Source organism: Psychroserpens sp., assembly GCF_034670085.1.
GTDB lineage: Bacteria > Bacteroidota > Bacteroidia > Flavobacteriales > Flavobacteriaceae > Psychroserpens.
Map to the genome: position 1 here is coordinate 1 of NZ_JAXMOD010000003.1, position 57,671 is coordinate 57,671.

Annotated in this window: 39 protein-coding genes (1 of these 39 running past the window's edge); 21 read left to right on the top strand and 18 right to left on the bottom strand. The window is 34.1% G+C overall.

Going from position 1 to position 57,671, the window contains the following annotated elements; all coding sequences use genetic code 11:
* Together VOI25_RS06055 and VOI25_RS06060 are read right to left on the bottom strand one after the other, a co-directional pair.
* A partial coding sequence (locus tag VOI25_RS06055) for a PKD domain-containing protein (RefSeq protein ID WP_323788159.1) occupies positions 1 to 2,781 on the bottom strand: 2,781 nt, incomplete at its 3' end.
* A gap of 10 nt (positions 2,782 to 2,791) precedes the next feature.
* A complete protein-coding gene (locus tag VOI25_RS06060) occupies positions 2,792 to 3,268 on the bottom strand; it encodes a hypothetical protein (protein WP_323788161.1) in 477 nt (158 codons plus the stop codon).
* A 245-nt stretch (positions 3,269 to 3,513) separates the two neighbouring features.
* On the opposite strand from VOI25_RS06060, the gene folE reads away from it, so the two are divergent.
* The 5 genes from folE (at position 3,514) to VOI25_RS06085 (ending at position 7,530) form a co-directional block, all read left to right on the top strand.
* Positions 3,514 to 4,191, top strand: a complete 678-nt coding sequence (gene folE, locus VOI25_RS06065; RefSeq protein ID WP_323788162.1) for a GTP cyclohydrolase I FolE — start codon at positions 3,514 to 3,516, stop codon at positions 4,189 to 4,191.
* A 26-nt stretch (positions 4,192 to 4,217) separates the two neighbouring features.
* Positions 4,218 to 5,699, top strand: coding sequence for a cysteine--tRNA ligase (gene cysS / locus VOI25_RS06070; RefSeq protein WP_323788164.1), 1,482 nt, complete (start codon positions 4,218 to 4,220; stop codon positions 5,697 to 5,699).
* A 104-nt stretch (positions 5,700 to 5,803) separates the two neighbouring features.
* On the top strand, positions 5,804 to 6,037 hold the full coding sequence (gene yidD / locus VOI25_RS06075) for a membrane protein insertion efficiency factor YidD (RefSeq protein WP_323788166.1): 234 nt from the start codon (positions 5,804 to 5,806) through the stop codon (positions 6,035 to 6,037).
* 64 nt (positions 6,038 to 6,101) lie between these two features.
* Complete coding sequence (gene lgt / locus VOI25_RS06080; RefSeq protein WP_323788168.1) at positions 6,102 to 7,025, top strand: prolipoprotein diacylglyceryl transferase; 924 nt, start codon at positions 6,102 to 6,104, stop codon at positions 7,023 to 7,025.
* Between the two features lies 1 nt (position 7,026).
* Positions 7,027 to 7,530, top strand: coding sequence for a DUF192 domain-containing protein (locus VOI25_RS06085; protein WP_323788169.1), 504 nt, complete (start codon positions 7,027 to 7,029; stop codon positions 7,528 to 7,530).
* A 72-nt stretch (positions 7,531 to 7,602) separates the two neighbouring features.
* Here VOI25_RS06085 and secDF read toward each other — a convergent pair whose 3' ends face one another.
* The 6 genes from secDF to asnB all read right to left on the bottom strand — a co-directional run bounded on the left by secDF (position 7,603) and on the right by asnB (position 17,670).
* Positions 7,603 to 10,572 (bottom strand): protein translocase subunit SecDF, encoded by a 2,970-nt coding sequence (gene secDF, locus VOI25_RS06090; protein WP_323788170.1) that lies wholly within the window; start codon positions 10,570 to 10,572, stop codon positions 7,603 to 7,605.
* Between the two features lie 169 nt (positions 10,573 to 10,741).
* Positions 10,742 to 11,386, bottom strand: a complete 645-nt coding sequence (locus VOI25_RS06095) for a hypothetical protein (RefSeq protein WP_323788171.1) — start codon at positions 11,384 to 11,386, stop codon at positions 10,742 to 10,744.
* Positions 11,387 to 11,454: 68 nt separating this feature from the next.
* The gene (locus tag VOI25_RS06100) at positions 11,455 to 12,381 is read right to left on the bottom strand and encodes a malate dehydrogenase (protein ID WP_323788172.1); all 927 of its coding nucleotides are present in this window, start codon (positions 12,379 to 12,381) and stop codon (positions 11,455 to 11,457) included.
* A gap of 126 nt (positions 12,382 to 12,507) precedes the next feature.
* On the bottom strand, positions 12,508 to 13,521 hold the full coding sequence (locus tag VOI25_RS06105; RefSeq protein WP_323788173.1) for a DUF6588 family protein: 1,014 nt from the start codon (positions 13,519 to 13,521) through the stop codon (positions 12,508 to 12,510).
* A 205-nt stretch (positions 13,522 to 13,726) separates the two neighbouring features.
* Positions 13,727 to 15,676 carry a DNA topoisomerase (ATP-hydrolyzing) subunit B gene (gene gyrB / locus VOI25_RS06110; RefSeq protein ID WP_323788174.1) on the bottom strand — a complete coding sequence of 650 codons (1,950 nt, stop codon included), beginning with the start codon at positions 15,674 to 15,676 and terminating at the stop codon, positions 13,727 to 13,729.
* A 329-nt stretch (positions 15,677 to 16,005) separates the two neighbouring features.
* Positions 16,006 to 17,670, bottom strand: coding sequence for an asparagine synthase B (gene asnB, locus VOI25_RS06115; RefSeq protein ID WP_323788175.1), 1,665 nt, complete (start codon positions 17,668 to 17,670; stop codon positions 16,006 to 16,008).
* Positions 17,671 to 17,851: 181 nt separating this feature from the next.
* On the opposite strand from asnB, the gene VOI25_RS06120 reads away from it, so the two are divergent.
* A complete protein-coding gene (locus VOI25_RS06120) occupies positions 17,852 to 19,126 on the top strand; it encodes a YCF48-related protein (RefSeq protein WP_323788177.1) in 1,275 nt (424 codons plus the stop codon).
* A 103-nt stretch (positions 19,127 to 19,229) separates the two neighbouring features.
* On the top strand, positions 19,230 to 19,778 hold the full coding sequence (locus VOI25_RS06125; protein WP_323788178.1) for a DUF2911 domain-containing protein: 549 nt from the start codon (positions 19,230 to 19,232) through the stop codon (positions 19,776 to 19,778).
* 60 nt (positions 19,779 to 19,838) lie between these two features.
* On the opposite strand, the gene VOI25_RS06130 is transcribed toward VOI25_RS06125, so the two are convergent.
* From VOI25_RS06130 to VOI25_RS06150, 5 genes are all read right to left on the bottom strand, one after another.
* A complete protein-coding gene (locus VOI25_RS06130; RefSeq protein ID WP_323788179.1) occupies positions 19,839 to 22,154 on the bottom strand; it encodes a lamin tail domain-containing protein in 2,316 nt (771 codons plus the stop codon).
* A gap of 31 nt (positions 22,155 to 22,185) precedes the next feature.
* The gene (locus VOI25_RS06135) at positions 22,186 to 24,834 is read right to left on the bottom strand and encodes a hypothetical protein (protein ID WP_323788180.1); all 2,649 of its coding nucleotides are present in this window, start codon (positions 24,832 to 24,834) and stop codon (positions 22,186 to 22,188) included.
* 219 nt (positions 24,835 to 25,053) lie between these two features.
* The gene (locus VOI25_RS06140) at positions 25,054 to 25,695 is read right to left on the bottom strand and encodes a response regulator transcription factor (RefSeq protein WP_323788181.1); all 642 of its coding nucleotides are present in this window, start codon (positions 25,693 to 25,695) and stop codon (positions 25,054 to 25,056) included.
* A gap of 1 nt (position 25,696) precedes the next feature.
* A complete protein-coding gene (locus VOI25_RS06145; protein WP_323788182.1) occupies positions 25,697 to 27,715 on the bottom strand; it encodes a sensor histidine kinase in 2,019 nt (672 codons plus the stop codon).
* Between the two features lie 101 nt (positions 27,716 to 27,816).
* A complete protein-coding gene (locus VOI25_RS06150) occupies positions 27,817 to 28,449 on the bottom strand; it encodes a 7-carboxy-7-deazaguanine synthase QueE (protein WP_323788183.1) in 633 nt (210 codons plus the stop codon).
* A 114-nt stretch (positions 28,450 to 28,563) separates the two neighbouring features.
* Between VOI25_RS06150 and VOI25_RS06155 the strand changes: the two genes are divergently transcribed.
* The 8 genes from VOI25_RS06155 (at position 28,564) to VOI25_RS06190 (ending at position 34,735) form a co-directional block, all read left to right on the top strand.
* On the top strand, positions 28,564 to 30,093 hold the full coding sequence (locus VOI25_RS06155; protein WP_323788184.1) for a helicase HerA-like domain-containing protein: 1,530 nt from the start codon (positions 28,564 to 28,566) through the stop codon (positions 30,091 to 30,093).
* 29 nt (positions 30,094 to 30,122) lie between these two features.
* Positions 30,123 to 30,680 (top strand): hypothetical protein, encoded by a 558-nt coding sequence (locus VOI25_RS06160; protein WP_323788185.1) that lies wholly within the window; start codon positions 30,123 to 30,125, stop codon positions 30,678 to 30,680.
* 49 nt (positions 30,681 to 30,729) lie between these two features.
* Positions 30,730 to 31,092, top strand: a complete 363-nt coding sequence (locus VOI25_RS06165) for a cupin domain-containing protein (RefSeq protein ID WP_323788186.1) — start codon at positions 30,730 to 30,732, stop codon at positions 31,090 to 31,092.
* Positions 31,093 to 31,920, top strand: a complete 828-nt coding sequence (locus tag VOI25_RS06170) for an alpha/beta hydrolase (RefSeq protein ID WP_323788187.1) — start codon at positions 31,093 to 31,095, stop codon at positions 31,918 to 31,920. It abuts the gene before it with no gap.
* Positions 31,921 to 31,938: 18 nt separating this feature from the next.
* A complete protein-coding gene (gene rluF / locus VOI25_RS06175; protein ID WP_323788188.1) occupies positions 31,939 to 32,694 on the top strand; it encodes a 23S rRNA pseudouridine(2604) synthase RluF in 756 nt (251 codons plus the stop codon).
* A gap of 3 nt (positions 32,695 to 32,697) precedes the next feature.
* Positions 32,698 to 33,570, top strand: coding sequence for a LytTR family DNA-binding domain-containing protein (locus VOI25_RS06180; RefSeq protein WP_323788189.1), 873 nt, complete (start codon positions 32,698 to 32,700; stop codon positions 33,568 to 33,570).
* Between the two features lie 112 nt (positions 33,571 to 33,682).
* Positions 33,683 to 34,243: a hypothetical protein gene (locus VOI25_RS06185; protein WP_323788190.1), complete on the top strand. Its 561-nt coding sequence runs from the start codon at positions 33,683 to 33,685 to the stop codon at positions 34,241 to 34,243.
* 69 nt (positions 34,244 to 34,312) lie between these two features.
* Positions 34,313 to 34,735 carry a VOC family protein gene (locus VOI25_RS06190; RefSeq protein ID WP_323788191.1) on the top strand — a complete coding sequence of 141 codons (423 nt, stop codon included), beginning with the start codon at positions 34,313 to 34,315 and terminating at the stop codon, positions 34,733 to 34,735.
* Between the two features lie 120 nt (positions 34,736 to 34,855).
* Here the strand turns inward: VOI25_RS06190 and VOI25_RS06195 are convergent, their stop codons facing one another.
* The 4 genes from VOI25_RS06195 to ffh form a co-directional block, all read right to left on the bottom strand.
* Entirely contained in the window at positions 34,856 to 44,200 is a 9,345-nt protein-coding gene (locus tag VOI25_RS06195) for a proprotein convertase P-domain-containing protein (protein ID WP_323788192.1), read from the bottom strand.
* Between the two features lie 409 nt (positions 44,201 to 44,609).
* Complete coding sequence (locus tag VOI25_RS06200; RefSeq protein ID WP_323788193.1) at positions 44,610 to 45,323, bottom strand: TIGR02206 family membrane protein; 714 nt, start codon at positions 45,321 to 45,323, stop codon at positions 44,610 to 44,612.
* Positions 45,324 to 45,354: 31 nt separating this feature from the next.
* Positions 45,355 to 46,230, bottom strand: coding sequence for a bifunctional 5,10-methylenetetrahydrofolate dehydrogenase/5,10-methenyltetrahydrofolate cyclohydrolase (locus VOI25_RS06205; RefSeq protein WP_323788194.1), 876 nt, complete (start codon positions 46,228 to 46,230; stop codon positions 45,355 to 45,357).
* A 37-nt stretch (positions 46,231 to 46,267) separates the two neighbouring features.
* Positions 46,268 to 47,596, bottom strand: coding sequence for a signal recognition particle protein (gene ffh / locus VOI25_RS06210; protein ID WP_323788195.1), 1,329 nt, complete (start codon positions 47,594 to 47,596; stop codon positions 46,268 to 46,270).
* Positions 47,597 to 47,946: 350 nt separating this feature from the next.
* On the opposite strand from ffh, the gene VOI25_RS06215 reads away from it, so the two are divergent.
* Genes VOI25_RS06215 through VOI25_RS06230 form a run of 4 tightly spaced genes read left to right on the top strand, consistent with a single transcriptional unit; the run spans position 47,947 to position 52,309 of the window.
* On the top strand, positions 47,947 to 48,462 hold the full coding sequence (locus tag VOI25_RS06215; RefSeq protein WP_323788196.1) for an RNA polymerase sigma factor: 516 nt from the start codon (positions 47,947 to 47,949) through the stop codon (positions 48,460 to 48,462).
* 57 nt (positions 48,463 to 48,519) lie between these two features.
* Complete coding sequence (locus VOI25_RS06220) at positions 48,520 to 49,416, top strand: FecR family protein (RefSeq protein ID WP_323788197.1); 897 nt, start codon at positions 48,520 to 48,522, stop codon at positions 49,414 to 49,416.
* On the top strand, positions 49,409 to 51,724 hold the full coding sequence (locus tag VOI25_RS06225) for a TonB-dependent receptor plug domain-containing protein (protein WP_323788198.1): 2,316 nt from the start codon (positions 49,409 to 49,411) through the stop codon (positions 51,722 to 51,724). The genes VOI25_RS06220 and VOI25_RS06225 overlap by 8 nt, the downstream gene beginning before the upstream one ends.
* Before the next feature lie 42 nt (positions 51,725 to 51,766).
* Positions 51,767 to 52,309, top strand: a complete 543-nt coding sequence (locus VOI25_RS06230; RefSeq protein ID WP_323788199.1) for a YfiT family bacillithiol transferase — start codon at positions 51,767 to 51,769, stop codon at positions 52,307 to 52,309.
* A 2-nt stretch (positions 52,310 to 52,311) separates the two neighbouring features.
* Here VOI25_RS06230 and argS read toward each other — a convergent pair whose 3' ends face one another.
* Positions 52,312 to 54,096, bottom strand: a complete 1,785-nt coding sequence (argS, locus tag VOI25_RS06235) for an arginine--tRNA ligase (RefSeq protein WP_323788200.1) — start codon at positions 54,094 to 54,096, stop codon at positions 52,312 to 52,314.
* Between the two features lie 142 nt (positions 54,097 to 54,238).
* Here argS and VOI25_RS06240 point away from each other — a divergent pair, with 142 nt between their 5' ends.
* Positions 54,239 to 55,372: a glycoside hydrolase family 53 protein gene (locus tag VOI25_RS06240; protein ID WP_323788201.1), complete on the top strand. Its 1,134-nt coding sequence runs from the start codon at positions 54,239 to 54,241 to the stop codon at positions 55,370 to 55,372.
* 325 nt (positions 55,373 to 55,697) lie between these two features.
* On the top strand, positions 55,698 to 57,671 hold the 5' portion of the coding sequence (locus VOI25_RS06245; RefSeq protein WP_323788202.1) for a tetratricopeptide repeat-containing sensor histidine kinase. 87 nt of this gene lie beyond the right edge of the window; 1,974 of the gene's 2,061 nt are visible here — the first part of the coding sequence; its start codon is at positions 55,698 to 55,700; its stop codon lies off the right edge, out of view.

A 57,671-nucleotide genomic window follows, 5' to 3' on the forward strand; every position in this document is an offset into this window, starting at 1 on the left:
CTTTAAACTTAAATTAAAACTCGAAAAACCATCATTGTCATCATCACAAACCTCTAAAGGCGTTACTAAATTCGCTATCGGATTCATGATAACCTCCAAATCTAAAGTCGTAGTGTTGTAACAGGTTGTATCAGTACTTTCTAATCTTACAAATACTGTTTGCAAATTAGGAACTATGTTAGTGTAAGGCGAAAATATTTCATTTGTATCAGCATTTGCATCAGCCAACGTTTCATAATATGTAACCACCACATTAGCTTGGCCATTAATTAATTCTGTATTTGCATCAGTCAAATTAAAAATTGCAAAGCCATCAGTATCATCATCACAAACCGATAAAGGTGTAGGAATAAGAACAGCTGGTCCTGCGTTTACATTTAAATCGAAAGAAATAGTTTCGAAACATAATGTATTAGCATCATTTTCAACTCTAACAAATATCGTTTGAGGATTAGAAATATTAGTATAAGGACTAACTAAAACATTAGTATTGGCTTCTGCATCAACTTGAGTTGGATGATATGTAAGCGTTACCCCTGTTTGCCCATTAAGTATCGTCGCAGTTTGAGAGTTCAAATCAAAAGCTTCAAAACCATCAGCAGAGGCATCATCACAAACTACCATATCCTCAGGTTGGGTTAATGAAATTCCAGATGCTACTAATAAATCAAAAGTTGTAGTAACATAACAGTTCGTATTATTTGTATTTACAATCCTAACAAAAATCGTTTGTGGGTTTACTGTATTAGTAAATAAATTTGGCAACGGATTCGCATTATTATCAGCATCTGCTTGAGAAACATGGTAAGATATTACCACATTTGCTTGAGCTCCAATAACTTCAGCATCTTTCGTAGATAAATCAAATTCTGTCAAATCGTCTAATACAATATCATCACATAACTCATAGACTGATATTGGGTTCACTAAAGGATTAGGAAAAAACGTAATCACTACATCTTCGCTAAGAGTACAACTCTGGTCTGTAACCTCAACTAAATAGGTTTCCGAATTAGGAGAAGACACCGTCAACGTAGGGTTGGTTTCACCTGCTTGTAAAATCCCTCCAATATACCACTGATAAGTTGCCGTAGCAGTACCAATATCAGCATCTAGTATAACATCTGCATCGCCTTCACATAACTCTTGATCAGGACCTAAATCTACAGTAAAAGGGACATCTTTACTTACAGTAACATCATCGGTAACCACAATAGTATCACCATTACAATTTGTATAAGTCACTTCTGCCGTATATGTTGTAGTACCATTAGGGCAAACATTTAATGTTGGTGTTGTACCAATTACAGTGCCTGCAGAATCTAACCAAGCAAAATCAATAATACTAGGTCCTGCCGGAGTGAAACGCCAAGCTTCATCTGAGGTTGTCCATTGACCTGTATTTCTTCCTGGAGGAACAAATGCTGTTGTACCAGCATCATTTTGGATACCAACAGCAGCATTACCACTATTCCATCCTGTACATAATGGTTTATTTTTAATATAAATATCGATCACATTTGTAGTCTCATATAATACAGCCATATGAGTTGCTAATAAATTATTGCAGGCACCTGAATACATTGGTACTTCAAACCAAGACACTGCTAATACTCTGTTAGGTGATGTACCAATAATTTCCCATGCAATCTCTTCAGAAGTACTTTGAGTTGGGTCTATATCATGAGTAGGCGTTAAAATATTAGCTTCCCCTAAAGTATTATTAGTATTATTTGGTAAAGACTCTGTAAAAGCCCATCCATTTCCACCTGTATTGTTATTAAAACTAATCACACCATTAGATCCTACTTGAAATTGTGTTTCAATATTTGTGAAAAAGCAAAAATCAAAAGGTAGATTCTCATAACTAGACCACTGGTCATCAGCATTAGGGTTTAAAGAGTTTGTTAAACCACTAAAAGAAAATGGTGGCACAAAAGGTATTTCGGTAACCGTATAGGTATTTGTTTCACCAATATCTAAAAATTCAGCAGTGATATCTGTACATGTATCTGCACAATCAATAACAATATCATCGCCAGCTTCAACAAATGGCGTTCCTGGTCCTGAGGCACCAATTTGTGCAGTTAAGTTAATCGTATTTGTACTAGAACAACCGGCAGGATTAGTATCTGTAATTACTAATGTTACAGTATATAAACCAGCTGTAGCATATTGGTGCATCACTGTAGCTCCAGTTCCCGTATTTGTATCTCCAAAATCCCATGAATAGGTAGCTCCTGTTCCATCTATTGAAAAAGTTCCACTACCATTAAAAGTTATCACTTCATTTACATCTGCAACAACCACATTATTAACATCAAATGCTGGATTAGTACTATCTAAATTTGCAACAATGGATTGACAAGGTGTTAAACATGCTATATCTGCAGCCCAACCTGTAGTAGTACCTGAACCGTTAGACACAAACTCAATTGTTATACATCCTGAAGGTGTTGTTGCTTCAATAACTCCTGGATTATTTCCTCCAGAATACGAACCAAAAGATGGAAATGTATTATCCGGTCCATCATAAATAGTCATTACATCCAAACTCAATTGTGTACTAAACGCTGTAAAACTTAATTGAATAGCATCACCTGCTGTAGGTGGACAAATGGTTAGTGTAAAATTTTCGTTACTTGAATATGGTCCAAACTCACCACCTGAATCAAAAAATCGATCTGTACATTGACTTATTGTTCCATCTTGCATCAGAATATCCTGACCATATGAAAAAACTGTAAAAACGAGGAATAAAAGAGTAGTTATCTTTTTCATAATATGATGATTATTGAGGGTTTTGAGATTTGATAGTTATTAAATATTGTGAATTATCAAATCGATACGTCTTTGAACCTTCCCTTGAATGAAAATTGAATTGATATTTTAAAGGGTTAAATGTACTAGCATTATAAACCGCGTCATGAATTAGACCTTTATTATAAGGATTGAAAAGTGGAACAGTAGATAATTTTGCAAAACTTGACAAATCCTTGCTTGAATGTTCTATAATTACAACTCGATTTCTTAGAATATTTTTAACATCCTTTAATCGCTGAGGCTTACTTAAGATATCTTCTTCAGCATGATCTCCATAAACTTCATTAATTTGCTTTAACTCGTTAGCCGTTAGAGGTGCATCTACATTGTCATCAAATACAACATGTTGCAATGGTTTTTGCTTTTGATTATTTTGGGAAAACGACAAGTTTACCGTTAACATACTAAAAATGAATGCCAAAGGCAGAAGGAATTTTGTATTCATAGCTTTCTATTGATTAAAAGACGTGAAATTTAAGAAATTTTTAATTAAATTACTGTTAATGTTGAATAGCAATTAGCGTCCAACATATACATTACTATAACATTTCAGATTAAAAAACTCCTACCTATGTATTAACTTTTTTTAATTGTTTATCTTTGCAAACTCTAAAAGCAACTTTTTATGTTGATTTAGAAGTTTTTAATTTTGAATAGGTTTATAATAAATGCTTGTCAAAAATTTGATTAATGAAAATAGAAAAAGACTTGGAAGATTTTGAAGCAATAGGTGATGACCATGTAGGTTCTTCATCTGAAACACCATTACGTGATGATGCTTTCAAACTTACTAATGATGAAAAAATAGATATCATTAAAGATGATGTTCGCCATATTATGGAAACCTTAGGCCTCGATTTAACAGATGACAGTTTAAATGGAACTCCTAACCGCGTTGCAAAAATGTTTGTGAATGAGATTTTCGGTGGACTTGATCCAAAGCGAAGACCTAAGGCGTCAACTTTTGATAACAAATATAAGTATGGTGAAATGCTTGTTGAAAAAAACATAACTGTATACTCAACTTGTGAACATCACTTACTTCCTATCGTTGGAAAAGCGCATGTTGCCTACATTTCAAACGGAACTGTTGTTGGCCTTTCTAAAATGAATCGTATTGTAGATTACTTTGCAAAGCGTCCGCAAGTGCAAGAACGCTTAACCATTCAAATTGTAAAAGAGTTGCAAACTGTTTTAAATACTGATGATGTCGCCTGTGTTATTGATGCTAAACACCTTTGCGTGAATTCAAGAGGCATAAGAGATATTGATAGTAGTACTGTCACTTCAGAATTTGGTGGTAAATTCAAAGAAAAAGATACCAAAAGAGAATTTTTAGATTATATCAATTTAGATACAGCGTTTTAATTTTAAGGACTTTTTAATTATTCAGCATGCAATTATACCAAAACCAAACTATTCAGATTTATAATTCATTAAGTGGTAAAAAAGAAATCTTCAAACCTATTGAATCAGGTTATGTTGGTATGTATGTTTGTGGACCTACGGTTTACAGCAATGTCCATTTAGGAAATGTGAGAACCTTTATGTCATTTGATATGGTGTTTCGATACCTAAAACATTTAGGGTATAAAGTTCGATATGTTAGAAATATAACTGATGCTGGACATTTAGAAAATGATGCAGATGTAGGTGAAGATAAAATCACAAAAAAAGCACGTTTAGAACAAATTGAACCTATGGAAGTTGTTCAGCGTTATACGGTAGATTTTCATAATATTTTAAACACACTTAACTTTTTACCTCCTAGCATTGAACCTACGGCTACTGGACATATTATCGAACAAATTGAACTCATTAAAACTATTATTGACAACGGTTTTGGATATGAAGTGAATGGTTCGGTGTACTTTGATGTTCATAAGTTTAATGAATCTAATGAATACGGTAAATTAAGCAAACGTAAACTTGAAGACTTAATCCATAATACACGAGCTCTTGAAGGACAAAGCGATAAAAAAAATCCACAAGATTTCGCGCTTTGGAAAAAAGCAGAACCTCAACATATCATGCGATGGCCTTCACCCTGGAGCGATGGTTTTCCTGGTTGGCATTTAGAATGTACTGCGATGAGTACAAAATATTTAGGTGACAATTTTGATATTCATGGTGGTGGAATGGACTTAAAATTCCCGCATCACGAATGTGAAATTGCACAGAGTGAAGCTGCAAAAGGTATTTCTCCAGTAAACTATTGGATGCACGCAAATATGCTTCAATTGAATGGACAACGTATGTCTAAAACTACTGGAAATACTGTTAATCCAGATGAATTATTGTCTGGAAACAACAAATTTTTCAGCAAAGCTTACGGACCTAGTGTCATACGATTTTTTAATGCACAATCGTCATACAGAAGTGTTTTAGATTTAACTGATGATGGTTTATTAGCTAGTGAAAAAGGCTTCTACAGATTAATGGATGCCATAAATGGTCTTGACGATTTACCCACTGGATCAACATCGACATTTAATGTAACCGAATGGAAGCAGAAATGTTATGATGCCATGAACGATGATTTCAACTCACCTATTTTAATTGCGCATCTTTTTGAAGCTGCAAAATTGGTGAATCAAATTAAAGATAATAATGCATCTCTAACTTCTGAAGATTTAGAGGAATTGAAAAGCACAATGCATGCTTTTACGTTTGATGTTTTGGGATTAGAAAATGCTTCTAAATCAGAAAATGGTACTGATAAACTTTCTGGAGCTGTTGAATTGTTAATTCAGTTGCGTCAAGAAGCAAGAGCAAATAAAGATTTTGCATTATCTGATAAAATACGAGATGAATTAGCCGCAAAAGGAATTCAGTTGAATGATGGAAAGGATGGCACGACATTTTCGACAAACTAAACAGTTTGTCTGTTTGAGCGGAGTTGAGAACTATTCATTGTAAAGTATTTAATTAGGTTTCGACTGCGCTCAACCTGACACTCTAATAGCTTTCTAATTAAGAAATGAAAAAACTCCTAACATATCCATTTATATTTCTAATTAAAGTTTACCAAACATTAATCTCTCCGTTAACGCCTGCATCGTGCAGATTTCAACCTACTTGCTCGCATTATAGTAAAGAAGCTCTTGAAAAACATGGCTTATTAAAAGGTGGAAAATTAGCGATAAGGCGTATTTTGAGTTGTCATCCATGGGGACGTAGCGGCTACGATCCTGTTCCCGAAAAAGAAGATTAAAACTATCTTAAGGTTTACTGCTTTTTGAGCATAAATAGTATCTTTACCCAACAAAACAAAACATATGTACGCTTTAGGTCTCGTTTGGAACCCTTCTAAAGGAATTGATTTCGGATTTTTCACACTTCATTTCTACAGTTTGATGTGGATTATTGCCTTCTTGTTAGGTTTCTATATTGTAAAACGCATCTTCAAAAATGACAATCAAACCAATGAAGCTTTAGATTCTCTTTTCGTATACTCTGTAATTGGAATCATGTTAGGTGCACGTTTGGGCCATGTCTTTTTTTACCAGTCTGAATTAATCAACGATGATTTCTTTAGCATCTTTCTCCCTTTTAAATTTAAAGGCGGTATAGAATTCACTGGTTTTCAAGGCTTAGCCAGTCATGGAGCTGCCATAGGCATGATAATATCTATGTATTTATACAATAAAAAAGTCGTCAAGAAAAGTGTGATTTGGGTTCTCGATCGTGTTGTTGTGCCTGTATCTTTAGGTGCTGTATTTGTGCGTTTAGGAAATTTTATTAATTCTGAAATTATAGGTAAAGTAACCGATTCTTCCTTCGGAATACAGTTCATTCAAGATACCTACAGCAAATATGATGTTGTTAAAATCACTGGAATTAAAGATGTAAAAGAGGCTTATACCGCTTTAGGTAGTGATCCTAAATATGCTGAGTTATTAGAAAAAGTACCATTTAGACATCCTGCGCAATTATACGAAGCATTTAGTTACGTTTTTGTGTTTTTCATCTTAATGTATTTTTATTGGAAAACAAATAAAAGTGAACAACAAGGGTTCTTATTTGGCTTATTTTTAGTTTTACTTTGGTCCGTTCGATTTGTTGTTGAATATGTAAAAGAACCTCAAAATATTGAACGCGCAGATTGGCTTTTAAATACCGGTCAGCTTTTAAGTATCCCGTTTATTTTAATAGGTTTGTACTTCATGTTTGTTTATAAACCGAAACGTAAATTGAGCTAATATGAAACGACAATGGCTTAGACTATTTGCTGTTTCTACATTTGGTATTTTGTGTTTTTCTAGTTTATCTTGTAAAGAAACTCAGCAAAACACGAAGGTGAAAGCTGCTACGATTTCTTTTAAAAAAGAAGGAGAACTTCAGATTAAAAAGGCAATTACTGATTCAGTTATTACTACTCTTGATATTGAAATTGCCGACGATGATTATTCCACTCAAACTGGATTGATGTATCGTAAGCGCATGGAAAACAATCAAGGTATGTTATTTATCTTTCCTGATTCAGACTATAGAAGTTTCTACATGAAGAATACTGAAATTTCATTAGACATCATTTATATTTCAGAGGACAAACACATTGTAAGCATCCAGAAAAATGCAAAACCGATGGATGAAACCTCATTACCTTCAGAAGCGCCTGCAAAATTTGTATTAGAAGTTAATGCTGGTTTAAGTGAGACTTGGAATTTAGAAAAAGGAGATACTATTGAATTCACTTCAAACTAAACCATAATTATATAGTAAACAAAAAAGCCATTCAAATTGAATGGCTTTTTTAATTCTATAAAGATTGTTGAATTATTCCTCTTCTTTAGGAGCTTCACCTTTATCTTTTAATGTATCATACATAATTGGAGTTGCAATAAATACAGAAGAATATGTACCCACAATAACACCTACGATTAATGCGAATAATAATCCTCTTAAGGAATCGGCACCAAAAATAAACATTGCCAATAATACCACTAAAGTGGTTAACGATGTATTTAAGGTTCTACTCAATGTACTGTTGATCGCTGAGTTAATATTGGAACCTCCTTTAAATCCTGCACGTTCTGCAATTACTTCTCTAATTCTATCAAAAACGACAACCGTATCATTCAGAGAATAACCAATAACGGTTAATATGGCTGCAATGAAGGCTTGATCAATTTCCATACTAAATGGCATAAACTTATAAAGTAAAGAAAAGATACCTAATACGATAATCACATCATGGAAGACAGCTACAACTGCACCAGTTGAGAATTGCCATCTTTTGAAACGGAATAAGATATAAAGGAATACTACTACTAAAGATCCTAATACTGCCCAGAATGATTCTTTTTTGATATCATCGGCAATTGTTGGACTTACTTTACTTGATAATACTTTACCTACACCATTGGTAGCTTCAGAGAATTCAGTATAAGTAATATCTGCTGGTAAATAAGACTGCAATCCATTAAATAACATGGTTTGAATTTCCTCATCAGCTTCAGCTGAATTTTCATTTACTTTATACTTCGTTGAAATTTTTAACTGATTAGCAGAACCAATAGTTTTTACTTCAGCACTTCCGAAGACCGCATTCAAATCTTTGGCTACATCTTCAGAATTTACCGCTTTATCAAAACGCACTTGATAGGTTCTTCCTCCAACAAAATCAATACCTTGATCTAATTTATTAGTAAATAAAGACACTAAACTTATTACAATTAAAATACTAGAAATCACATAAGCCACTTTACGCTTAGCAATAAACTTGATATTCATATTCTTAAATAAACCTTTTGTTATTGACGTAGAGAAATCTAAATTCTTTCCTCTGTTTACATACCAATCTACTAATAAACGGGTAATGAATATTGCTGTAAATAATGATGTTACAATACCAATAAGTAAAGTAGTTGCGAAACCTTTAATAGGACCTGTTCCAAATACAAATAATATTAATGCTGTTAATCCAGTTGTAATATTGGCATCTAAAATTGAAGATAACGCATTTGCGAAACCATCTTTCACAGCTTCTTTCATGGCTTTACCCTTACCTATTTCTTCCCGTATCCTTTCGAAAATAAGTACGTTCGCATCCACAGACATACCAATCGTTAATACGATACCAGCTAAACCAGGAAGTGTTAATACAGCTCCTAATCCTGAAAGCACACCAAAAATTAACAAGATGTTTAATAATAACGCTATATCAGCAAAAATACCAGCTTTACCATAGTACATGATCATCCATAGTAATACTAAAGTTAAGGCTATTAAAAATGATTTTGTTCCACTCTCAATAGCTTCTTTTCCTAATGAAGGCCCAACTTGATCTGCTTGAACGATATCTGCTGAAGCTGGTAATTTACCTGCTCTTAACACGTTTGCTAAATCGATCGCTTCATTCACTGTAAAGTTTCCAGAAATTTCAGTATTTCCACCTGAAATCGCTCCATTAGTAGCTTGGGGAGCAGAATATACAATATCATCTAATACGATGGCAATTTGAGATTTATTAGTGAATGCTCTTCCTGTAATTTCTTCCCATTTTTTGGCGCCTTTAGCATTCATCTGCATGGTTACAGATGGTTTATTAGTATTGCTATACGATTGACGTGCATCCGTAATTACAGCTCCACTTAATTCTGGTTCATCTTCTCTGTTTCCTTTTAACGTATATAAATCTACATACTCAACTCCTGTATCTGCATCTGCAGTTGGCAAACCAAAAGCGAATCTAATGTTTCTTGCATCTGCAGGAAGATTAGCTTTTACTTGAGGCATATCTAAATACGATTGAAACTTGTCTTTATCTTCCAATTTAATTCCAATCATTCCACCAGAACGTGGAGGACCAATTAAATCAAACAACGGATTTACTTGAGCAACAGCTGTTGAATCTGTAGACGCGTCACCCAATAAATCATCAATTGTACTGTCTGCAGACGTTGAGTCTTGAGCTTCGGTAGCTTCCTCTTTTTCATCAAGACCCAGTACTTTTTTAAGTGTTTCATTAGATGCTACGAAGAAATTTCCAATAGACTGTCCGTTATCAACATCCCAGAACTGTAATTGTGCTGTTGTCGTAATTAACTCTGTTGCACGTTTTACATCTTTAACACCTGGAAGTTCTACTAATACACGACCTGTATTTCCTAAACGTTGAATGTTTGGAGACGTTACACCAAACTGGTCAATACGTTTACGCAATACTTCGAAAGCAGAAACAATAGACTCATCTACTTTCTGTTCGATTTCTTTTTTCACCTCATCATCAGTCATGTTGATGTTAATCACATCATCTAGACTTCTATTCGCAAATATATCTGGAGACGCTAATTTTTGGTCACCTTTAATCGCATCCCAAGCTTGGTAAAACGATTCTAAATACGATTCTTGAGCATCCTTTTGAATTTCTTCAGCATCAGCTAAAGCCTTATTAAAAGCTGGATCTTTACTATTATTTGCAAGACCTTTTAAGATGTCTTTTACTGAAATCTCAAGAATTACGTTTAATCCACCTTTAAGGTCAAGACCAAGATTCATTGATTTTTCTTTAACTTCTTTGAATGTGAAGCTTGTGACTCCTAAATCAAATACTTCCTGACTTGATAGAGAATCTAGATAACGAACCTCAGCATCACTGATGGCTTCACTATCTTGAAATTTACTTTCGGCATAAGTTTTTGCCTCTTTTTCAATTTGGTTAGCTTTGAATGTAAATGATAATTGATAAATACTTACCAATCCAAATAACAGTGCAAAAAGCTTTACTAATCCTTTGTTTTGCATTACTTTAATTTTTTTGAGTCAAATTTTTTAAAACGAGCAAATATATACTTTACTCACCATTTGACAATTATTTTTTATGTTTAAATGTATTGTTATGACTGCTTTTTCGATTAACTACAAAAAGCTTTCATTAAAATGTAATCTGAAGTTCAATGGGAAAACTTAGCTCTTAGCTATAATGTAAAATCCCATTTGTATTTGGTCCTGCTCTGACCTCTGGGATTTTATTCGACTTATGATCTATAGTAATTCCAGAATATTTATGGAATTTATAGGCAACCTTTATTTGTTGATCAAGATAACTATAATCAATTGCTTTTGCAGTAGCAAACGGATTTGTATTTGAAAGGCGGTCGTTATCTGCTTTATGTTCTAATCCTAGTTTTCCCGAAAGATGAAATGCTGTATCATATCCATTTTGGATTTCATACACATCTACATTATAGGCAATTGAATGGTCTTTTGAAGGAATATCAAATGGAATATTATGATCACCATTACTAGAGTTTCCTAATTCGAAATACTTTGCTTTGGAAAGTATTTTCTTTATACTAACAATATCAGTCGTACTGAAATAGGTGATTTTTAATTGTCCACCTTTATGTTTAGTTACCTGAATATCATGAACACCAACAGTTTGCAACTGTTCTTTAACAGTAGCAATAGCATGTTGTGCTGTGTCACTAGTAACCGTTTCACTCGTAAACTGTAAAACAATCTCTTGATTAGGATTCTTGTTGTCATCATGAGAAACAATACCTCCAACCAATGCTAGAATTATGACTAAAGCACTAATATACCATTTGTTATTCATGCGCCAAATATATAAAAAAATAAAGACTGTATTTCTACAGCCTTTATTTCTATGTTATATGGTTTGAATTAAAGTTCTAATAATCCGTTGGTTTTCTTAACGCCTTCAGCACTTTCGTTCATGTGTGCTTTTTCAGCAGCACTTAAAGGCACATCAACAATTTGTTCTATTCCGTTTCTACCAAGAATTACTGGAACACCAATACAAAGATCATTTAAACCATATTCACCTTCTAATAATGTTGAACATGGAAACATTTTCTTTTGGTCACAAGCAATCGCTTGAACTAATCCGCTTACTGCAGCTCCTGGAGCATACCATGCAGATGTTCCTAATAATTTAGTTAATGTAGCACCACCAACTTTGGTGTCTTCTTTAACTTGATTTAGTCTATCCTCCGACATAAACTCAGAAACCTTAATACTGTTTCTAGTTGCCTGAGAAATTAATGGTACCATTCCAGTATCACTATGTCCTCCGATAACCATTCCGTCAACATCACTTATGGGAGCATCTAAAGCTTCCGCTAATCTATATTTGAAACGTGCAGAATCTAAAGCGCCACCCATACCAATTATTTTGTGTTTTGGTAAATCGGTCGTTTTATGAACTAAATAGGTCATTGTATCCATAGGATTACTAACCACAATTAGAATTGTATTTGGAGAATGCTCTACTAAACTTGAAGATACAGATTTTACAATACCAGCATTGATACCAATAAGTTCTTCACGAGTCATACCAGGTTTACGAGGAATACCAGAAGTAATAACACAAATATCACTATTTGCTGTTTTTGAATAGTCGCTAGTACTTCCTGTTATTTTAGTATCAAATCCGTTTAAAGATGCACATTGCATTAAATCCATTGCTTTACCTTCAGCAAAACCTTCTTTAATGTCTAAAATGACGACTTCAGAGGCAAAGTTTTTAATGGCAATATATTCTGCACAACTTGCTCCAACTGCTCCTGCTCCAACTACTGTTACTTTCATGTTTATATGTTTTAATTGTGTTGTTATTTAAGAGTGCAAAATTACAAATTTTAAAAGTGCCAATGAAAAAAGCGTAAGAGAAAATCTTACGCTTTTGATTTTTTTTATACTATAGTTAAGTTCTCTTTAAAAAGAAAGGTTGAATCCTAAGGTCGCACTATCAAATTCTGCAACCGTATAATCTGCATTTATTCCAAAGATACCAAGCTTTAGGTTTGCGCCTATTGTTCCTCTTATTCCAGTGACCTCTTGTTCAAATGAAAAAGGATCTTTAATTTCTTCAGAAAATTGGGTACCATCTGTCACTCTATAGACTCCTAATAAATCTGTAGTTGATTTCCCTGAAATATATCCTAATCCTCCATAAAAGTTTATGATTTTCAATTTTGTTCCAACGATTAGTTCAAAAAGCATGGTATTTACTTCAGTTTCCACACGTTGATTTTCACCATCTACAAATTCGGCATCCGTAAAATCATAACTTGCATCCAAATGTGTATACGCTATCAATCCTGATATTGCTACTGGAAAAATTTTATCTGCAGGCAACCAACTCGTAAATTCTTGTTGAATTCCTAACCCGTATAAACCAACTTTTGCTTCTGAAGTTTCTACTTTGGGAAAATAGCGTCCTTTTAATTGTGTTCCTTTAAATGGGGAGAAACTAGCCTGTAAAAATCCTGTTGGAATGATATTAAAGTTTTGCGAACCTATACCTGTAGGAAGTTCTAATTCCTTCTCTTGATTTCCAAAAATAGGATCACTATAGGTTATTATCACACTTATTGAAGGATCATTATGTCCTAATGCTGTGGCAACAGTTTTTGTAGAACTACCATCCTCAAATCTAATATTCTCATAATCGTCGACATTAATTTGGAACGATTTTTTCTCATCTTTAACAAAACCAATATTTCCAATTAATGATATTTCAAAATTAAAACGATTTGGTGCTTTGGCATTGTTGAACCATCCATTGTTTATTCCAAATGCCAATCCTTCAGAAGCAGGTGCAATATAGCCTTGTGTGAATCGCTCAGCATCGGCTATACCTGCGGCTAGTAGATCATTCACATTTTCTTGAGCTTTCACTAATACTATACTAAGTAAAGCTGTACTAATTAAAATTATTCTCTTCATAACATTGTAGGTTTATTGAACGTCAAAATTAGTAAACTTTTCGAAACACAACACTTCATCGTTAATAAATGTGTTTTACCGATAATAAAACGTGTGACATATGTAATTATTTCACGAATGGAAATAAAAAAAGCAACTACTCTATATACGTAGTTGCTTTAGTTATGGTTTTCGCATCGATAAAATCAGCGAACATATATTTTATTTATGCATCAATATTCGCATAAATCGCATTCTTTTCAATAAACTCTCTACGAGGTGGCACTTCGTCACCCATTAGCATTGAGAAAATTCGATCTGCTTCTACACCATTATCAATTTGAACTTGTCTTAGTGTTCTAAAATCTGGATTCATTGTTGTATCCCATAATTGAGATGCGTTCATTTCCCCTAAACCTTTATAACGTTGTATTTTACTACCATCACCAAAATCGTTCATAATATTAGTTCGTTCTTCGTCACTCCATGCATATTGCTTTTTAGCACCTTTCTTTACTAAATATAAAGGCGGTGTGGCGATATAGATATGTCCATTTTCAATCAACTCTTTCATATATCTAAAAAAGAAGGTTAAAATTAGAGTTTCAATATGGCTACCATCAATATCGGCATCACACATGATAACTACTTTATGGTATCTTAATTTAGATAAGTTAAGTGCTTTACTATCATCTTCAGTACCTATGGTAACACCAAGTGCTGTATAGATGTTTTTAATTTCCTCGTTTTCAAAAACACGATGTGACATAGCTTTTTCTACGTTTAAAATCTTTCCACGTAAAGGAAGAATCGCTTGAAACGCTCTATCACGACCTTGTTTTGCAGTTCCACCTGCCGAATCTCCCTCGACCAGGAATACCTCACATTTTGTTGGATCCTGCTCTGAGCAATCACTTAATTTTCCAGGTAAACCTCCAATACTCATTACGGTTTTACGTTGCACCATATCACGAGCTTTTTGGGCAGCATGACGTGCTTGAGCAGCAAGAATTACTTTTTGAACAATGATTTTAGCATCATCTGGATGTTCTTCTAGATAATCGGTTAGCATTTCTGAAACCGCTTGACTTACAGATGCAGATACTTCTCTATTTCCTAATTTCGTTTTGGTTTGTCCTTCAAATTGAGGTTCTTGAACTTTTACCGAAATAATAGCTGTTAAACCTTCACGGAAATCATCGCCTGCAATATCAAATTTCAGTTTATCTAACATTCCTGAACTATCGGCATATTTCTTCAGCGTATGTGTTAAACCTCTTCTAAAACCAGATAAGTGGGTTCCACCTTCATGCGTATTAATATTGTTTACGTAAGAATGTAAGTTTTCAGCATACGATGTATTATAAATCATGGCAACCTCAACAGGAACACCATTTTTTTCACCTTCAAAAGCAATTACTTCTGCTATTAATGGATCACGATTACCATCTAAGAATTTGATAAATTCTTTAAGACCTTCTTTAGAATGAAATGTTTCGCCTTCAAACTCACCATCATCTTTTTTATGACGTTTATCAACTAAATGAATTGTGATGCCTTTATTTAAATAGGCCAACTCACGTAAACGACTTGCCAATGTATCGTAGTTATATTCTAAGGTTTGAGTGAAAATTGTAGCATCTGGCTTAAAAGTAACTATCGTTCCTCTTTTCTCAGTTGTACCAACTTTCTTTACGGGATACATAGCTTTCCCTTTTTCGTATTCTTGTTCCCAGATTTCACCCTTTCTGAATACTGTTGCTTTTAAATGATCTGATAAAGCGTTAACACAACTTACTCCAACACCATGTAAACCACCAGACACTTTATAAGAATCTTTATCGAACTTACCACCTGCTCCAATTTTGGTCATTACAACCTCAAGTGCAGACACGCCTTCCTTTTTGTGGAGATCTACTGGAATACCACGACCATCATCTTCTGTCGTTATAGAATTATCTTCATTAATAATTACTGTAATATTATCACAATGTCCAGCTAAGGCTTCATCGATTGAGTTATCAACAACCTCATAAACCAAATGGTGCAATCCTCTTGCACCAGTATCTCCAATATACATTGATGGACGCATACGTACGTGCTCCATGCCTTCTAAAGCCTGAATACTATCTGCTGAATAATTATCCTTATTAAATTCTTCTCTTTTTTCGCTCATAAATTTTAATTTATCTTGAAATAACTAGTTTATAAATCTTAGTATAATTTTGAATTATACATCGCATAAAAAAAGATGCATTTAGCATCCTTTTGAACACAAACAAAGATATGAAATTAAGACGCTTTTTGAAAGCTTTTTACACACAGAAATCAATAATTATTAACATTTGTTAATTACTAGAAAGTGTCTTAAATCGAATAAAAAGCACCTTAAAATTGATTTTACTGATTTTTAACATCTTCCAAAAAGCGCTTAAAACTCAAAATCTCGCAGAAGCGAGATTTTGATTTAAATTAATTACAATATATGAGCTCAATTTGAACTTTTTAATACGCCTCATCATGAACATTAGCAATCGCTCTTCCTGATGGATCATTCATGTTTTTAAAGGCCTCATCCCATTCTAATGCAATTTTAGTACTACAAGCCACACTTGGTTCTTGCGGTACAGATAAAGCTGCTGTATCACTTGGGAAGTGTCCTTCAAAAATTGTGCGGTAATAGTATTCTTCCTTGTTTATCGGTGTTTGAATTGGAAAACGGAATTTAGCATTCGCCATTTGATCATCAGTTACTTCTTTTTCTACCAGTTCTTTTAAGGTATCAATCCAACTGTAACCAACTCCATCACTAAATTGTTCTTTTTGTCTCCATGCCACACTTTCTGGTATCATATCTTCAAACGCTTTACGAATGACCCATTTTTCCATGCGTTCACCATTAATCATCTTGTCTTTTGGATTGATTCGCATAGCGACATCCATAAATTCTTTATCTAAAAATGGCACACGTCCTTCAATTCCCCAAGCCGCCAAACTTTTATTAGCCCTTAAACAATCGTACATGTGTAATTTATCTAATTTACGAACTGTTTCTTCATGAAATTCTCTTGCGTTAGGCGCCTTGTGAAAATACAAATAGCCGCCAAAGATTTCATCTGCACCTTCACCACTCAACACCATCTTTATTCCCATAGATTTAATAACTCTTGCCATTAAATACATTGGTGTTGACGAACGTATTGTAGTAATATCATAGGTTTCAATATTATAAATTACATCTTTTATGGCATCTAAACCTTCTTGAATTGTAAATTTAATTTCGTGATGTACGGTTCCAATGTGGTCCGCCACTTTTTTAGCAGCTTTCAAATCTGGAGAACCTTCTAATCCTACTGAAAACGAATGCAGTTGCGGCCACCAAGCTTTTTCTTTATCGTCAGCTTCAACACGTCGTTCAGAATATTTTTTGGCTATCGCAGAGGTCACTGAAGAATCTAAACCACCAGAAAGTAAAACACCATAGGGCACATCACTCATTAGTTGTCTGTGTACTGCAGCTTCAAGTGCTTCTTTAATTTCTGCGATACTTGTTTCATTATCTTTTACGGCATCATAATCTCTCCAATCACGTTTATACCACTGCACAAATTTTCCGTCTTTACTGCTCATATAATGTCCTGGAGGAAACAATTCGATTTTAGTACAAACACCTTCCAAAGCCTTTAATTCTGAAGCGACATAAAAGGTTCCATTTTGATCCCAACCAATATATAACGGAATAATTCCCATGTGATCACGAGCAATGAAATATTCGTCTTTCTCAACATCGTAGATAGCAAAACCAAAAATACCATTCAGCTCATCCACAAAATGGACGCCCTTTTCTTGATATAATGCTAAGATGACTTCACAATCACTTTCAGTTTGGAACTCATATGTGGCTTTAAATTGCTTTCTTAATTCTCTATGGTTATAAATTTCGCCATTTGCAGCCAATATTAATGTCTTGTCTGGACTCAATAATGGTTGTTTTCCTGAAGCAGGATCGACAATCGCTAAACGTTCATGAGCCATAATCACTTTATCATCACTGTAAATTCCGCTCCAGTCTGGTCCACGATGACGTATCGTTTTTGCCATTTCTAATACTTGAGGTCTCAACTCATCTGAGTTTTGTTTTATATCGAACGCACATACAATTCCGCACATAACTAAATTTATTTTTTGTTTATTAATAGAATACAAATATGAATTATAAGTTTAATATTTGAAACATAATATCTTGTTTTGCTTACAATATGTAATTAAATATCTAATTTTACTATTAAAAATAATTCTTTGACCAAAAAACAGATGCTTAACTTTGTAATTTGAAAGTAGAAATACACCTATGAAATTAGCAACATTATTCTTCCTTTTATTTAGCTTGAGCCTAACTGCACAGCCGACTTGGCAACCTGCACCAAACATAATTTCAAACGCAAATGGACAACGTTTTGATGACGTTTTCTTTTTAAACGAAAATTTAGGCTGGGCAGCAAATGGCTATTATGCAGCGGTTTATAAAACTACAGATGGTGGTTTAAATTGGACGGAGCAACTCAATGAAAATAATATTCCTGGAGGATATTATTTTAGAAATATTGAATTTTTAAATGAAGATATTGGCTTTATTGGTACACTAAATGGCGCATTTTTTAAAACCATTGATGGTGGTTCCAACTGGACAGAAGTTACAAACATCACTCCAAATCCTAATGCCATATGTGGATTAGATGCTGTTGGAACTTCGACTATTTACGGTTGTGGTGCTTATTTTAATCCGGCACACATTATCAAATCAACAGACAGTGGAGACACCTGGACATTTATTGATATGTCTAGCTATTCTGATGGTTTGGTAGAAGTCCTATTTTTAGATGAACTTACAGGATTCGCTTCAGGAAGAGCTTCTGATGGTGGAATAATTTTAAAAACCATAGATGGCGGACTAACTTGGACCGAAATCTATAATACCAATTTAAGTGGAGAGTATGTTTGGAAACTTCAAACACTCGAAGGCAATAGCAATGTTATGTTTGGCGCTGTTTCATCTACTGGAGGAAATAATGGAAAATTAATAAAATCAATCGATGGTGGTGTTAGCTGGAATAGCTTTGAATCTGTAGAAACGGAAATCCAAGCTGTTGGCTTTATTACTGAAAATCATGGATGGATGGGTGGACACACCACAGGTTTTCAAGAAACTTTAGATGGCGGACAAACATGGACAGACTTAAACATTGGCAATAATCTAAATCGAATTTTTATCATAAATTCTACTAGAGCATATGCATCTGGAACTACAGTTTACAAGTATACTGATGAAACCTTAAATGTTCAAGATTTTAGTCAAGTAGACCATCAGCATTTAGATATAAAAATTCTCGAAAATCCTGTGGAAAGCAATTTACAGTTTACTATTAATTTTGAAAGTGATGACAATATCCTTATTGAACTTTATGACATAAGTGGCAAATTCCTAAAACAATTATCTCGCGATGTGATAACTCAAAAGACGCTAAAGAACTACAACTTTAATGTTTCTAATTTAGTCTCTGGCACTTATTTTATTGATTTTCACAACAATTCTGGACGATCTGCTTTAAAGTTTATAAAGAATTAAGCATCACTTGTAAACTTTAACAAGTATTTGCGACATTTAATACAACTTTAAGACCTTCCGGTTTTATTTTTAAAGACATTTACAACAACTAAAAACACAGATTATGAAAACAACATCAATTATTTCAACTATTTCTTTAGCTTTTTTAATGCTAATTTCTTTCAATTCAAATGCTCAGGAATTTTCAGGATTAGACAAAAGTCCGATGGATGCGGCATCATTCCCATCAAATTACAAGGAAGCTGATAAGTATATTAAAATTGTTTATAGTAGACCACAATTAAATGAACGTTCACTTGAAAAACTAGTTCCTCATGGTGAAGTTTGGAGGACTGGAGCGAATGAAGCAGCAGAATTAACACTTTACAAAACTATGATATTTGGTGACACAGAGGTTTCTCCTGGTACCTATACATTTTATATTCTTCCTGGAGCCAAAGAATGGACAGCCATAATTAATAAAGATCTTAATGTTTGGGGAAGTTATTTTTACAATGAAAAAAATGATGTTGCAAGAGTAACCGTTCCTATTGTGAGAGCAAAAGAATCTATGGACGTATTTTCTATTGCTTTTTCAGAATCAGATAGTGGTATAGATATGCACATGGGTTGGGGTGACGTGCGCATCGCTGTTCCTTTTACTAAAATGTAAAACAATTAGTATTAATAACAAAAAAGCACTGAATATCAGTGCTTTTTTTTGTTTGTCTAATTACCTAAGTATAACTTTCTGACTTTTAGTTTTCTTTGCACTATTTAGTGTCACAATATAAACTCCATCTTCAAAGGCAGATACATCCACTTGATTCGTTAATTGACTTTCGTCTAATTCTGTGGTCAATACTAATCGACCTCTAATGTCGAATAAAGCAAACTCAGTAGCATCAGTAAGGAGTCCGCTTACAGTTATTATACGTGGTGTTTTCGTTGCAAAAATCTTAAGGTTATCAAATTCATTTTCTGAAGTCCCAAAAGTTTCATCAGCAAATCTTAAATAAAAACGTCCTGTACCAACTAAATTTTCGTTTGGAGTCATTACAAAATCAGTTTGATTTAATAAGGTAAAGGTATTATTCAATCGATCTTCTAAATACACATCTGTTGATGCTGGTACATTTGATTCTGAAATACTAACCGTTATTTGTTCGTTTGCATTTGAATTGATTCCCAAAGGAATGACTATCGATTCAAAATCTTCATTTGGCAAAGACTGAATAGCCATATCAACACCTGTATTATCTTCGACAAGTTCAGAATAAATTGAAAAATCTCCTGCATTGGTTCCCCAAACTCCTGCGTCATATCCTCGATCTAATCCTAAGGTTGTGTTTTCAATAAAATAAAAATCGGTGCTTTTAGACGTATTGTTAGTTGACAATTGTAATTTTAAATGTGTATTTACAATTTCATTATTTCGACCTAAAATAAAATCATCACTTGCACCTGTAGCTCTCATTGCTGGCGTAAATTCTAAATCATAAAGTGGAGCATTAATTGCATCTGCGCTCACAAAAAACCCTTGACCTGGAGCTATTACTGTAGAAGCTGTTGTAGTAGCCAAATTATAAATGGTCCAGCCATCTAATGCATTTCCGTCATAGCCATAAATTGCAGCAGTTCCAGAGTTCATTAAACTTAAATTGCTTACGCCAGCACTAACTTCATGAGTAAGAAATGTTTGAACATTTAAATATGAAGGGTATGGATTTCCAACAAGGTTCCATTCTTGTTCTGCAGGCTCTGTAGGTCCAGAATTTATAATATCAACACTTACAAGAGACTTATTAGCTGTTCCTGTAAATGTAAATGTACCGTTGTCACTAGATGCTGCTCTATAGCCAATACCAGCATCTAAAGGCGTAGTATCTGTTCCAGTATAGGTTAGATATGTGCCTGTTGTTTTATCAAAAGGACCAAATAAATATAATGTTCCATTGTTTAAAATATTTGGATTAGCAGAAGCAAACGCATTAAATGCTTGACCCGTTAAAGGTGGAGAAATTAAATCATTACTACCAGTTTCGCCAGAACCATTAATATTTACATGACGATTATAGTAAATTGTTCCAGCTATTGAACCATCAAGAATTAAACTAGAGTATGATGTAGATGACGATTCTAAAGTCACTGTTGGTGCTGTTAAAGTCACTCCTGTATTAATTGTGGCATCTGCGCCTTCTCTCACTTTTAAACTTAATACGGACACATCTGACGCTATGATAGTAGATTCACCTTCCATAACTACAGCATTTTTAATGCCAGTGTTTGGTGTAGGTTCTTCATTCCACACATCATTTTCATAGACCAAATGGTTGACGATTTGATTAGAACCACTCGTTCCTGGTGAGCCTAAATCTGGCGCATCAATGCCTTCTGAGCTTTTGGCCGCTGCCCATAAACTACCATCATTATTATCTTGAATATTACTCCCAACATACTCCATAGAAGCACCTGTTGGATTTGGCCAAACTGGACCACCATCGTAAACGGTTCTATCGATCTCAGTATTTTCACCATCTTCTAAAATAAGTGCATCAGAGGTATTGTTTAAAATGGTACTCCCATACTGATAATCTACCATTACATTTCCATTGGTTGCTAAAACACTATTACGTGCTAAGACCACAAACCCATCGGCTGGCACAATCAAATCACTAGCAATCACGTGTGGTGTAGCATCTGCTAGTGCATCTTTTATGGTCCAACCTTTTAAATTGATTGGTAATTTTGTTGGGTTGTACACCTCAAAATATTCGCCATTGGCATCAGAAACTGCATCTGGATTTTGCATGATTTCGGTGATGATGACGTCTATTTTATCTTGCGGACTAATAAAGCCTTCAGATGTATAGGTATTTCCAACGGTTAACTCTTGCACATGGACTTCTCCAATGGTAAAGAGCACTTTGGTATTGCCTACTTTTACGTTGTCTCCTCCACTATCGATACCGCTTTTATAAAGCGTTTGGGCTTGGCAAAAACTGATGGTTATCAAACTAATAAGTATTGGTTTTAATATGTGTTTCATCCTCTTTATATGTTTCAAAATTAATTTTCATTTAGTAAGATCTCACTGCACGTGCACCAAGACCTACTTGTTTACCGAACGCACCGCCAAAATCACCAACATGCCTTTGGTAAGCATTACCAGAATTTACTTCTGTAGAGGTCCAGTAGGCGTTGATTAAAAAGCCTGACAGAAAACTTTGGGCTTGAATCATTTTTGTGGCTTCCGCCTGTGAAGGCAAATACCAATCATCATAAGTAATTCCATCTGCTCCAACAACGGAAAAAGCATCACAGAGTTCAGCTGCAGAAACAATGCCATCAGTCATATGGCAAGAATCATCAATAATATCCTGAGTGTTTATTTCTCCGTTTCCAATTGCAGCTCCATCAGCTCCTAAGACTAGAAAATTAGCACATCCCCATGGCGCACCAGCACTTGAACTTTGATCAAGTGTTGCAGCAATTAAGCCATGTGGCACGCCTTCTTCATAACCTATATCACCTGATTGCAATACATAAATAACAATTCCACCCTGAAAAGTATCTCCCAAAACAGGTGGTCGTATTTGAGCAGCATCCCCAACCATATTCGTCCAGGAAGTACCATTGAAAACTTGAAGTTCTCCATCGGTTCCACAGTCTGTGCACCATACAACTAAACCTGCAGCCACAGGTGCTGCAATTGAATTACGTTCAACCTCTGACATACGAGGCGGTAGAAATCCTTTCGTTGTAGAGCTTACGTCTAATTGTGCTGAAGGGTCTGGAGTTGCAGTACCGATTGCGATATCACCATCGACATCATTTATAGAACCGTCCACTAAGCTTGTGCCATCCCATTTAGGGACTGTGTTGGTTGAAGCCGAAGTTACTTTTGGATCGGTTTCATCAGCGGTGGTAAATAGAACTGGTAAATCAGTTAAATCATTATAACTCTCACTGAAGAGTGCTGGCTGATTGGTTAAATTGTTATAATCACCATTAAACAAAACTGGCACATTAGAAAGATCATTATAATTGCCACTAAATACAGCATCTATATAATTAGCATCTGCATACTCTTTAGTCACTAACGCTTTAGCGTCTGTAATTTCTACTATATCTAAACTTGGTGCAGTAATTGTACCATTTTTTAAAATCACTAAGGCGTCACTAGTAGACCCTAATTGCCCATTACCAACAACTAATAAACGATCTAAAGCATTGAACGTTGTCGTACTAATTGGTGTTGTTGATACATTATATGATCCTAAAGAGACTTGCCCATAACTCTCGGCTGTTGTGGTTCGACCCGATGCGAATGAGTAGTATCCTGATGCTGTTGTACTATGACCTATTGCTGTTGCTGAAAGATTAGATGCTGTTGACAATCGACCCATTGCTACAGAATTATATCCTGATGCTGTTGTAGAGCTACCCATTGCTGTTGATATAAAACCTGAAGCTGTCGACCCACTACCAAAAGCTATTGCATTTGTATCGCTTGCAGTATTAGAAGCAGATTCAATTCCTGTGTTGCTGGTGGTATTGAAAGTAAACGGTGTATTCGTTAAATCATTATAATCACCACTAAAGGCAGCATCTATATAATTAGCATCTGCAAACTCTTTAGTCACTAAAGCTTTGTCATCTGTAATTTCTGCTATATCTAAACTTGGTGCAGTAATTGTACCATTTTTTAAAATCACTAAGGCATTTGAGCGGTTAAGTTCGGTAGATCCGTTACCAACAACTAAAAGCTGATCTCCTGCATTATAAGTTGTAGCGCTAATTGGAATTGTAGGCACACTGTGTACTCCTAAGGAAGTTTGCCCATAACTCTCGGCAGTTGTATAACGTCCCATTGCTGTTGCATATCGTCCTGATGCTATTGTCAGTCGTCCCATTGCTGTTGTATAGCGTTCTGATGCTATAGTACTTTGCCCTAGCGCAGTCGCTGAAACATCAGATGCTATTGTTTGACGACCCGATGCGAATGAATATATTCCTGATGCTGTTGAATTATCTCCAAACGCTGTAGACGATTCTCCAGAGGCTGTTGTAGTATCACCAAATGCTGTTGAGTCTTTTCCTGAGGCCATTGTGGAGGCACCCATGGCTGTTGATAAAATTCCTGAAGCTGTCGTATTCGAACCCATTGCTGTGGAATAATCTCCTGTTGCTCCTCTTGTTGTGTTCGCAAATGTTGCAAAACTTAAATCCACAGCATCTAAACCTACATTCCCATAATTGGCAGCAACTCTACCTACTTTCACCAAACCATTACCATTGCCTTCATCTATGGTTTCTAAACCTGTGACATTGGTTGCTGTTTCTGCAGTTTTAGCACTCAAGGCATAAGGCACGGCATTAAAACCTGTGGTACCCATATCTGTTAAACCAGAACCTGAGTTAATTTGCGTGTTTAAAAAATGATCGTCGCTAGACCAATCAATATTGGCATAGACACCACTATTCACCACACCATCTCCTATATTAATAATAATGATACCATTGGCATCTGTAGTTGGTGTATGGGTTTCTTGATACACGTTGGTTTGTGCAACACTTTGTAAAATTTGAAACTGCACAGTGACTTGTGTGTTGGCGACCACAGCATTATTGGCGTCTTTAATTAAGGCTTTGTAATTGATACTGTTGGATTGTGCAACTGTTGTTATTGTAAACAACATGAGCAAAGCGAGGGTAATTCTCTTCATTTTAGTATTGGTTTTGGTTGGTTAGTATTGTAAAGCAGCGCTGATTCCCTGGGGAAGAAGAAAACGAATCTTTTGATATCATCTAAGACCTTAGCGGCTATCAGTTGGCAAGGAATGTACTTATATAACTTCGAAGATAGTTTAAATTTATGGGGCAAACAATACGTAGTATACGCAAAAACTACGTAGTACTACTAAGTAGTACACTAGAGTAAATTACTAATACTTAACGAATTCAATATTTTCTTTTGCCCAATTGGTAAGGATATCTTTCTCTTTAACAAGACCTAATTTTGCAATAATATTAGAGCGGTGTTTGTCTATCGTTCTCATGGATAGGGACAACAATTCTGCGATATCTTTTGTAGATTTTCCCTCGGCAACGAACCTCACAATAGTGCGCTCTGAAGATGAAAGGAGTTTCATTTTTTGCATTTGCGGAGCGACTTCATCGTTATAAATAGCATCAAAAACAAGACTAAAGTATGGTGTTCCTTTATGCACACTTTGAATACAATTATGCAATTCTGAAAATGGTTCGTCTTTTAAGATGTAACCCGAAATATTCAATTTCTTAGCCTTATAGACAAAGGCTTTTTCTTTATGTGATGTGAGGATGATAAATTTAGTATCTGAGCCTTTGTCTTTACATTTTTTGATGACTTCAAACCCTGTGAGTAATGGCATTTGTTCGTCTAAAATAGCTATGTCTGTTTTTAAGTCCATAATCTTGTCTAAAGCCACTGCTCCATTTTCTGCAGCTGCAAGAACCTCGTAATTATATTCTTTAAGTTGATTGACTAAGCCATTTAATAAAATTGGATGATCGTCTGCTACAATTAATGTGATATTGCTATTCATTTTAAACTGGAATTTGAACTAATATGGATGTACCTTCTGCTGGTTTACTTTTAATGGAAAAACTACCTTTTAACATGCTGATGCGTTCGGCCATGGTTTTTAAACCCAAACTATTTTGCGTAATCTTGTCGGCAACATCGAAGCCTTGACCGTTATCTTTAATTAAAATTTTAATCCCATCACTTTGCTTCAAAATATTGACAATTAATGTTTTTGCATTGGCATGTTTCAAAACATTATTTACAGACTCTTGTATAAACCTATAAAAATTGAGCGATTCGGTTTCATTAAAACGCTCATTAACATCATCTAATTCAATAGAAACGAACATATCAGTTTCTTCGTCTAAATCTAACAATAACTGTTCAATGCTATCTGTAAGTCCGAGTTTGACCAAAGTCACAGGATATAAGTCTCTAGAAATACTTCGTACTTCTTCTAAAGCGATATGAGCAAGGCTAGATAATTCAGTTTGATTCGTGTTTTGAGCCTTCATTTTCAGCAGTGTTATCTGCTGACCTATACCATCGTGCAAATCTTTTGCTATTCGAGTGCGTTCTTCTTCCTGAGTTTTAATGAGTTCTTGCGAAAACACTTGTTGTCGTAACTGTCTTCTCCTTGAGTTTAGAAAAGAACGATACGCTATGAATCCACCAAATAACATAAGTAACCCTAAAGACCCAAAAAGTAATAGTTGGTTTTTATTTTTATTCTGAAGATTTAACACATCAATACTTGTCTTTTGGTTTTCAATTTCATGATCTCGTTTTTCTGTTTCATATAGTGTTTGGTAATAGGCTAACGATTTCAACTTTTGAACACTAGAAATCGAATCTTTAAGGATGTAATGATTTAAAATGTGTTTTTTGTAATTAATCTCGTCTCCATTTGCCTTGTATGCATTTGCCAAATATTGTTCGGCTGCAACAATATCACCAATATGTGCTTTTTTGTTTTTTAATATGGACAACAACTCCTTACTATAAGTTACAGCATTTTTATAATCCCCTTTTGTAAATGCCAGCACTCGTTCTGCTTTAACAAGTTCTTCTTTTAGTCTTTTAGTTTCGTCTTTTTGGTAAATGGCTTTTAGCTCTTCAAAATAAGTTTCAGCTTTTGTTATGCTATCATTTTCACAATAGGCATGAACTAATTGCGTCAAAATTCTAGGCAGTACTACATTAGCATTATTTGTTTTTTCATTAGCCAAAAAGCACGCTTTGATATTTATTAATTGTTGTTCAAAATTCTCTATTCTTTTATAGTCTTCAGCAGCATTGAAATATAAGTTAGATAAGGCTCTATAGCGATCTGTATCTCCAATCATTAAGATGGATTCTTTCCGTTCTTTTTCCGCCTCTTCATAAAAGGCATTTCGACTATACAAAATTGCTAATGCATTTTTTGCTCCAAGAATATTAGAGGTGTCTTTTAATTTTGAAAATATACCTACCGCTTCTTTTAAATGTTGAGATGCAACAGCAAATTTCCCTAATTCAGATTCATTATAACCTGTATACATTACAGCATAGGCATGCAACTTTTCATCTTTTGCTTTTAGAGCATAATTTTTAGCGATTGCATAATACTCAAAGGATGTATCGAAATCTCCAGTAAAGTAATAACTATCTGCAGCATTTAAATACATATAGCCTATTGGACCAAAATATGTGCCTTTATTTAATTTTTCGATATGGCTTTTGAATATTTTGAGTCCTTCTTCTGGCTTCCCTAAATAATTATTTTGAAACCCAATTAAATCAGCTACTCTTTGTGTGGCTAAGTTTAAAGAATCTAATGTTATCGCTAAAGAAATTGTTTGACGTACAATAGCGTCGTATTTTAATTCGGAATTGCGATAAGTAAGTTTTGTTAAGCTATCTAACCAGAAAAGGCGATCTCCTTTTTGCGTTTGTTGAATTTTAGAATTAGCAAATTCAATTTTAGTTTGTAGTTCAATATCTTGAGCTGTTATTTGGAATCCAAATAATAGAGAAATAGCGATAAAAATGTACTTCATAAGACACAGATAGACTTGTAAGATAATTCTTTTAAGTTCTAATTTGAGCTTATATGAGATTTGTTTACAAAATTCACACTAACCAATTGGTAATGATAATTTTAAGGAATATTTAAATACTTATGTGTTTGGAGAGAGACTTTCCATTTGGGATTTGCCATCACATAATCTACAATTTGAGGAACCACTTTATCCCGTTTGCTCCATTCTGGTTGGAGATATAGAATGCAGTCTTTGTTTACTTTTGCTGCTTGCTCTTCAGCAAAACGGAAATCATCTTTGTTATAAATGATGCACTTTAATTCGTGCGCTTTCTCATACACCTCTTCTGTGGGTAATTTCATTTTTTTTGGAGACAAACATATCCAATCCCATTCGCCAGTCAATTTATAGGCGCCAGACGTTTCAATATGTGTTTGAACGCCTTTGGCTTTTAACTGTTCAGTTAACGGTCCCATATCCCAAGTTAAGGGTTCGCCTCCAGTAACAACAATAATATCACTGTACTTGACAGCATTTTCAACAATTTTTGTCGCTTCAGTTGCTGGATGCAATTCTGGTAACCAACTTTCTTTTACATCACACCAATGACAGCCAACATCGCAACCACCAATTCTTACAAAATAGGCTGCAGTGCCTTTGTGATAACCTTCGCCTTGGATGGTATAAAATTCTTCCATTAGAGGCAATAAATGCCCTTTATCTATAAGTGCTTGTTTTTCTCGTCTTGTCATAGTCTGCAAAGATAGTTCAAAAGTGATAAGTTAAAAGTATTACGTCATAAGTTTTCATTTTAGTATATTTTAAACTTGACTAAAATTACACTATTTTTATGCAAATTTTGAATTATGAGTAGAACGGACGATTTTTTAAAAGAAATCACAGAGGGCAATACCAATAAAGGTGAGTTTATCACTTTGGGTGCTGCAATGCTTGATGGTGAAACCATGACCAATGCTTTTGTGAATGTGCCTTTAAAAACTATGAACAGACATGGTTTAATTGCTGGTGCAACTGGTACTGGTAAAACAAAAACATTACAAGTTTTAGCTGAAAATTTGAGTGAAAAAGGCATACCTGTTTTATTAATGGATATTAAAGGTGATTTAAGTGGTTTAGCACAACCAAGTCCTGGTCATCCAAAAATTGATGAGCGTCACGAAAAAATCGGATTACCATTTGATGCGAAAGCATTTCCGGTAGAAGTCATGACATTGTCTGAACAAGATGGTGTACGGTTAAGAGCAACCGTTAGTGAATTTGGACCTGTTTTATTATCAAGAATTTTAGATTTATCTGATGCGCAATCTGGAGTTGTCGCCGTGATTTTTAAATACTGTGATGATAACAAATTGCCATTACTTGATTTAAAAGACTTCAAAAAAATATTGCAATATACAACCCAAGAAGGTAAAGCCGAATTTACAGAAGCCTACGGAAGAATTTCAACAGCTTCTACTGGTGCCATCTTGAGAAAGGTGGTTGAATTAGAACAGCAAGGTGCCGATTTATTCTTTGGTGAAACCTCATTTGAAGTTGATGATTTATTGCGTATTGATGAGAATGGTAGAGGTTATATAAACATTATAAGGTTAACCGATATTCAAGATAGACCAAAATTGTTTTCAACGTTTATGTTGAGTTTATTGGCTGAAATATATTCTACATTTCCTGAGCAAGGTGATAGTGGACGACCAGAACTTATTATGTTTATTGACGAAGCGCATTTAATTTTTAATGAAGCCTCAAAAGCCTTATTAAATCAAATTGAAAGCATTGTGAAATTAATTCGAAGTAAAGGCGTTGGTCTTTATTTCGTGACTCAAAACCCGACTGATGTTCCTGAAGCTGTCTTAGGTCAGCTTGGTTTGAAAGTTCAGCACGCACTAAGAGCATTTACAGCGAAAGACAGAAAAGCAATCAAGCTTACGGCACAAAATTATCCAGACACTGAGTATTACGATACTGCAGATGTATTAACCTCATTAGGAATTGGAGAAGCATTAGTTTCCGCTTTAAACGAAAAAGGAAAACCGACACCTTTAGCGGCAACCATGATGCGAGCACCAATGAGTCGTATGGATGTTTTAACCGATAGTGAATTAGGCGGACTTTTAGCAAAATCTAAATTAGCAAGAAAATATAACGAAGAGGTTGACCGTGAAAGTGCTTATGAAATGCTAAATAAAAAAATTGAAGTTGCAGAAGCCGAAGAAGCAAAAGAGAAAGCACGACAAGAAAAAGAAGCCCTTAAAAAAGCAGAAACAAAACAGCGTACAAGACGAGCAAGTACAAGACAAAACCCTATAATTAAAGTATTAACAAGTCCAACAGTTATTAGAAGTGTTCTAGGTATCTTGACAAAAATGATGAAATAATAACAATAATAATCTCTATTTATAAATTCATGAATAAATCCCTATTAATAGTAGCATTTTTAGCCTTACTCATTAGTGGTTGTGCTACAGAAAAGAAACAAGATCCATTTCAAATTGGTAAGCAACATATTGGTTTATTAACCGATTCGACTCAAGTCAAGGATTTAGAATTAGCCTTTCCTGCAGATTCAATTGTAAAACACATTAAAGGAGATGAATTCACAGGAGACATTAATGATATTGAAGTTTATGATTCTACTGGAAAAAAACTCTTGATACTAACACCTACTCAATCTTTAGATTCAACTGCCGTAATTAAAAGTATTCATATTACAGATTCGCGATATAAGACAGCTAACAATATATCGACATTAAGTACGTTTGCTGATATAAAAAATAACTATAAAATTTCAGGAATATCAACACTAATTAATTCAATTGTTATTTCGGTAAACGAGATTAATGCCTCATTTACCATAGACAAAAAAGAGTTGCCAGCCAATTTACAGTTTAATATGGACTTAAAAATTGAAGCGGTTCAAATACCAGATAATGCGAAAATTAAATATTTCATGTTATATTGGTAGCAGATTTATAATCTTTCATGAGCAATAAGTCTGATAATTAAAAATTGTAATGAGAAAATACACTGTACAACACTCCCCATTTATTGTACCTACTGCTGATGGAAAAGTTATAAAAGAACACTTCGGACTTGCCACAGATGGCAATACTGATATTAGTATTGCACACATGATAGCACCTCCTGGTTGGAGTGAACCCTTTCAAACTCCAGAATTTGATGAATACACGTTTATCATCAGAGGGAAAAAGCAATTTATTATTGAAGGAGAAACTGTAATCTTAACCGAAGGACAGTCGATAAAAATTGAAAAAAATACTAAAGTTCAATACTCAAATCCATTTACTAACGTTTGTGAATATATTGCCATTTGCAAACCCGCTTTTTCAATGGAATTAGTTAATAGAGATGAGTAAATGAAAAACATATTCGCAAAACTAATTGGTGCCATAATCAATTTTATAGGCTTATTCTCTCGCAGAGCAGCATCTAAAATAGCCATAAAACTATTTTCTTCTCCTAGACGAAAAAGAATAAAAGAAGTCGAAAAAGATTTTTTAGAAACTGCATTTATTGAAGATCTCAAATACGATGATATAAGTATAATGACTTACCGTTGGTTAGGCAAAAAAGACACTGTGTTGTTGGCACATGGTTGGGAAAGTAATGCGGTTAGATGGAAAGATTTAATTTTAAAACTTAAAGCTTTAGACTATAATGTTATTGCTCTTGATGCTCCAGCGCATGGTTTATCAAGCGGAAAATTATTTAACGCTCTTATCTATTCGGAATGTATTAATGTTGTTGCAAAAAAGTTTAATGCAAAAATTGTAATTGGGCATTCTGTAGGAGGCATGGCAACTACCTTTTTTCTGCATAAATACCAATTGCCTACGATTGAAAAACTAGTATTACTTGGAGTTCCTTCAAACTTTGTAGGTGTTTTTGGGAGATATGTAAATATGATGGGTTACACTACTCGAATTTCAAAAACAATGGATGATCTTATCCTAGAACGTTTTCATAACAAGCCAGAACATTTTAATGCGGCGAAATTTTCAGAAACTATAACTGCTAAAGGGCTTTTAATTCATGATAAGTACGATGCTGTAATTCCGTATAGTGATGCCGAAGATTTTAAAAATTTCTATAAAAACTCAAAGTTAATTACTACGGAAGGGTTTGGTCATGGACTTCAATCTGAAACGGTTAATGACCATATTTTGACCTTTGTAAGTCATTAGTTTGTTGTACTTTTGAATATGCCTGAAGACTTAAAAAGAATCAACAAATATCTTAGCGAAGCTGGTTATTGCTCACGTCGTGAAGCCGACAAACTTATTGATGCTGGACGTGTAACCATTAACGGAACAGTCCCTGAAATGGGAACTAAAGTTGGACCAAATGATGAGGTCCATGTTGACGGAAAACTCATAAAAAACACCAAAGACACTTTTGTTTACTTAGCTTTTAATAAGCCTATTGGAATCGTTTGTACTACAGATACTAGAGTTGAAAAAGATAATATTATTGATTTTATAAAATATCCTAAACGAATCTTCCCTATTGGTAGATTAGATAAACCAAGTGAAGGTTTAATTCTTTTAACTGATGATGGTGATATTGTCAATAAAATTCTTCGTGCGAGTAATAATCACGAAAAAGAGTATGTAGTAACAGTCGACAAACCTATTTCTCAAACGTTTATTACACGCATGTCTGGAGGGATTTATCTAGATGAATTGAAACAAACCACAAAAAAGTGTGAGGTTGAAAAACTGAGCAAGTATTCCTTTAGGATTGTACTAACTCAAGGACTAAACCGACAAATTAGACGTATGTGTGATTATCTTAATTACGAGGTACTTACACTAAAACGTGTTAGAATTATGAACATTGTTTTGGATACTCCTGTAGGTGAATATCGTGAACTCACGCAAGACGAATTTAAAGAACTAAGTTCTTTATTAGAACATTCAAAAATGAATTACCAAACGAAATCTGAAAAAAATAAATAACAATTGCTTTCAAAACTTAAACACATATCAAATTCGAGAAGAAGTGTTCTAATTATCTCTTTAATTGTATGTATTGCTATTACTTTTGAAACTTTTCAGCAGTTGTATTATATCAAAAGATTTCAATCAGCTATAAATATTACCTTTTTTGATGTTCTTAAAACACAATCCTATCGTTGGTTAATTTGGTTACTATTTTCTTCCGTTTTAATTTGGTTTGTAAAGGCACAAACTACTAGAAAGAAAACAACACTTAGCTTTCTCAAACTTATCGGAATTATTTTTGGACTTGTACTCATAAATGTCATTATTATTTCATTAAGTCAAATGGTTTTATCTAATGAAGAGTTTTCGTTTTCGGAATTAATTTCAGAATACCTTCCATTTTTCACCTATCAAAAAGCACCAATTTACACCTTAGGCTATATTGCCATAAGTCTGATTCTATATTTATATTTTGAAAATGAAAAACTTCAAATAGAAGTGCAAGAACTTTCAGAATTAGAACTCACAAATAGCAAACTTTACAAAAAATTACTAGCCCAAGTTGATGAAAAATCCACCGTTTTAAATATTAAAATTGGCAATAAACATAAAATTATTCCTGTAGAGCAAATTAGTTGGATTGAGGCTGACGATTACTGTGTAAAGGTTCACACTACAACAAATAAAACCTATACTATGCGAAGTTCGCTTAAAGCTTTAGAAGAAAAATTAAACTCAAACTTTCTTCGTGTTCATAGAAAAGCCATCGTAAATATGGACTTGGCAAAAGAATTACATCTTGCAAACACTCCAAATCTTATTCTTCAAAACGAAACCGAAATTCCAGTTTCAAAAAGTAACTTAAGAACCGTAAAAGATTTTTTTAAATAGTATTAAGGTTTTCTTAACTCACTTTACTGCAAATTAAACCTCGCTCTCTGCAATTGCATAGTAGAACCCATTTTTTTTGACTTGATTTGAATTCAATCAAAAACTTACACTTATGAAAACTGCAGTATTTATCTTATTCTCTTTTTGCTCAACATTATGTTTCGGACAATATGATTATGATGTTTCAAAAACAAATCCTTATGGATTACCAAATCCAGAAGCACCAGAACAAATAAAAGATTTTGAACCTATGATTGGTTTGTGTAATTGTAAATCTACAACTCGAAAACAGGATGGTACTTGGAATACGTCAGAAGACATTACTTGGGAATGGAAATATATTTTAAATGGAACAGCTGTACAAGACCTAACTTTAAAACCTGATGGATCACACTCGGGAAGTATCAGACAGTTTATAAAAGATAGCAGCAGATGGTATGTGCATTGGTTTTCGGCAAAAACGCCATCAACAAAATTCCCGGTATGGGAAGGCAATAAAAAAGACGACAAAATTGTCCTATACAAAGAACAAAAAGCACCTAATGGTACTGATGGTTTTTTCAGACTAACCTTTTATGACATGAGTAAATCAGGTTACAAATGGATTGGCGAATGGGTTGACACTACAGAAACCGTAGTCTTTCCTACATGGAAAATCGACTGTGAGAGATAGGTTAAAACACACATTAAATAAATCGATTATAGAAAATAAATAGTTAATTTCGTTTACTAAATATTTAATATGTCGACAATTCCACCATTTCATATTGCAATTCCTGTTCATAATTTAGAAGAATGCCGAACGTTTTACAGAGATATTCTAAACTGTGAAGAAGGTCGAAGTAGTGATCATTGGGTCGATTTTAATTTATTTGGTCATCAGTTAGTGATTCATTATAAACCAATATCTGATGAAAAAACACACACTAATGCAGTCGATGGAAAATCAGTTCCTGTTCCTCATTATGGTGTGGTTTTACCATGGCAAACATTTCAAGACTTTTCAACATCATTAAAAGATAAAGGTGTACAATTTATTATTGAGCCATACATTAGATTTGAAGGACAAGTTGGAGAGCAAGCCACAGCATTTTTTTTAGATCCAGCTGGAAATGCTTTAGAATTTAAAGCCTTCAAAGACAGCAATCAACTTTTTGCAAAATAATACGGTTTTTTTTAAACTAACTTCATTTACCAGGCACTAGAATTGATAAAAAACAACACCTCTAATCTTTTACAGATTAAAGGTGCTGAAAGTTGCTAAAAAATCAATTATTCTGGTTGGTTATTTATCTAGTACAACTTTTTTAATTTTAGTTCCATCTTTCGTAATTACTTTTAAGTAATATACTTGACTTGCTAGTCCTGTAAGATTAATATCGATTTCATTATCTCTAATATCACTGAATGATCGACTAAACATTTTAGTCCCAATCAAATCATAAAGCTCAATGGTTGCATAATTATCTGATAATCTATTCGGCATAATAGTCAGTTTACCACTAGTTGGATTAGGGAACATTTCAAAATCAAAATCTAAATGTCTACCCAATAACCCGTTGTAATAATCTGTTTTTGTACATGTTGAATCTAATGTGATTTGACATATTGTTGTACATCCATTTGCATCAGTTACTTCAACTGTAAAGGTTGCTAACTGCATTCCTGGCAGAAAAGTCATCGTATCAGATTCAGCTCCAGAATCTATATTCCATGATCCATAATAAGCTGATTTATCCATTGACCATGAATATGTATATGGTCCAACACCTCCCATTTGAGTCACAGTTAAACTGTTATTGGTTCTATCGGTACATCTTATTTCATTGCCTTCATAAGACTTTTCTATTCTACACATTAACTCTTCTGGTTGTCCTATAACAACTAACTTACCATCAACACACGGATTCTGTACTCTTGATGATTTGCTTTCTTTACTTATAGAACTCATACGAGATGAATTATCTATTAAACTAGCTACGACAACATACGTTCCTGCAGCAAAGAATTCTTGTCCGCTTAAATCTGGACCAATTCCATTCAGCTTAATGGTATAAAATGCACCTTCACTTATACTCTCTATAGTTATAGTTCCATCTTCAGCTCCATAACACGTCACATCGGTAGAACTCACTTGAACATCAACAAGAGCTGGCTCAAAAATTGTAATATCTTCTGAAATTATGCAATCTGCATCATCGTTACCTTCAAAATAAGCAACAACAGTATAAGTGCCTGGCTCATAAAGCATATTAGTATCGTAAGGCAATCCGTTTACAGTAACAGTAGCTCCTTCAGTAACAAAGTTAACGGTAATTGTACCATCATTAAGTCCAAAACAAGTAACGTCTGAATAGTCTAACTCTAATTCTATACAAATACAATCTGGAGAGATTACATTCACTGAGTTCGTACATTCAATAGCATTAGAAACCGTTGAAGTTGTTGTTACAACAATATCATTATCTATTGGAATATTTATTATAGTCCATAAACCTCCTCCATTATCAACAGGAGTTCCTAGAGAACTTGACACTGTGCCTTCAGAGACTTGGACATTTACTGAATATGTTCCATAAGTTTCGTCACAAACAGGTTCACTAGCTGTAATTTCTAAAAGCAATTCTTCAACCGTTACTGTTGCCATAGCATCAGGACAAGGATCAGTACCTGCAACGGTATACGTATACACATTTGCTCCACCTGGTTCTGGGCTCCATGTACCACCTTCATTTGGATCGCCTTCTAGAGCTTCAAATAGTTCTTCAGCTGTAACTGTTCCATTTTCACAAATGGTAAGCATACCATTTGTTCCTGCATCAACAGACTCACGGCCTTCGATACTAAAAGTAGAATTACAACTTACACCATTAGGATTACAACGATCTGTTGCGATATAATCGAACGATAAATCAATACTAGTTTCACAAACATAGCTAGGTAAACTAGGGAATGCATCAAGGTTATCAGTTGCATTACAACCTCCACTCATTGTGAAACCTAACTTCCATGCGTCATAAGCATCTTGAATTTCCTGTTGTGTCAATGATGACCCTAAATTAACTTCTGTTGGGCAACTGACCTCCAATGTTGCTGATGGTGTAATTGTGAAGCTTGCTGTTTCACTATCATTCTCGCATAAATCAGTTACATTATATGTTACATCAACTGTTCCTCCAGCACATAAGTCTGGTGCACTGTAAGCACTTGCTAATTGGCCTGAAGCATCACATCCACCTGTATATCCAAACTTATCTAAAAATGCTTGGAAGGCTAAATCTAATGTTCCTTGGTTGGCGTAATCACATGATGCATAACTTTCGTCTGCAACCTCTGTAACTTCTAATGTTGAAACAAAAGCTTTTACAGTAAAACTACATGTGATTATTGGTGTCTTAGCACAATCATCACCAGCATTTATGCCAATTGAGATTACTTGATCGGTACTTCCACATTGAGTTGGCGCTTGTAAAGCTGAAACATCTGTTGAGTATTCAACATAAGGATTACAACCTCCTGTAGCACTAAAGCTTGATAAGACTGCTGCTTTCCATATATCGAATGCTGCTGAGATTTCTGCATCTGTCGAACATCCATCAACTTCGTTGTCTGTTGGACATTCACCAATTAATGCTAAATCTTCTGCTGCTCCAACCTTAAATGTTGATGAACAACTTACTCCATTTGAATTACAGGCATCTGAAGCTGTTAATGTAAATGACAAGTTTATTGCTGCTCCACATACATAAGCTGGTAATTCTGGAACATCTGCAATATTTGATATTGGATTATCTCCATCATTTACACCAAAGCCTCCAATCCACGTAGTATAAGCTAACAAAATATCTGCTTCACTTGTACATGAATCTAAATTGACCTCTGTAGGACAGTCTACTGTTAATCCCGTAACTCCAGGAACGAAGAATGTTGAACTACATGTAACTCCATTTGGATTACAATGATCGGTAGCTATATAATCGAAACTAATGTTTACACCTGTTCCACAATCGTAATTTGGTAAACTTGGTATCCCATTTAAATTATCTGAAACATTACAACCTCCTGTATAACCAAATTCTGCTACCCATAAATTATAAGCATCCGAAATCTCTTGAGCTGTTAACGATGAACCTAATACTACATCTGTTGGACAACTTACTTCTAATTGATCCGATGGGACTATTTCAAAACTCGCTAACTCTTCTTTGGTCTCACATAAATCTGTTACTGTATAAATAACATTTACGGTTCCTCCTGAACATAAGTCTGGTGCACTGTAAGCACTTGCTAATTGGCCTGAAGCATCACATCCACCTGTATATCCAAACTTATCTAAAAACGCTTGGAAGGCTAAATCTAATGTTCCTTGGTTGGCGTAATCACATGATGCATAACTTTCGTCTGCAACCTCTGTAACTTCTAATGTTGAAACAAAAGCTTTTACAGTAAAACTACATGTGATTATTGGTGTCTTAGCACAATCATCACCAGCATTTATGCCAATTGAGATTACTTGATCGGTACTTCCACATTGAGTTGGCGCTTGTAAAGCTGAAACATCTGTTGAGTATTCAACATAAGGATTACAACCTCCTGTAGCACTAAAGCTTGATAAGACTGCTGCTTTCCATATATCGAATGCTGCTGAGATTTCTGCATCTGTCGAACATCCATCAACTTCGTTGTCTGTTGGACATTCACCAATTAATGCTAAATCTTCTGCTGCTCCAACCTTAAATGTTGATGAACAACTTACTCCATTTGAATTACAGGCATCTGAAGCTGTTAATGTAAATGACAAGTTTATTGCTGCTCCACATACATAAGCTGGTAATTCTGGAACATCTGCAATATTTGATATTGGATTATCTCCATCATTTACACCAAAGCCTCCAATCCACGTAGTATAAGCTAACAAAATATCTGCTTCACTTGTACATGAATCTAAATTGACCTCTGTAGGACAGTCTACTGTTAATCCCGTAACTCCAGGAACGAAGAATGTTGAACTACATGTAACTCCATTTGGATTACAATGATCTGTGGCTGTGTACGTAAAATCTAGATCTACTGCTGTTCCGCAATCAAAAGTTGGTAAGCTTGGGAACGAGCCTAAGTTATCTGTTGCATTACAACCTCCACTCATTGTAAAATCTAACTTCCATGCGTCATAAGCATCTTGAATTTCTTGTTGCGTTGATGATGAACCTAATACTACATCTGTTGGACAACTAACCTCTAATTGATCTGAAGGTACTATTTCAAAACTCGCCAACTCTTCTTTGGTTTCACATAAATCTGTTACTGTATAAATAACATTTACAGTTCCTCCCGTACATAAATCTGGTGCACTATAAGCACTTGCAAATTGTCCTGAAGCATCACATCCACCTGAATATCCAAACTTATCTAAAAACGTTTGGAAGGCAAGATTCAATGCATCTTGTGTTTCATAATTACATGATGGATAAGACTCATCTTCTACTTCGTTTAATGCTAATGTAGATTCAAATGCTCTTACTGTAAAGGTACACTCAATTGGTTGAGTCGCTCCACAGTCGTCTTTTGCATTTATAAATACACTAATAACTTGGTCTTGTGTTCCACAAATTGTTGGCGGAACTAAACTAGAGACATCTGTAGAATATTCAACATAAGCATTACAGCCTCCTATGGCATCAAAATTTGTAAGTATTCCTGTTTTCCAATTTCCAAAGGCTACTGCTATTTCATCTAAGGTAGAGCAACCATCAATATCATTTGTAAAATCACAATGTCCAATTAACATTAATGGTTCTGGCACTGCTAATCTAAAGTATGATGAACATGACACACCATTTATATTACATGCGTCGTAGGCTGTTAATTCAAATTCTAAATCAATTGCTTCTCCACATACAAAATCTGGAAGCAATGGGATATCATCTATATTTGATGTTGGATTATCTCCATCATTTACACCAAAGCCATCTCGCCACGTATTATATGCTAATAAAATATCTACCTGACTTGTACATGCTGGCAATTCTATGCCTGTTGGGCAATCTACTGTTAAACCTGTTACACCTGGCACAAAGAATGTGGAATTACATGTAATTCCATTTGGATTACAACGATCTGTAACTATATAGTCAAAACTGATATTTACTCCTGTTCCACAATCGTAATTTGGTAAAGCTGGAATCCCATCTAAATTATCTGATACATTACAACCTCCTGTATAACCAAAGTTTGCTACCCATAAATCATAAGCATCTGAAATCTCTTGAGCTGTTAAGGATGAACCTAAGGTCACACCTGTTGGACAACTTACTTCTAATTGAGCAGATGGAACTATTTCAAAACTTGCCAACTCTTGTTGAGTCTCACATAAATCTGTTACATTATAAATAACATTTACTATTCCTCCAGTACATAAGTTTGGAGCAATATAAGCACTTGCAAATTGTTCTGATGCATCACATCCTCCTACATATCCAAACTTATCTAAAAATGTTTGGAAGGCAATATTCAATGCGTCTTGTGTTTCATAATTACATGATGGATAAGACTCATCTTCTACCTCATCTAACGTTAATGTTGATTCAAATGCTCTAACTGTAAAACTACAAGGAATCGCTATAGTTTTTCCACAATCATCACTCGCATTTATATCTACTGTAATTACCTGATCTGTACTACCACACTGTGTTGGTGCCTGTAAAGCTGAAACATCTGTAGAATATTCTACTTCTGCATTACAACCTCCTGTAGCACTAAAGTTTGATAAAACTGCCGCTTTCCATATATCGAATGCTGCTGAAATCTCTGCATTGGTTGAACAGCCATCAACCTCATTATCTGTCGGACAGTCACCAACTAATGCCAAATCATTTGAGTAAGCTGGTACTGTAAAGGTTGCTGTTACAGGTGATGTTTCACCACAGTCATCCTTTGCATTTATATCTACTGATACAACTTGTGCTGTAGTATTGCAATAACCATCAACTGAAAGCGTGTTTAAATCTACTGAATATTCAACTTCTGCATTACAACCTCCTGTAGCAGTCAAGTTCTCTAATGATAATATCCATGCTGCAAACTCATCTGCAGGATTAACACAAGCTAATGTTGTTACACTTGATGGAGTAGCACTTAATGCTAAATCATTAGAATAGGCAGGAACTGTAAAGGTTGCTGTTACTGGTGTAGTTTCGCCACATTCATCCTTTGCATTTATATTTACTGTAACTACTTGAGCAGTAGTTAAACAGTATCCTGAAACTGATAAGTTACCTAATATTTGATCATACTCAACTAATGGATTACATCCTCCTGTTGCAGTCATATTTTGTAAGGCCGTTATCCAATCACTAAACTTTGTTGATGGATCTTCACATGCATCTGTTGTAACATCTGCTGGCTTTAAACTTAAGGCCAAATCATTTGAATACGCAGGAACAGTAAAAGTTGCTGTTACTGGTGTTGTTTCATCACAATCATCCTTTGCATTAATATTTACTGTTACCACTTGAGCAGTAGTTGAACAGTATCCTGAAACTGATAAGTTACCTAATATTTGATCAAATTCAACTAATGGATTACATCCTCCTGTTGCCGTCATATTTTGTAAGGCCGTTATCCAATCACTAAACTTTGCTGTTGGATCTTCACATGCATCTGTTGTAACATCTGCTGGCTTTAAACTTAAGGCCAAATCATTTGAATACGCAGGAACTGTAAAAGTTGCTGTTACTGGTGTTGTTTCACCACAATCATCCTTTGCATTAATATTTACTGTTACCACTTGAGCAGTAGTTGAACAATACCCTGAAACTGATAAGTTACCTAATACTTGATCGTATTCTACTAATGGATTACATCCACCAGTTGCCGTCATATTTTGTAAGGCCGTTATCCAATCACTAAACTTTGCTGCAGGATCTTCACATACACTAGTTGTTACGTCATCTGGCTTAGCACTTAATACTAAATCTGGATTTAAAATAATAATATCTTGAACGCAACTAATAAATTCAACATTATCAAATGATAATGTATATGTTCTCACAAAATCAGCGCCATCACCATCACCACATACATCAGTATCACCAATATCTTCATGATCCATAGTTATTACAGCTCCACAAGCTTCAATACCCGTAAAAACATCAGCTGGATCAGTAAATGCTGCTGGGATTGCACATCCTTCTTCATTTATTGCTTGTAAACTACAGGTAGCTGTTTGAGTACATAAAGACTCAGTCACCTCAGCAGAACTACTATCACTTAGAGGATCACCTGTAGGTGTTTCACCAGTAACATTTGCTGTATTATTAAAAGGAAAACTTTGTCCTCCTGAGAATGTATTTTGATAATAGTAAGTAATCGATTGACCTGAAGTCATAGATGTTTGGAAAGCTGGTGTTAAATCATTTTCATCAATTCCTATATCTGCATCTGAAAAATCCATATTACTTATGGTCTGATCTCCAGCATTAGTAATTGTAAAACAATAGGTCACTTCAGAATCATTTGGATTTGGAATGGTTTTACTACCATTACATCCAACTCCATTATCATGACCTGCATATACCGTTTTTTCTAATTGTAAATCGTTATTACATCCACTTTGAGCTATGTCTAAGAAACATTGCGTTAAATCTCCTGCAGAAATTAAACCGTAATCCGCAGTTAAAACAGTTAAGGTTGGATTTCCTGGTCCATCATCAACTATTGGTCCTGAAATTGCTGAAAGGTTAGCTGCTGAAATACCAGTACCTACACCTAGCATAAACATATGTGAACCTTGTTGTTTTATAGCACAAGCTTCGTCTAAAGCATTACTCAAAGAAATACCTGCTGATTGATTAGTTTGAATAATTCCATCTGAATCACGAACATAAGCTGTAGGATTACCATCCGTCATAAATAAAACTATATCTGCTACTTGGATAGCATTTAAATCTTGTACCTTATTAAATGCATCTTCCCAATTGGTCCATCCACCAGTAGTATTAGCATTACTTCCATATTGAACCACAAGACCTGTTGTAGCATCATTCAAACCATCAATATAAGCTTGATTAACAATGTTCCAATTTGTAAAACCACCGTATGTTGGTATATCTGCACTAGTAGCAAACTCAACAAAAGCCATTTGAGCTCCTGTATCTTTTAAAGCGTTGGCTAAAGCTAAGGATGCCGCTTCAACTTGTCCTTCAGTTGTAGCACCAATTGAACCCGATTCATCTAAAACAACGGCTACTTTTAGTGCATTACATGAAGGTGAAGGGTTAATAGGATTAATACAACAATCATCTGGTGAGCCAGAGATATTGATAGTACAATCATCAGGATTAAATGGCTCAGCGCAACTTCCTATTGTAGCAGGAATTACAGTTGAAATATCTACATTATAATCAGTTCCTATTGGATAAGTTAATGTAAAAGAGCCTGACAGTGATCCGCTATCTAAATTACCTAGACAAACATCGTTAGAAATACTTAAAGCATTTGGATCTGATGCTGTGTATTGCGCATTAGCACCTATTACTGGAATAGTCAGCGTATATGTATTATTACTATTACATTGAGTACTCTGAGAACCAATCTCTAAACTACAGCCAACAACGTCTCCGTTACCACAACCATATCGAGCTTTAAAGTTAATTGAAAAATCATAATTATTTGTAGATTCTTGATCCCAGACCATTACATAATAGTTCGTTGGTTCACTAAATGATGGAACTACAAAAGGTGTATCTGCCCAACCTGTAAAATTAATACCGCAATCAGCAAAAGTTAAATCATTACAATCTCCACTTAAGCCAGAATTTAATCCAGCTGTTGGACTATTTGTATAAAATAAAGCCCATGCAATATTATCTGGACCTCCAATAATTTGAAATTCTGAAGAACCAGAATTTGCTCTTACATCAAAATTAAACCATAAAATATCTTGGCCTTCAATTGGACGATTAAGTACAACTGGATTACCAGTTGAAGGATCAATACAGTCTGCCAAAACAGGAAGCTCAAAACTACTTGAACAGTATTGTGTATTAGGCATTATATTAGACTCTGTAGCTGCCGCACTTGCACATGCTATTATACCTCCATTACCACCACTTGAAACTGCCCCACCAGACCACGAATCGCCTTTATCCCATCGATGTGCAACACAAGGCTGACCTACATCATTAGGGCATTTAAAAGAAATAGACCAAGATAAAACTGAACCTATGTCTTGACCAGCATTATCACAAACTTTCAATGTCCAATTTCCATCAGCTGCTAATCCATCTAAATCTGAAAAATTACCCTCAGGTAAAAAGTCACCAGTAAATGGAGGGGAACCAGCAGTGATACTGTTAGTCGCATCAGGACTAAAACTTGTATTGGTGTAATTATTTCCGCTGCCACCATTACTATCTGATAACAAAACTACAGTTGTCCCATTAGGAGCGACTATAGAAATTTCTAAATCACCAGTATACGTATGATCAATATTTAAAACTATTTCATCAAGAACCTTACTAACACCCAAATTACCGATTCCTGCAGCTGTCGCTGTAAAATCATTTGTAGTTGGGCAATTATTATCATCGATAGAACCAGTTGTTCCATTAAAGGTTTGCCCTTGCGACATGTTAAATCCTAAAAACAAAAAAGTCAGAAATAGCAACAATTGCTTTTTGACTTTAATTTTGGAAAATAAGGTGTTGTATTTATTACAACAAGTGTTCATTGAATTAATAGCTACAGCATTCATAATGATTGGTTTTATTGATTAAACCAAACATAAATGTGTTACAGGTTAGTGCAAACTTGGGTTGATAGGCTATTAATCAACCGAAAAAAAAATGCTATTCGTATTCAAATAATATCTGTAGGGAGAATGTGATATTAAATCGGATGAAATGTACAAAAAAATGAACATGACTAATTGACTTTTAGACTATTCCCAAAAAAAGCAGTTAAAAAGATTAGAGTTGTAAGAAATTTCTTGAAATATAAAAAATCGTAATTAACGAACTGTTTAACAACAGGATACAATACTATTTCTTAATAATTTTACTTCCCGAAGTCCAATAAAACACTAAATAAATAATCAGAAACAGAGGAATAATAATTAATTGGGTAATGACAATATAATACGGCCATTCTCCAAAATAATCCAATACTGAAGCTGATTTTGGTTTTTCATTTAGGTAAAAATAGTTGGCATCAAGTAGTACATTTATACACACCATAAAAACAACATACAGTTGAAGGGCAAAAAAGGAAATAAAAACACTTTTTAACCTTGGTTTCATTTCAAAAACAAAAATCGCATAAAAAATTATGCATAATAATCCTAAATGCACAATCCAATATCTGAAATAATCAAAACTCGGAAAACCTATGGCTATATCTGGAGTTAAGACGCCTTGAATGGTTCCAGCAATTATCCAAAACACCAAAACCTCGAACATCCAATACTTTCTGTGATATGAAAAAATTGGAATTAACAACGCAATCAAACTACATAAATACAAGGGTAAATCTGTCTTAATATCATAGGACTCAAAACAAATATGATATACATGAAAACTTAAGACACTAAGTGAAATAAAGATCCCTAAGCCAATAAATACTTTTGATTTAATTTTAGAATTGGTAGACTGTTTAGCGTACTTAATTAATAGTATAGAACACAAAATAGCAATACCAATTGGCATAAGATGTTCTAAAGAACCAATCGTAACTCGTTGTAAAGATGATAAAGCCATAAATTGCATTAAGCAATATAGCTAAATTGATTTACATTCGCTGTTCTCTTGCCAGCAAGGTGTTTTTAAGGAGCATTGCAATTGTCATTGGGCCAACACCTCCTGGTACAGGCGTAATAAAACTTGCTTTTTTACTTACATTTTCGAAGTCTACATCTCCTGTAATAATATAGCCTTTAGGAGAACTTTCATCAGCTACTCGCGTTATTCCTACATCAATAATAACAACATCATCTTTAACCATTTCTGCTTTCAGAAAATTCGGAACTCCAAGTGCAGAAATGATAATATCTGCTTGAGACGTAATTTGTGTAATGTTCTTGGTATGACTGTGCGTTAGCGTTACTGTAGAGTTTCCTGGAAATCCTTTACGTCCCATTAAAATACTCATTGGTCTTCCAACGATATGACTTCTCCCAATTACAACGGTGTGTTTTCCTTGGGTATCTACGGCATAGCGATCAAGTAATTCTAGAATACCAAAAGGTGTTGCTGGTATAAATGTACTCATATCTAATGCCATTTTTCCAAAGTTTTCAGGATGAAACCCATCAACATCTTTACTCGGATCTACAGCCATTAAAACTTTTTGGGTATTGATTTGAGGAGGTAGTGGTAATTGAATAATAAAACCATCGATATCGTCATTTTGATTTAACTCTTCAATTTGATCTAACAATTCTATCTCACTAGTTGTATTTGACATCCGCACCATTGTTGACTCAAATCCTACCCGTTCACACGCACGAACTTTACTACCAACATAGGTTAAACTTGCACCATCATTACCAACAATAACAGCTGCTAAATGGGGAACTTTTTCGCCTTTAGCTTTCATTTTTTTGACTTGTTCAGTAATTTCATCTTTAATGTCGTTACTTACTTTTTTTCCGTCTAAGATTGTCATGCTGGATTTTTTATATTATATATTAATTTTTAAAAGCCTATTTCATGCCTTTCATGGCTTGCATCATTGCTTTACCTTTTCCGCCTTGCATCATCTTCATCATTTTGCTCATTTGGTCAAACTGCTTCAATAATTGATTCACTTCTTGAACTGAAGTTCCTGAACCTTTTCCAATACGTTTTTTCCTACTTGCATTGATAACGGCTGGATTAGATCTTTCATTAGGAGTCATAGAATGGATTATCGCTTCAATACCTTTAAACGCATCGTCATCAATGTCAACATCTTTCATCATTTTTCCAGCACCTGGAATCATTCCGATAAGATCTTTCATATTACCCATTTTTTTGATTTGCTGAATCTGCTTTAAGAAATCATCTAAACCAAACTGATTTTTTGCAATCTTCTTCTGAATCTTTCTAGCTTCTTCTTCATCATATTGTTCTTGTGCTCTTTCAACAAGAGACACAACATCTCCCATTCCAAGAATACGATCTGCCATACGTGAAGGATAGAATACATCGATAGCTTCCATCTTTTCACCAGTACCAATAAATTTAATTGGTTTGTTAACTACAGATTTAATAGAAATTGCAGCTCCACCTCTTGTATCACCATCTAATTTGGTTAAAATAACACCATCAAAATTCAAGATGTCATTAAACGCTTTTGCCGTATTTACGGCATCCTGACCTGTCATAGAATCTACTACGAAAAGAGTTTCTTGAGGCTGAATGGCTTTATGAATATTTGATATTTCGGTCATCATAGCTTCATCAACCGCTAAACGACCAGCTGTATCAATAATAACAACATTATGACCATTAGCTTTTGCATGATCAATACCAGCTTGAGCTATAGCTACAGGATCGTTATTTCCTTTATCACTATAAACCTCAATTCCTATTTGGTCACCAACAACATGCAACTGATCAATTGCAGCAGGACGATAGACATCACAGGCAACTAACAATGGTTTTTTAGTCTTTTTGTTTTTTAAGTAGTTCGCTAATTTTCCGGAAAACGTTGTTTTACCAGAACCTTGAAGACCAGACATTAAGATCACACTTGGCGTACCCGAAAGGTTAATCCCTTCTGCATCGCCTCCCATAAGCTCTGTTAATTCATCCTTTACAAGTTTAACCATTAACTGTCCTGGTTGTAAACTTGTTAGAACGTCTTGACCTAAAGCTTTTTCTTTAACCTTATTTGTAAATTCTTTAGCTATTTTAAAGTTAACATCGGCATCAAGCAATGCTCTACGAACTTCCTTTAAAGTTTCAGCAACATTGACTTCAGTAATACTTCCATGTCCTTTTAAAACATGTAACGCTTTATCTAACTTTTCACTTAAATTATTAAACATAGTCTTTCTTCAATTTAATTAATACACCATAATTATTCTTAGTGTATTGGAAAGATGCAAATTTAAGTATTTGTACTGTATTTATAAAGTGATGCTCAATAAATTAAACCATAAAAAAAGGATTGCTATGGCAGCAATCCTTTTTTTCCAACTAAAAACTAAAACTAAAGACCTTGCGGTTCAGCTTTACTAACTATTTATGAATTAAAAACAATAGTGTTTTTATCACACAATTTATTACCTATTCCTCAATAATTAATAATTTGTACTATTGTTTTATTATATAACAACTAAATCTAAAAATCTCCTACCTTTACGAAAATTAAAAACTTAGTTTCAAGTTACAAACTATGTCAAAACCGCTTAATGACAACATATGTGAAGAACGGTTATTCTCATCGCTGTTCAATAAATATTCCAAAGACCTAAACAACTTTTTGTTTTATAAATTTGGCTCTACTCTTAGTCCAAATGATAAAGTTCAAGAAGCTTTTGTTAAACTTTGGGAAAACTGCGGAAAGATTTCACCAGATAAAGCCAAAAGCTTTTTATTTACGACAGCAAATAATTTAATGCTCAATGCTTATGCACATCAAAAAGTAGTTCGAAAACATGAACAAATAAAACCAAAATTTAGTACAAATGAGACGCCTGAATTTCTTCTACAAGAAAAGGAATATCATGAAAAATTAACTAAAGCCATCTCCAATTTAACCGAAGCACAACGCGTTGCATTTTTAATGAATCGTGTTGAAGGTAAGCGTTTCAAAGAAATTGCGCAGCTTTTAGATATTTCAACTAAGGCCGTTGAAAAACGAATTTATGGTGCTCTAAAAAAATTAAGAAAAGATATTGAAGAATTATAAAAAAATAAAGGGTAGGAATTTTAATTGGATAACTGTTATATAGTTGTAAACCAAATCATGACTAAAGAAGAACTCATACAAAAGTGGTTAGATCACGAACTTAATACTCAAGAACTTGAGGCTTTTAAACAGCTTGAAGACTATGAGACTTTAACCACGTTAGATCATAACCTAAAACACTTCAAAGCTCCAGAATATAACACTTCTGAGAATTTAGTGCAGGTACTGAGTACTATAAACACTAAAACTCCAAATAAAACTAATTGGTTACCAACTGCTATAAAAATTGCAGCTGTTTTTGTAATATGCTTTAGTGTTTACTTTTATACAACTACCTTAGATACTACAATTAATACAATTGCTTCTCAAAAACAATCTATAGAATTACCTGATACATCTATCGTTGAACTAAATGCCATGTCCTCATTAGTATTTAATGAAAGTAAGTGGTCGAGCAATAGGGAAGTTTCTTTACAAGGAGAGGCATTCTTTAAAGTTGCCAAAGGATCGCAATTTGATGTAAAAACTAAAGATGGTATAATCTCTGTATTAGGAACTCAGTTTAACGTAAAACAACGTGACAATTATTTTGAAGTTATTTGTTTCGAGGGAAAAGTTGCTGTTAATTACAACACTAATATTACACAATTATTACCTGGAGATTCATTCTTCATTTTAGATGGGAAATTAATTACTACTGAAAAAGAAAATCAATCTACTCCATCCTGGTTACACAACCAAACTCGATTTAAAAGTTTACCATATCGCGAGGTTATTGCTGAGTTTGAAAGACAACATAACGTAAAAATTTCACTCGAAAATATTAACGAGATGCAATTATTTACAGGAAGTTTTACTCATAATGATATTGAAATTGCCTTAAAATCCATTACTTTACCGTTACATTTAACGTACAGTAAAACTGACAATATCATTACACTAAAACGTGAGTAAGAAAGGTATCATTTATCTTTTTATTATTTTATTTTTCTCTAGTATAAACAGCAGTATTGCTCAAAATACATCTAAAGAGACACTACCTCTTGCCAATATTTTAGTTGACCTAGAAACACAGTATAGCATAAATTTTACTTTTATAGATCAAATTATTGCGAACGTCGATATCATTGCTCCTGACAAAGACTTCAGCTTAGATGAACTTTTAGATTTCTTAAAATCACAAACCAATTTAGATTTTATCTTAATTGATAATTATAATGTGGTCATCTCAAAACGAATTAATCCACTGAGTGATTTTATAACTCAAAAATTAGAGGAAGTCGTCATCACGAACTATTTAACAAAGGGGATTTCTAGAAAAAGTGATGGTAAAACAACTATTAAAACTAAAGATTTCGGAATCCTTCCAGGCCTTATTGAGCCAGATATACTTCAAAGTATACAAGCACTTCCAGGCATTTTAAGTGTTGACGAAACAGTTTCAAATATTAATGTTAGAGGTGGTACTCACGACCAAAACCTTATTCTTTGGGATGGTATAAAAATGTATCAATCTGGACATTTTTTTGGACTAGTATCGGCATTTAACCCATACCTCACAACCGATATTAATGTGTCTAAAAATGGAACTAGCGTAATTTATGGTGATGGTGTTTCAAGCGTAATAGATATGCAACAATCTAATAGTTTAGATCAATATTTTAAAGCAGGAGCTGGTTTTAATCTAATACATGCCGATGGATTTGCTAAAGTGCCTTTGACCGAAAAAGCTGAAATTCAACTTTCAGCAAGACGTTCGGTAACTGATTTTATTTTCACTCCAACTTACGATCAATATTTACAACGTGTATTTCAGGACTCAGATTTTTCAAATTCACAACAAAACTCAACACCTATTGTATCAAATAACGAGCGTTTTTACTTTTACGATGTTGCAGCGAAATTCTTATACGATATCACTGACCAAGATCAAATTCGGTTTAATTTTTCTACTATTAATAATAGTCTCAACTACGATCAACTATCTATTGCAAACGAAAACGAGTCGTTAACCAATACCCTAGAACAAAACAACTTTGCAGCTGGTGTGCAATATTTGAAATATTGGAATAGTAAACTTACAACAACTGCCCAACTCTATGTTTCAAATTACGACCTAAAAGCTACCGATTTTGATGTTATTAGCACTCAACGTCAAAATCAAGAAAATGAGGTTAGAGATTTAGGCATTAAAATAAATGCGACCAATCATATTGACGACAACCTAAAATTACATGGAGGTTATCAATTTAATGAAGTTATAATTAGCAATTTTGAAGAAGTTAATCTCATAAACTTTACGAGTTTTGTTAGAGAAGTTAATCGTACCCATTCTATTTATGGAGAAGCCGAATTCACTTCTGCTAATAAAAACACCTACGCGAGAATTGGTATAAGGACTAATTTTATAGAAAAATTCTCAGAGTTTTTTACAGAACCCAGACTTTCAGTAAGTCATAAACTCAGTAATAACTTTAGATTAGAATTTTTAGCCGAGTTTAAAAGCCAAACGACATCTCAGATTATTGATTTACAAAATGATTTTTTAGGCATTGAAAAACGTCGATGGATATTATCAAACAATGACGATATTCCAATTATTAAAAGTGCTCAAGGTGCTTTCGGAATTCATTATAATAAAAACAAATTATTTATTAGTGCAGAAGCTTTTATCAAGAATGTTGAAGGTATTACAGCGAGAAGTCAAGGGTTTCAAAACCAATTTCAGTTTATTAACGACATAGGAAAATACCAAGTTAGAGGTGTTGATTTTTTAATCAACAAACAATTTGAAACCTTCAGTACATGGTTAAGTTATTCCTTCAGTAATAATGATTATACATTCGAAAGCATAAACGACACCAATAGGTTTCGAAATAATTTAGACATTAGACATGCAGTGACGTTTGCAAATACGTACTCAATTAATAATATAAACCTTGCACTGGGTTTTAATTGGCATTCAGGCAAACCTACTACGCTTCCTGCCGATGTTCAAAACACAACAAATAATAGTATAGAATACAAATCGCCTAACAGTGAAAACTTGAGTAATTATTTTAGAACTGATCTCTCGGCTACCTATAAATTAAAATTTGGAAACAAATTAGATGCTTCAATCGGAGCTTCTATTTGGAACATTTTTGATAGAAAAAATATTATAAATACTTATTTTTCAACTGATGAGAATGGTGAGATTGTCAGTATTGAAAATCTATCTTTAGGTATCACACCAAACATTAGTTTTAGACTACGTTTTTAGTTCTTTATTTTTAGAATAAAAACATTTAATAGATTAATAATTATGGAACATAATCTCATAAAATTAAAGTTTCCTATTGGAGAGTTTATAAAACCAAATAAAATAAATTCTAACCATATTTCTGAATGGATAGATACTATTGAAGGCTTTCCGTATAAAGTCAATCAGCTCACAGAAAATTTAACCGTAGAACAATTAAATTGGAAGTATCGACCAGAAGGATGGACGATTAAACAAGTCGTTCATCACTGTGCAGATAGTCACATGAATAGCATTATTAGGTTTAAATTGGCACTAACGGAAGACACTCCAACCATCAGACCTTACTATGAAGCACGATGGGCAGATTTAATTGATGGGAACGACGACAATTTAAATGATACTCTCAATTTATTAAAAGGCTTACATGCCAAACTCGGAACATTACTTAGTAACCTATCACCTGAAGATTTACCAAAAGAATTCGTACATCCAGAGCACGGAAAACACTTTAGACTAGATGAAACTATTGGAGTTTATGCTTGGCATTGCAATCATCATTTAGCTCACATAATGCAAGCCCTTCATTACAAAGGCAGTTTTTAAAATTACATGCGTTCAGGAACATCAACTCCTAATAAACCAAATGCATTTTTAATCACGTTCGAAACAGTTTGAGAAAGTTGCACTCTAAATGCTTTTTCAGTATCATTATCTGCTCCTAAAATGGAGACATTTTGATAAAAAGAATTGAACTCTTTCACTAGATCATAGGTATAATTTGCTATCAACGCTGGACTATGATGTTCTGCTGCATTTTGAATCACCTCAGGAAATATCTCTAATTGTTTAAGTAACTCTTTTTCTTTTGGATGTAAAGACACCTCATCTGCGCTGAGTGTGACATTAGAATTTACATTCGCCTTCCGTAGAATAGACTGAATTCTAGCATAGGTATATTGAATAAAAGGGCCAGTGTTTCCTTGAAAGTCTATTGAATCTTTAGGATCAAATAAGATGCGTTTTTTAGGATCAACTTTCAAAATATAATACTTCAAAGCACCTAAACCTATCGTTTTATAAAGCTCCTTTTTTTCTGCATCAGAATAACCATCGAGTTTTCCTAAGTCTTCTGAAATTTCTTCAGCCGTTTGAGCCATTTCAACAATTAAATCATCAGCATCAACAACCGTTCCCTCTCTACTCTTCATTTTTCCTGATGGTAAATCTACCATTCCGTAGCTTAGGTGAAATAAGTTTTTAGCCCAATCAAAACCAAGCTTTTTGATAATTAAAAATAACACTTGAAAATGATACTCTTGCTCATTTCCAACAGTATACACCATGCCTCCAACATCTGGAAAATCTTTCACACGCTGAATTGCCGTACCTATATCTTGAGTCATATAAACAGCTGTGCCATCGCTTCGTAAGACAATTTTTTCATCTAAACCATCTTCGGTTAAATCGCACCAAACCGATCCATCATCTTTTTTAAAAAAGACTCCAGTTTTTAAACCTTCTGTAACAAATTCTTTTCCTAATAAATACGTTTCACTTTCGTAATACAATTTATCAAAATCAACACCTAAATTTTTATACGTTTCGTCAAACCCTTCATAAACCCAACTATTCATTTCTTTCCAAAGCGACACAACCTCATCATCACCTGCTTCCCAATTTAAAAGCATTTGTTGCGCTTCTAATAATATTGGAGCACTTTTCTTTGCGTCCTCTTCAGTTTGTCCATTAGAAACTAACTGTTGAATTTCTTTTTTATATTCCTGATCAAACTTTACGTAGTAGTTTCCGACGAGTTTATCACCCTTCAATCCTGATGATTTAGGAGTTTCTTCATTTCCGAAACGCTTCCAAGCCAACATACTTTTACAAATATGAATTCCTCGATCATTAATGATTTGAGTCTTGTACACTTTCCTTCCAGAAGCTTTCAGAATTTCGGCAACACTATAACCCAATAAGTTATTTCTAATGTGACCTAAATGCAATGGCTTATTAGTATTTGGTGAAGAATACTCAACCATAACTGCTTTTTCTGAGGCTTTAGGCGCAACAAATCCGAAGTCTTGTTGATCTTTAATTGCATTGAAAAAATGTAGGTAATATGAATCATTAATTTCAATATTCAAAAAGCCTTTTACCACATTAAAAGCTTTTACTTCTGAAACATGCTCTACCAAATAATGTCCAATTTGTTCTCCAATTTGAACAGGATTCCCTTTGACTACGCGCAACATCGGAAACACAACAACGGTAATATCTCCAGCAAACTCTTTGCGAGTTGCTTGAAATTCAACCGATTCTAATTCAGCACTATAAATCGATTTTATAGCTTGTTTTACATGCGTTGTAAGTGTATCCTGAAGATTCATTTTGATCCTTATTTATAAGTTTGCAAAGATAGGTTTTTTATTATTTTTTTATGGTTATGACCTGTATTAATTGATTAATTTAGAGTTATCCATTTATATTGAAACAGATAATTTTGCCTAAATTTGACTAAGAAATTATTGCATGAAACTACTAAAATCTCTCCTATTCCTTTTTTTATTGGCAAGTTGTAGCAATACTGAAGATTCACAAGAACAGCAAAATTTGCCACCTGAAGGCACAACTACTTTTTATAAAGGCATGGATTTGTCCTTTCAATCTGAATTAGAAGATTATAACATCACTTATAAAGATGAAAATGGTGTTCCTGTAGAACTTCTTGATTTTGTTTCAGAAACTGGAACTAATCTTGTGCGTCTTAAACTATGGCATACACCTCAAGATGGTCAAAACAGTTTAGGTGATGTAAAAGCCTATGCACAACGCATTAAGGCTAAACAAATGGATTTCTTATTAAACGTTCATTATAGCGATTATTGGGCAGATCCAGGAAGTCAAACTCCTCCTTTGGCTTGGCAGAACATGACTAACCAGGAGATTAGAGTTGCCATTTATGAATATACCAAAGATGTTGTAACACAATTAAAAAATCAAAATACACTTCCTCAGATTATTCAAATTGGAAATGAAACCGATAGCGGTTTTTTATGGAATTATGGAAAGGTTTGGGATGATTTTTCTAATAACTGGAGCTCCTACGCGACTTTAGTTAATGAAGCTATTAGAGCTATAAGAGAGGTTGACACTGAAAATTCAGTTAAAATTATGTTGCATCATTCTAGTGTTGAAAATGCTATTTACTTCTTTAATGAACTCAATGCGTTTGGTTTAGATTTTGATATCATCGGACTCTCTTATTATCCACAGTTTCAAATTAAGAATTTAAACCTAGTTCAAACTAAACTGAACGAACTTGCTTCAACTTTTGATAAAGACATCCTTTTGGTAGAAGTTGCCTACCCATTTACACTAGACTGGAATGACAATTCAAATAATTTCATTGGAAGTGCTGATCAACTATTATCAGAGTTTTCAGCAACTCCCCAAGGTCAAAAAGCTTACTTTGAATGGTTAGTAAGTGCCATCGAAAACATACCAAATAATCATGGCATCGGGTTTTGTTATTGGGCACCAGATTGGATTGCGTTTTCAGGTAATGAAAACACCTCTACGTCAGGAAGTGCTTGGGAAAATCAGTGTATGTTTGATTTTAATCACCAGGCATTACCTGTTTTTGACGTATTTAAAGCTAACTAACTCATAATCAAATATTTAATTACAATCATGTATTTCGTCGACAAACGTGCCGTTTTTCTATGTTTTCTGCCGTTCATCTATTCGTCGATTTTTTCATAAAATCTAAAGATCACTTTATCTAATTTTTAGGCATTAAAACCCGAAAATTAGTAATTAAGAACCCTTTTGGTCATTTTTGGTAAGCTATTAATCAAGAGTCCCAAACATTGATGAAACTTAATATTAAATCATTATTAAGGTTGACCTTGACTTTTTTAAACTTCTTTTCTCTTTCCCTCGAGACCAAAAAATGTTTAACTAACTCGGTAACTTTTAATACAACGCTATGAAGCAGTTAATCACATTAGCTGTTTTGTGTTCTTCGCTTTTTTGTTTCTCCCAAACAAATGAGATCGATAGTCTTACTATACAATTAGCTTATCAAAAACAAGACTCCTCTAAAGTAGATACGTCATTGTATTTGATTAAAGCATTGTATAAAAGCGAGAACTTTAAAAAAGCGCTTTTGTATATTGACCAAACCGAGAGACTTTCAAAATTTTTAAACCATACTAAGGGTATTGCCGACGTCAATTATTATAAGGCATTAATCTATTCTCATAAAGACGATTATTACAATGCTATTGATGGTTACAATAAATCACGAAAATATTATAAGCAGTTAGGAGATACCTTAGGAATTGCTAAAGTGAATAATAGTATAGGACTGATCGAAATTAAACGTGGAAACTATAGTGTTGGACTTGAAAACTCGTTATCTGCTATTCAAACGTTTGAAACTAGAAACCTGCTTGACGAGCTTAGTTCAGCTTATAATAATCTAGCTGAAGCATATTACAATACACATCAGGTAGATAAAGCATTAGAATTTAATATTAAAGCCTTAAATGTTCGAGAACAACTTAAGGATAGCTCAGGTATTAAAACATCGACAAAAAATATTGCGGCTTTATATTCTGATAGAAAGGAACATAGAAAAGCTATTGAATACTACGAAAAAGTTTTAAACCTATTAAATCCGAAAGAGGATCAAGCCATTAGAGGTGAAGTTCTGCCTAGAATTGGTAGTGAATACTTACAGTTTAAAGACTATAATAAAGCTGCAGAATATTTAGTTGAAGGTCTTAAATTTAATAGACGTACTAAAAATGATGATGGAATTTTAAGAACTTTAAATGCTATTGGTGAGCTTAATATGCAACAGCAGAAAGTTAAGCTTGCTGAAATTCAGCTTAATGAAGCTTATTCTATCGCTTCAAGAATAAATAACAAACCTGAACTGCTTAAAAATTACAGATTACGTAAAGAGTTAGATTCTACTAACGGCAAATTTCAAAATGCTTTTTTCTGGCAAGGTAAATACTATGATTTAAAAACAGAATTAGAAAATGCAAAGCAACCGAAAATTCCAGTAAATACTAACGTTATTAAAACTGAAGTTATTGATGCAACAGCCGATGACGAATTTAATTCTATTGCCAAACAAGCGGAAGAACTAAAAAGCGAAGAGGAGGTTAAACGATTAAAAGCCATATCCTATGTGTTGATTGCTGCTTTTTTAATTGTTTCAACTATTTTACTTCTCATATATTTAAAGCGTCAAAGTACTCTAAAATTTAATAGAGAATTACAAGCGAAAAACGAACAAATACAATTGCAAAATGAAGTGTTTTCTGAGCAAACCAAAAACCTAGAAGAAATTAATAAGGTAAAAGATCGTTTATTCTCAATAGTTTCTCATGATTTAAAAGATTCTATTTCGTCAATTAAGGCATTTATTGACCTTTTAAAAGAGGATAGTATTTCGCGTGAAGAGTTTTATAATTTAGTTCCAGAACTAAGTGAAAATGCCGATAATGCGTCGTCATTATTGTACAATCTTTTAAACTGGTCTAAGTCTCAAATGCAAAATCTTAAACCGAAAGCTGAACTATTCAATATACAAGAGGTTTTCCAAAATAAGATGTCACTTGTAGAGCAAAAAGTAGAGCAAAAACGTATTGTGTTAATTGATGAATCTCATAGAGACTTTGTGTATGCAGATAAGAGCATGATAGAAATTGTTATTCAAAACTTAATTACTAATGCTGTAAAATTCACTCGTGTTGGCGATGTGATTACGGTATCTAATAATGATCATAACGGAAATACACTTATTTGTATTGAAGATACAGGTGTTGGTATCTCTCGTGAAAATGTAGACAAATTATTCCAAAATGGAACCTTTACAACTAGAGGTACAGATAATGAAAAAGGGACTGGTCTCGGACTTAGTATCTGTAAAGAATTAGTTGAACTT

What these genes read in the sequence shown, in the direction of transcription:
- VOI25_RS06060 (WP_323788161.1), bottom strand. Translation starts at nt 3,268, where the DNA reads ATGAATACAAAATTCCTTCTGCCTTTGGCATTCATTTTTAGTATGTTA.
- folE (WP_323788162.1), top strand. Translation starts at nt 3,514, where the DNA reads ATGAAAATAGAAAAAGACTTGGAAGATTTTGAAGCAATAGGTGATGAC.
- cysS (WP_323788164.1), top strand. Translation starts at nt 4,218, where the DNA reads ATGCAATTATACCAAAACCAAACTATTCAGATTTATAATTCATTAAGT.
- yidD (WP_323788166.1), top strand. Translation starts at nt 5,804, where the DNA reads ATGAAAAAACTCCTAACATATCCATTTATATTTCTAATTAAAGTTTAC.
- lgt (WP_323788168.1), top strand. Translation starts at nt 6,102, where the DNA reads ATGTACGCTTTAGGTCTCGTTTGGAACCCTTCTAAAGGAATTGATTTC.
- VOI25_RS06085 (WP_323788169.1), top strand. Translation starts at nt 7,027, where the DNA reads ATGAAACGACAATGGCTTAGACTATTTGCTGTTTCTACATTTGGTATT.
- secDF (WP_323788170.1), bottom strand. Translation starts at nt 10,572, where the DNA reads ATGCAAAACAAAGGATTAGTAAAGCTTTTTGCACTGTTATTTGGATTG.
- VOI25_RS06095 (WP_323788171.1), bottom strand. Translation starts at nt 11,386, where the DNA reads ATGAATAACAAATGGTATATTAGTGCTTTAGTCATAATTCTAGCATTG.
- VOI25_RS06100 (WP_323788172.1), bottom strand. Translation starts at nt 12,381, where the DNA reads ATGAAAGTAACAGTAGTTGGAGCAGGAGCAGTTGGAGCAAGTTGTGCA.
- VOI25_RS06105 (WP_323788173.1), bottom strand. Translation starts at nt 13,521, where the DNA reads ATGAAGAGAATAATTTTAATTAGTACAGCTTTACTTAGTATAGTATTA.
- gyrB (WP_323788174.1), bottom strand. Translation starts at nt 15,676, where the DNA reads ATGAGCGAAAAAAGAGAAGAATTTAATAAGGATAATTATTCAGCAGAT.
- asnB (WP_323788175.1), bottom strand. Translation starts at nt 17,670, where the DNA reads ATGTGCGGAATTGTATGTGCGTTCGATATAAAACAAAACTCAGATGAG.
- VOI25_RS06120 (WP_323788177.1), top strand. Translation starts at nt 17,852, where the DNA reads ATGAAATTAGCAACATTATTCTTCCTTTTATTTAGCTTGAGCCTAACT.
- VOI25_RS06125 (WP_323788178.1), top strand. Translation starts at nt 19,230, where the DNA reads ATGAAAACAACATCAATTATTTCAACTATTTCTTTAGCTTTTTTAATG.
- VOI25_RS06130 (WP_323788179.1), bottom strand. Translation starts at nt 22,154, where the DNA reads ATGAAACACATATTAAAACCAATACTTATTAGTTTGATAACCATCAGT.
- VOI25_RS06135 (WP_323788180.1), bottom strand. Translation starts at nt 24,834, where the DNA reads ATGAAGAGAATTACCCTCGCTTTGCTCATGTTGTTTACAATAACAACA.
- VOI25_RS06140 (WP_323788181.1), bottom strand. Translation starts at nt 25,695, where the DNA reads ATGAATAGCAATATCACATTAATTGTAGCAGACGATCATCCAATTTTA.
- VOI25_RS06145 (WP_323788182.1), bottom strand. Translation starts at nt 27,715, where the DNA reads ATGAAGTACATTTTTATCGCTATTTCTCTATTATTTGGATTCCAAATA.
- VOI25_RS06150 (WP_323788183.1), bottom strand. Translation starts at nt 28,449, where the DNA reads ATGACAAGACGAGAAAAACAAGCACTTATAGATAAAGGGCATTTATTG.
- VOI25_RS06155 (WP_323788184.1), top strand. Translation starts at nt 28,564, where the DNA reads ATGAGTAGAACGGACGATTTTTTAAAAGAAATCACAGAGGGCAATACC.
- VOI25_RS06160 (WP_323788185.1), top strand. Translation starts at nt 30,123, where the DNA reads ATGAATAAATCCCTATTAATAGTAGCATTTTTAGCCTTACTCATTAGT.
- VOI25_RS06165 (WP_323788186.1), top strand. Translation starts at nt 30,730, where the DNA reads ATGAGAAAATACACTGTACAACACTCCCCATTTATTGTACCTACTGCT.
- VOI25_RS06170 (WP_323788187.1), top strand. Translation starts at nt 31,093, where the DNA reads ATGAAAAACATATTCGCAAAACTAATTGGTGCCATAATCAATTTTATA.
- rluF (WP_323788188.1), top strand. Translation starts at nt 31,939, where the DNA reads ATGCCTGAAGACTTAAAAAGAATCAACAAATATCTTAGCGAAGCTGGT.
- VOI25_RS06185 (WP_323788190.1), top strand. Translation starts at nt 33,683, where the DNA reads ATGAAAACTGCAGTATTTATCTTATTCTCTTTTTGCTCAACATTATGT.
- VOI25_RS06190 (WP_323788191.1), top strand. Translation starts at nt 34,313, where the DNA reads ATGTCGACAATTCCACCATTTCATATTGCAATTCCTGTTCATAATTTA.
- VOI25_RS06195 (WP_323788192.1), bottom strand. Translation starts at nt 44,200, where the DNA reads ATGTCGCAAGGGCAAACCTTTAATGGAACAACTGGTTCTATCGATGAT.
- VOI25_RS06200 (WP_323788193.1), bottom strand. Translation starts at nt 45,323, where the DNA reads ATGGCTTTATCATCTTTACAACGAGTTACGATTGGTTCTTTAGAACAT.
- VOI25_RS06205 (WP_323788194.1), bottom strand. Translation starts at nt 46,230, where the DNA reads ATGACAATCTTAGACGGAAAAAAAGTAAGTAACGACATTAAAGATGAA.
- ffh (WP_323788195.1), bottom strand. Translation starts at nt 47,596, where the DNA reads ATGTTTAATAATTTAAGTGAAAAGTTAGATAAAGCGTTACATGTTTTA.
- VOI25_RS06215 (WP_323788196.1), top strand. Translation starts at nt 47,947, where the DNA reads ATGTCAAAACCGCTTAATGACAACATATGTGAAGAACGGTTATTCTCA.
- VOI25_RS06220 (WP_323788197.1), top strand. Translation starts at nt 48,520, where the DNA reads ATGACTAAAGAAGAACTCATACAAAAGTGGTTAGATCACGAACTTAAT.
- VOI25_RS06230 (WP_323788199.1), top strand. Translation starts at nt 51,767, where the DNA reads ATGGAACATAATCTCATAAAATTAAAGTTTCCTATTGGAGAGTTTATA.
- argS (WP_323788200.1), bottom strand. Translation starts at nt 54,096, where the DNA reads ATGAATCTTCAGGATACACTTACAACGCATGTAAAACAAGCTATAAAA.
- VOI25_RS06240 (WP_323788201.1), top strand. Translation starts at nt 54,239, where the DNA reads ATGAAACTACTAAAATCTCTCCTATTCCTTTTTTTATTGGCAAGTTGT.